Genomic DNA, 54,514 nt, shown 5'->3' on the forward strand with positions numbered 1-54,514 from the left:
TGAGCGCCTGGTTCGCCCCGTCGCGGGTGTAGTTATAATTGCCGCTAAAAAGCGCAATGCGAAGATCGGATATTTCCATTGCGCGCCGACATAGATTGTTGCGCGAGCATTTGCGAGAAAAGTTTATGTGGCAAGCGATGCATTGCGCACTCCACCGCAAATCGCACAATACAAATTGACTCCTTGCAGCTTATCTCTAGTGCCGCGCGTGGGCCACGCGGTCCCAACGCCGCGCGTGCTCTCTGTAAGGAGAGAATACATGACTAACGAACCAGCGCTCAAACCTGAGCGTCCCTTTTTCTCGTCCGGTCCCACGGCCAAATTCCCCGGCTGGTCGGCGAGCAATCTCAAAACCGAAGCTCTAGGACGGTCGCACCGTTCCGCCACGGGCAAAGCGCGTTTGAAATACGCGATTGACCTCTCAAAAGAAATGCTGGGCGTACCCGAGGATTACCTCGTCGGCATCATGCCTGCCTCTGACACAGGCGCTCTTGAATGCGCTATGTGGACCATGCTTGGCGCAGGTCCTGCGACGGTCGCGGCTTGGGAAAGCTTCGGCAATGTCTGGATTCAGGACGCAGTGAAGCAGCTGAAACTGCCAAACCTGCAAGTCCTTGATGCCGATTATGGTGAGATCCCCGATCTGCACTCGATCCCTCAGGAAAACGACGTTGTTTTCACCTGGAATGGGACGACCTCGGGTGCGAAGATTCCGAACACGGATTGGCTTGAGCCGGGCCGCAAGGGCGTGACGATCAACGATGCCACCAGCGCGATCTTTGCGCAGGAAATGGATTGGGCGAAGCTCGATGCAACGACCTATTCCTGGCAGAAAGTCATGGGCTCTGAAGCGCAGCACGGCATGCTGATTCTCTCACCCAAAGCGGTGGAACGGATTGAAAGCTATGATCCCGAATGGCCGCTACCCAAGCTTTTCCGCCTGAAGAAGGGCGATAAAATCAATCGCGGCATCTTTGAAGGTGCCACGATCAACACGCCGTCGCTCTTGGCGACCGAAGATTACATCGCGGCGCTCGAATGGGCACAGTCGCTTGGCGGGCGGAAAGCGATGTTTGAGCGGGCCGATGCGAACGCGAAGATCGTCACAGATTGGATCGAGGCGACCCCATGGCTCAAGAACATGGTGTCCGATCCATCCAAGCGCACCAATACCGGCGTGTGCATGAAGTTTACCGGCGACTGGTACGAAGGCCTTTCGGCTGAAGATCAGGCCGCTGTGCCCAAGAAAATCGTCAAACTGCTCGAAGAGCGCGACGTGGGCTATGACTTCAATGGCTATCGCGATGCACCGCCATCTTTGCGCATTTGGTGCGGCGGCACGGTCGAGCAGGAGGATTTGAAACGCCTCTTGCCATGGATCGAATGGGCCTACGAGACCGTGAAGAACGGCTGATTTCGGCTGGCGGCCTGAGATCTGCGGGCCGCCGCCTCACCTCCAAATTTGAAAGTGGACAAGCGCCTTAGGATTTGTGCGCGCCCTGACAGGAATTTATCATGACCAGACCAAAAGTACTCATCTCCGACAAGATGGACCCAAACGCTGCGCGCATTTTCGAAGAGCGCGGCTGCGATGTCGATGTGATCACCGGCGAGACGCCGGAAGAGCTGATTGCACGCATCGGCGAGTATGATGGCCTCGCCATCCGTAGCTCGACCACCGTCACCCCTGCCGTTCTGGACGCGGCGACAAATCTGAAAGTCATTGGCCGAGCCGGAATCGGCGTCGATAATGTCGATATCCCCTACGCTAGCGGCAAAGGCGTGGTGGTGATGAACACCCCGTTCGGCAACTCGATCACCACGGCAGAGCACGCGATTGCAATGATCATGGCGCTCGCACGGCAAATCCCGGCGGCGAACACCCGCACGCAGGCGGGCGAATGGCCGAAGAAGGATTTCATGGGCGTCGAAGTCACCGGCAAGACGCTCGGCCTGATCGGTGCGGGCAACATCGGCGCGATCGTCGCCAGCCGCGCGCTTGGTCTGAAAATGAAGGTGATCGCCTACGATCCATTCCTGACTGAAGACCGCGCGATTGAACTGGGCGTAGAGAAAGTCGATCTCGATACGCTGTTGAGCCGCGCAGACTTTGTCTCGCTGCACACCCCGCTGACCGACCAGACGCGCAATATCCTTAGCCGAGAGCGGCTGGAGAATGCCAAGCCCGGTATCCGCATTGTGAACTGCGCGCGCGGCGGGTTGATCGACGAAGCGGCATTGAAGGATTGCTTGGAGAGCGGTCAGGTGGCTGCAGCTGCGCTCGACGTGTTTGCGGAAGAGCCTGCGAAGGAGAATCCGCTATTCGGCGCGCCGAACTTTATCTGCACGCCGCACCTCGGCGCATCCACCACCGAAGCGCAGGTCAATGTCGCGCTTCAGGTGGCCGAACAAATGAGCGATTACCTCGTCAATGGCGGCGTCACCAACGCGCTCAATATGCCATCGCTTTCGGCAGAAGAAGCGCCAAAGCTCAAACCGTACATGGCGCTCGCTGAAAAGCTTGGGTCTCTCGTCGGTCAGCTTGCCCACGGCAATCTCACGAAGATCAGCATTGAGCGTGAAGGCGCGGCGGCTGAGCTCAATGGCAAGCCGATCACCGGCGCGGTGCTGGCGGGCTTCATGCGCCGGTATTCTGACACGGTGAACATGGTCAACGCACCCTACCTTGCCAAGGAACGCGGCCTAGATGTCAGCGAAGTGCGCCACGAACGCGAGGGCGCGTACAACACTCTGATCCGCGTCTCGGTTGAAACCGAGCAAGGCACACGCTCGGTCGCGGGCACATTGTTCGGCTCAGGCGCACCGCGCCTGGTCGAGATCTTCGGCATCGGTATCGAAGCCGATCTCGATGGTCACATGCTCTACATCGTCAACGACGACGCGCCGGGCTTCATTGGCCGGATCGGGACGCTGCTCGGCAGCCACGGCATCAATATTGGCACCTTTAACCTTGGCCGCCGCGAGGCCGGGGGCGAGGCAGTGCTGCTGCTGAGCCTCGACGATGCGATCTCCGGTGATGTGATCGCGGAGGCCGAAGAGGTCGAAGGTGTGAAGATGGTCAAAGCGCTTCAGTTTTGAGCGTCTTAGTCTCTCGCGCCAGTCGGCCCATCAAAGTATGGGCCGACGCCTCCGAGGGGCGGCCTTCCGGTACGACGGGCGCTTGCCCTTGCGGCTCGTGACCGAGCCGATAAATTTCCGTGCGCTCCGGGCTTGACCCGGAGCCGCTATCGCCGCAGGCGGCTCTCGCAATGACACAACCAAACGATCTCCTGACTGCCGATCTTCTACCAGAGGGTCTATCTGACCGTCTGCCGCAATCCGCCGCCCGGATCACCCGCGTTATGCGCGCGTGCCTCGATGCGGTGCAGTCGCATGGATACGACCGGGTGCGCCCGCCGCTGCTCGAATTTGAGCGTTCGCTGGCAAGCCGGATGGAAGGCGTGAAGACGCTCAATGCGTTCCGCTTTGTCGATCCCAACAGCCTGCGCACGCTGGCTTTGCGTAGCGATATCACCCCGCAGATCGAGCCGGATTGCCGCGACCAGCATGGCAGGCGCTCCGCGTCCGCTGCGCCTCGCCTATTGCGGCGACACCGCAATGATCCGCGCCAGCCAGCTCGATCCTGCGCGTGAACGCCTGCAATTGGGTGCCGAGCTGATCGGATCGGACAGCGCCGAGGCCGCCGGAGAATTGGTTGCGCTGGCGGTCGAGGCGCTCCAAGCCGCAGGGCTTAATGGCATTTCGGTCGATTTCACACTGCCCGACCTGGTCGACACTTTGGCAGTGAAGGCCATGCCTCTTTCTGAAGATCAGATCGACGCAGTGCGGCGCGAGCTCGACACCAAGGATGCGGGCGGGCTGAGGGAAGCGGGCGGCGAGGCCTATCTGCCGCTGCTCTATGCTACCGGAGACTTCGCTGCCGCGCGAGACAAGCTGTGCGCGATTGACGCTGGCGGAGCGCTCACCAGCCGGATCAGAGGGCTGGAAGCCATCGCTGCAAGGATAGGAGCAAAGGCGCGGATTACGCTCGATCCGACCGAGCGCCACGGCTTTGAATATCAAAGCTGGTTCGGCTTCACCATCTATGCTGACGGCGTACGCGGTGCTGCGGGCCGGGGCGGCACATACCGCATCGGCGGAACGGACGAAGCCGCGACCGGCTTCACGCTCTATGTCGATGCCATGGCTGAGGCCGCGCCCGAGCAACAAACGACAAATACACTTTACCTGCCCTTGGGGCACGACGAAGATGTGGCCGCACGCCTGCGCGCCATCGGCTGGCGCACTGTAGCGCAGCTAAGCGAGGGCGAGGATGCCAAAGCGCTCGGCTGCACGCACCGGCTGAGCGGCAAGGAAACCGTCGCGCTTTAGTTGAAGAGCTTGGCTAAGAACTGATCGACCTTAGCTGTGGCGTCATCTCCGCTCACACCGATATTCTGATTGAGTTGCCGGTGATCGGTATTCTCTATCGCTACGGCTTCCGCATCCGCGCCCGCGCTGGTCAACTTTCTTGCTAGCAACCGGGATTGGCTCTCTGAGCGTTCGCGTCCCGCAACGTGCAAAATCAGCCAATTGGGCGCGTCGGGTCCGCCAACGTGGGTCGCTGGTGACAATGCGGATTGCCGTGCCGGATCATCGCCAAATACCCGGCTGTACAGGATCGCGGCTTGACCGTTGGCGCTCGCCATATTCCGCGAGATATCATAGCCCGCCCCATCCAGCAGCACTGCTCCTTTGATCGCCCCGAACGCATCACCTGCATATTGCGGATCGGTGCTGACCAAGGCAGCGAGATGCGCGCCCGCGCTGTGCCCCATCAGCACGATGCGATCAGGATCAAAGCCTAGCGTGCCTGCCTCGCTGCGCAATTTGGCAATTGCGGTGCCGATGTCCAGCGCCTGCTGTTCTACGGGCGCATCGGGCATCAAACGGTATCCTGTGGCTGCGAAAGCATAGCCCTCGGACGTGAAGTGCGATGGCTTTTGCGCGACCGACACCTTGTGGTCGCCAAAGCTCCATCCGCCGCCGTGCACGAACAGGATCAGGGGTGGAGCGGTGTCTGTATTGCTGGGTGCGTAAAAATCGATGGTTTGGCGCTCGTGCGCTCCGTAACTGAGCGTGTTCGTTGGCGTGATTGCGCTGTTTGCCCGAGCGGCCCGCATGCTGCGATCTGCGCCGTTTCTCGAGCCTCGGCGGGCCTGCATGCGCTCGCGCAATTCGGATCGGCAGGCAGACGACAGCTCCGTGTAGCTTTCCTGCAAGCAGCTGCGCATCTTTGTTCGGTCCGTGCCGCACAGTTTCACAATCTGCTGACGGCATTCGCGCGGCAAACGATCTTGCGCGGTCGCAATATGGGTCAGACCAAGGGCGGCGAGCGTAGTTGCAGCTATGGCGATGGTGCGCATTTATGTTCTCCTTGCCAGGCATGATCCCCGTATCATCGGCGCAGGTCCAGTCGCGCTTTGTCGCAAAATGTCGCGTTTCTGTTTTGCGCACTCGCATCCGCGAGCGCGATGTCCTCGCTCCCTACGCTCGCTGCGGGCGGCCACAAGGGCCTTGCGGCGCTGCGCGCCGTGCTCCGCGACCAAGCCAATGGGCATTGCGCATGATCCCTCCTTGCCCTTGGCCTCGCGAAGCCCTACGCCCGCGCGGTTTGTCACTTCAACAGCGAAAGTAGAGCATGGCCAACGTCACCGTAATCGGCGCCCAGTGGGGCGATGAAGGCAAGGGCAAGATCGTCGATTGGCTCGCCAGCCGCGCCGACGCCGTCGTCCGCTTCCAGGGCGGCCACAATGCCGGTCACACGCTGGTGATCGACGGAGAGGTCTACAAGCTCTCGCTGCTGCCATCGGGCATCGTCAGCGGCACGATGAGCATGATCGGCAATGGTGTCGTGCTCGACCCGTGGGCGCTGCGCGATGAGGTCGAGAAGCTCGAAGGACAAGGCGTTGCGATCAACGATGACAACCTGGCAATTGCGGACAACTGCCCGTTGATCTTGCCGGTGCACCGCGACTTGGACGCTCTGCGGGAGACCGCGGCAGGGAAGGGCAAGATCGGGACGACCGGGCGCGGGATTGGCCCGGCCTACGAGGACAAGGTGGGGCGGCGTGCGATCCGCGTTTGTGATCTGGCGCATCTCGACGATCTGGAGCCCCAGCTGGACCGGCTATGCGCGCATCACGATGCGCTGCGGGCAGGCTTTGACCAGCCGCCTGTCGATCGCGAGGCGCTTCTCGCTGAACTGCGCGATGTCGCCGACTTCGTGCTGCGGTTTGCGCAGCCGGTGTGGAAGCGATTGAAGAAGGTGCGCAAGGCGGGGGCGAAGATCCTGTTTGAAGGCGCGCAGGGCGTGCTGCTCGATGTCGATCACGGCACCTACCCGTTCGTGACCAGCTCGAACACGGTGAGCGGCTCCGCGGCGAGTGGCTCCGGGCTAGGACCGAATGCGACCGGCTTCGTGCTGGGGATTGTGAAGGCCTATACGACGCGGGTGGGCTCTGGCCCGTTCCCGACCGAGCTCGACGATGAGGTAGGCCAAGGAATTGGCGAGCGCGGGCACGAGTTCGGCACAGTGACCGGGCGTCAGCGCCGCGTGGGCTGGTTTGACGCGGTGCTGGTGCGTCAGACCTGCGCGATCAGCGGCGTGACGGGGATTGCGCTTACCAAGATCGACGTGCTCGACGGGCTGGAAACGGTCAAGATATGCACCGGATACCGGCTGCGCGGCAATGTGCTCGACTACTTCCCCAGCCATGCTGGCGATCAGGCGGCGGTTGAGCCGATCTACGAAGAGATGGAAGGGTGGAGCGAGAGCACGGCTGGTGCGCGCTCCTATGCCGATCTGCCTGCCAATGCGATCAAGTACATCCAGCGCGTGCAGGAGCTGATCGAGACGCCGGTTTCGCTGGTGTCGACCAGCCCAGAGCGCGATGATACGATCCTGATGAAGGATCCGTTTGAGGACTAGACGCCGAAGGCTTCCCTGTTTGGGACATGAGGGGTGGTGCGCAATTGCGCGGCTCTCCACTGCGCGCTAGCTTGGCCTCCTATGGTCCGGTTCGTTACCCTCCTCATGGCAATGCTCGCTACAAGCTGCGTGGCACCTTCAGGCGAAACGGTAGATGGGGCGCGAACGGCGGAGGCACTGCCCTATCCGGCTGCGCAGAGCTATCAGAGGGTGGCTTCGCGCACGATTGAGCGTCGCGGTCCTCGATATGCGGACTATCTCATCGTCGACAAGTCGGAGCGGCTGCTGGTGGCCTACAATAATGGCGAGCCGATCCGCATCTATCGCGGGCTGCAATTTGGCGATGCGCCGCGCGGTCACAAACGCTTTGAAGGGGACGAGCGCACACCGGAAGGGCTCTACACGATCCACACGCGCAATCCGAACAGCTCGTTTCACCTTAGCCTGCGGATCGACTATCCCAACCGGCAGGATCGAGCCTTTGCCGCGCAATATGGCAGATCAGCCGGCGGGGACATCTTCATTCACGGCCAGCCCAATGGCGCGACCCGCCGGATGCGCGGTGACTGGACCGATGGTTGCATCGCGCTGACCAATGCTGAGATCGAGGAGCTGTGGACGCTCGTGCCCGACGGCACCCCGATCGAAATCCGACCCTGAGCCTAAGCTCCAAATTAGTCCTGTTTCTCGCTCAACATTGCGACCTGAACCTGCAGGCGCTTCACCTCGCGCAAGATCGTAAGCATGTTCATTCGATTGAACATCCATTCCTTCAAGAACCCCTGGATGATCAATAGAGCGAGCGCTGCAATCGCCCACAATGTGTGCTCAACCGGATCACGGGTGCTTGCGACCTGCCAGATGACGAGTAACAGAGCGATGCCGAAAACCACGGCCAGAAAGAAGGCGAATTTTGCCCATCCTCCAAGCGGCCCTTTCCAGCTGTCACCGATCTGCTGAAACAAGCCGCGGTCGCTGTCGAGACTAGCGAGAAACGCTTTGTCATCATCGTCCAGTGCCGCAGCAATGCGGTCGTCTTGTTCAGTCATAGTCTGTCTCCTCTTGGATTGGGGTAAGCGCTGCCTTTAACTGCCGGCGCGCATGGAAAAGTCGGCTTTTGGCGGTACCGATCGGTATGTCTGTGGCTTCGGCAATTTCGCGTAAGGTCAAGCCTTCACTGAAATGAAGATGCGCGGTTAGCCGGTGGTCAGGTGGCAGAAGGGCAAAGGCCTCGGAAATCGCAGCGGAGTCTTCCTGATTTGCCTCGACCGCGCGTTCCGGTGGCTCCGTATCGGAAAAAGCAGAGCGCTCGCGAACCACCGCCTTGATCCGGTCGGCACCACGCCTTCGCAAAATACCGAAAGCCCACGGGGCAAAGCGAGCCGGATCACGGACCTTGGCAATGCCGCGTATGATCGCCAGCCAGCATTCCTGCGCGAGGTTCTCTGCCTCAAAGGCATCACCGACATAGCGCCGGGCTGCGCGCAGCAGCCGGGGATGCCAGCGTTTGGCGAGGCGCTCTGCCGCTGCCCGGTCGCCTGACTGGACAAGTACGACCAGATATTGGTCGAACAATTGGCCCGCATCGGGAGCGAAAGTTTCGGCTTTTTCCCTCATTGCAGGAATAGTCTGCGCGGGCATGCAAATGGTTCAATGATCCGTGTGAAATAATTGGCGATTTTGCCGGATTTCTTGACTTGAACCTGTTTTGTTCTACGTATGTTTCCATATTCAGGAGGCGATTCGTATGGCCCATGCCAATTCCGCAGCAGATTTTTCGTATGACCTAGCGCGCGATCCTTCGGGGCTGCCCGCATCAATTGCTGTATTTGCTGACCGTCCCAATGTGCGCGGTCAGATTACCGAGGATTTGGTCGGCGCAGGGTTTCGCGCGGCGGATGGCGGTCCGATTGCGGCCTTGCTGGAAGGGCAAATCACGGTGCTGGGCGATGTAGTTCTGATTGATTGCCCAACTGTAGATGCGGAGACTCTGGCGGCCTTGACGCGGCTTGATATGCGGGTGGCAAGGGCAGGCTCAAACCTGATTGTTTCGACTTCGCTGGAGGCTCTGGACGATGTCTTTGCCGCACTCGACCAGTCCGATCCGCAATTGCTGGTCAATCCCACGCGGGCTGACCGGATCGTGGCGGTGGGCCGCGTCCTGGCACAGGTTTCGAATGCGCGCGTGCGCGAAATGACTGACGAAGACCGGCTGACCCTATTGCGACTGTCTGAGCAGGTCGATGCAATTGCACAGCGCCTCGAAGGGCTAGCCGATTCTCCGATCCGTCAAGCTGTCAATATTCCCGGTGCTGCTTTGATTGCTCAAGATGTCGAGATTGTGGAGGATGCGTCCAGCGCAACCCAGCTTTACTCAAGCGCCACTTGCGCGCGTGCACCATTGCCAGAGCCGCGACTGGTCCGGCAGATCATCGCCAACCGTCAGGCGCGGGCGCGATTTTTTGACGGAGAACTGTTTGCCGATCCGGCTTGGGATATGCTGCTCGACCTGACTGCGGCGCATGCCGAGCATCGCCGCGTATCTGTGACCAGCCTCTGCATTGCGGCGGGTGTTCCGGCGACCACTGCGCTCCGGTGGGTGCGGCAAATGGTCGATAGCGGGATCTTCGTGCGGATTGCAGATTCCACCGACAAGCGCCGCGCATTCATTACATTGAGTGAAACGACTGCTGCCGCAATGGCAAGCTACTTTGCAGCGATTGAGCCGCCGGTGAACTTGGCGGCTTGATCGCAGTGCTTATGCGTCAGGAGTGCGGCGCAGGATAACGGTAAGCCCGTTTTCGCCGATATGTTCGGCGGCTTTGGGGCAGGGCATATGCTCGCTGCCTGCCTTGGCAAGTGGGCATGTTGCCGCATCGCAGGTGATACGCACCGCGTCCGCTCGCGCGCGTGCTAGGATCGTGGGAGAGACCTTGCCGCGTGTACACACTGCATCGGCTTCACCCAGAGTGCGCGCTTGCTTGATGGTCAGGTCTTCCGGATCGTCGGAGGAGATTGTGAACTCGACTGTCTCATTGGCGACGGCGTTTGTTTTTCCACTCGCCCAAGCCTCAACCCGCTCATGCGAAGTCTCATTGAGCGGATCCAGCGACCCACCCTCACGCAAAGCTTCATCGATGGCTCGCCGACGGTCGCCGCCATCGGGAAAGCGCTCACGAAGGACATCGCGCGCACCAAACAGCTTCTCTGCCAGACGACCAAGGCTTTGCGGCAAAATCCGCTCAAGGCGAAGCCGCACATGCTTCGCCAGACCCGCCGAAGCACCTCCGGTTCCCACAGCGATCAGCACAGGGTTGCGATCAAGAATGCTGGGTGTGGTGAAATCGCACAGGTCGGGCCGGTCGACGACATTCACCAACATGCCTGCACAGCGCAGATTGATCGCCGCCGCCTCGCAAGCCTTGGCGTCTTCGTACGCGACAAAAGCGATGCGCACTCCCTCATCGACCGCCTGTTGGATGTCGTCGATAATGACGCCGCCAGCGCGTTCGACCAACCGCCGCTTGGGTTCGGCTGCCGCCCCTTCGCCCAGCACCAGCACTGTCTGACCCGCAATCTTGTGAAATAGCGGCAGGCTGCCTAGCTCAGGCGAAGAACCGCTCATGCGAGCCAGTCTGGAACGCGCTCGGCATCCATAATCGAGCCCGCATCGATCCGGTCGGCCACGACAGCGAACTTGTCGCCGTCGACCAGAACCTCGGCAACAAATCCGCGCGAATTGTAGCTTGAGGCCATGGTCGCGCCGTAAGCACCAGCCGTGCGGAAAACGGCAAGCTCGCCGCTAGCGAGCTCGTCGCAATCGCGGCCCATCGCAAAGGTGTCGCCCGTCTCGCAGATCGGACCGACGATATTGGCGGTCATCTCAGTGCCGCGCGGCTCGACTGCCTCAAAATGGTGATAGGCGCCGTAAAGGGCAGGGCGCGCAAGGTCATTCATCGCCGCATCGACTATCACGAAGGGATTGTTCAGTCCTCGCTTGACGCGGACCACACGGGTCAAAAGCACGCCTGCGTTGCCCGCGATCACGCGGCCCGGTTCAAAGATCAGGGTCACGCCCCAGTCTTTCGTGACGCGCGCGACCATCGCGCCATATTCGGACGGCGGAGGCAGCTCTTCGCCCTTGCGATAGGGTACACCCAGCCCGCCGCCCAAATCGACATGGGTAATTGTGTGACCCGCACCGCGCAGTGACTTCACCAGTTCGCCGAGCTTTTCGAATGCCCGTTCCAGCGGAGCGATATCGGCGAGTTGGCTGCCGATATGCACGGCGACGCCGCGTAGGTTCACGCTTGGCGAGTGTGCGAGCTTGCCAAAAATTTGCCCAGCCTGATCAATCGGAACGCCAAATTTGTTGTCCGCCTTGCCGGTCGAGATTTTGTCATGTGTTCCCGCGTCAACATCCGGGTTGATGCGCAGGGCGCATTGCGCAGTAACACCCATCTCGGCGGCGACTTCGGCAAGTTCCGCGCCCTCCTCTTCGCTTTCGATGTTGAACTGGCCGATCTCCAGTTCCAGCCCGGCGATCAGCTCCGCTCGAGTCTTGCCTACACCGGAAAACACGATCTTTTCTGGTGCGATCCCGACCGCGAGTGCGCGCCGTACTTCTCCAATCGAGACACAGTCCGCGCCATAGCCTTGGCGTTGCAGTACCTTCAGCACGGCAAGGTTTGGATTCGCCTTCACCGCAAAGGCGATCAGCTTGTCCGGCACACCGTCCAAGGCTTCGCGGAACACGCGCGCATGGCGCTCCAGCGTAGCGCGCGAATAGACGTATACCGGCGTGCCGACCTCTTCCGCAATCCGCACTAGTGCGACGTCCTCAGCATGCATCACGCCGTCTTTGACTGCAAAATGGTCCATCGGGTCTCGAGATTATTCAGGGGGAGGTCGAAAGGGTCGTCTTCGCGCTCTTCAGAGCGGCGGCGCAATTCCACGCTGCGTTCGGGCGCGGCGAGGGCATCGCGTTCAAGCAGTTCCTCAGCATTGGGCGGAGTTTCGGCGCCAAGCGGCGCTACCGGGAGGCTGGCACCTTCAGGTGGAGTGAGGTCGCCGCGCGCACCGCAAGCCGTCAAAGCGGCGCTCACAGCGATCATCACAATTAGACGCTTCATGTCTTATCCATTCCCAGAGCCGCGCGGGCGTTCGCAACTTGAGCCTTTACCTGGTCGGGAGCCGTCCCGCCATAGGAAGAGCGCGCGGCAACCGAGGCATCGACCGAAAGCGCCTCGAACACCCGTTCGTCAATACGCGCGTCGATCGCCTTGAGTTCCGCTAGCGGTAGTTCGTCAAGCGCGCACCCGCGCGTCTCGGCCAGTTTGACCGCCGCGCCGGTGATATGATGGGCCTCCCGAAACGGGATGTCCGCCTCGGTGACCAGCCAATCGGCAAGGTCGGTGGCGGTGGCGTAGCCCAGTTCGACCGCCTCGCGCATCCGTTCGGTCTTAAAGGTGCTGTCAGCCACCATCCCGGTCATCGCGGCAATGCTCAGCGCCATCAGGCCGGCGGCTTCGAAGACCGGCGGCTTATCGTCCTGCATGTCCTTGGAATAGGCGAGCGGCAGACCTTTCATCGTCACCATCAGAGCAGTCGCGCAGCCGATCACCCGCCCTGCATGGCCGCGTATCAGTTCAGCGGCATCGGGGTTCTTCTTTTGAGGCATGATCGAACTGCCGGTCGAAAGTGCATCGGCCATGGTCACAAAGCCGAAGGGCTGGCTTGCCCACAGGATGAATTCTTCGGCGAGGCGCGAAAGGTGCACCGCGCAGGTTGACGCTGCGAAGAGAAAATCCATCGCAAAATCGCGGTCGGACACTGCGTCGAGCGAATTCGCGGTTGGTCGGTCGAATTCGAGCGCTTCCGCAGTCATATCGCGGTCCAGAGGAAAGCCGGTACCGGCCAAAGCCGCACTGCCAAGCGGAGACTCATTCAAGCGCACACGAGCATCCGCAAGACGCGAGCGGTCGCGTCGCAGCATCTCGTAATAGGCCATCAGGTGGTGACCGAGCGTCACGGGTTGCGCGGTCTGCAAATGGGTGAAACCGGGCATCACGCTATCGGCGTGTTCGCCGGCGCGGGTTACGAGCGCGCGCTGTAATTCGGCAAGCCCTGCGTCCATCTCGTCAATCGCGCCGCGCACCCACAGCTTGAAGTCGGTCGCCACCTGATCATTGCGGCTGCGTGCGGTGTGGAGCCGCCCGGCAACCGGCCCGATCAATTCGGTCAGCCGCGCCTCGACCGTCATATGGATATCTTCGAGTTCCCAATCCTCGGGCACGCCATCACGCGCATATTCTTCCTCGATTTGTGCGAGCCCGCCATCAATCGCTTTGGCATCTTCGGCGCTCACAATCCCTTGCTTAGCCAGCATCGCGACATGCGCGCGGCTACCCGCGATATCTTGCTGCCAAAGCGCCTTGTCGAACGGGATAGAAGCATTGATTTCGCGCATGATCGCACTAGGTCCATCTGAGAACCTGCCGCCCCACATCGTGTTGGATTTGCTCATGTCGCTTCGTTTGCCGCTATCTGTCCTTGCGCTCACACTTGCGCTTGGCGCTTGCGATAGGGGCGCGGGCACGCACGCGCAACAACAGGGTGATTTGGGTGCGGGCAAGCCAGACTTGCCGCAGTCCGGGGTCGGTGAGGTTGACCGCGCGCAGGCTGGAACCGAATTGCCGCAGCTTGCCTTTGCCGATCCGAGCGGGAAGGTGCTCGAATTTTCATCACTTGAGGGAAAGCCTGTACTGCTCAATCTTTGGGCAACCTGGTGCGCGCCGTGCAAGGTTGAGATGCCCTCGCTCGACCGGCTTGCTCAGGAAATGGGCAGTGATTTGCGAGTGATTACAATAAGTCAGGACATGCGCGGCGCCGAAGTGGTTGAACCGTTTTATGCTGAGCAAGGCTTTGACGAGCTTGAGCCGTGGCTCGACCCCGACAACACGCTCGACCGCGCTTTGGACAATGGCGGAGTGTTGCCGCTGACGATCCTGTTCGGAGCCGATGGACGCGAAATCCTGCGCGTGAAGGGCGGGTATGAGTGGGATAGCGAACAAGCGATTGCGCTTGTCAGCGAAGCAATTGCCGAGCCTCAAAGCTCAGAATAATCAGGCGGGCTGAGGCCCAACGAGGCGAGCGGCCAGCCAAACATGCCGCTCATAAGCAGCGCTTGGATGCGCGAAATCGGCCAGATTTGGGAGAGCGGCGCGAGGATTCGATCGCGCAGCCACGGCTCTACACTGCCATCGGATTGGTAGAGCGGGGTAAAGAAGGCGGTCACCCACTGATAGATGTCGACATGATCGCGCCGCCAGCCGGAGGCAAGGCTAAGGCTCTCACGGAGAGTGCGTCCCGCATTAAGGCCGCGTTTGAGCGCCCAGGCATCGAGCAGGGCCATATTCGCGCCTTGCCCCAATTGCGGGCTGGCTGAATGCCACGAATCACCGATGGCAATGCGGCGGGTGCCGACCGGACGCTTGGCTGTGCGATGGGCGTAGCGGGCAAAGGTGAGCTGATCGCGCGACGTAATCCGGTCGAGCAGCGCCGCGGTTTCGGGCCACAGAGCACGGACCTCGTCTTTCCAGCTGTCGAGTGGTATTCTTTGCCATGCCTCATGATCGCGAACGCGCAGGGACCAGAAGAACGCCGCTTCAGGCGCGCATTCACCACCCCGCGAGCCAATCGGCAGCACGCCAACCATTTGCTCCGCGCGGCGATAGCGCTGTTCGAGCAGTCCGAGATCGTAGGGATCGCTTGGCTCCAACGGTAGGCTCGCCCATAACGCACCGAAGGGCAGGATGTTCTTGGGAGCCTCGTCAAAAACCGTCTGCCATCCGCTTGCATCGACGATCAGGTCAAAGTCGGCAGAGATGCTGCCATCGGCAAAGTCCAATCGCCGTCCGCTTGCGCTCGGCGTGCTTCCCGCAATCGTCCGACCCTTCTCGATCGCAATGCCCTCACGCTGAACCGCCTCATACAGCACAGAAAACAGGCTCGCGCGGTGAATGCCGATACCGAAAGCGTTCGGCACGCCCAGCTTATCATAATGCGCATCAAGCGCGGTGCGGCCGTGTTCTTCGAGGCCTTTCAATCCGCGAATGCGCGACCCGCGTTTGGCAATCTCGCTCGCCAAGCCAAGCTTGGATAAGACAGCCATGCCGGTCGGCTGGATCATCAGCCCGGATCCGACTGGGCCGGGCTCATCAAATTGATCGAACAAAGTGACCGCATGCCCGTCGCGGTGCAGCATCAATGCGGCAGCGAGTCCCGCCGGTCCGCATCCCGCAATGCCGATAGAAAGCCCCTTCATGGGGCGCAGCCTTGGCGCGAATCATCGCGCGCGTCGAGTGCTTTCAATGGATGCTGTGTTGTTTGGAATGCAGGCTTATCAGCCGCTTGGCCGAAATGCTGCGCTGCACGAAACTGGTGGGCGATGACAGGCTCGAACTGCCGACCCTCTCGGTGTAAACGAGATGCTCTACCAACTGAGCTAATCGCCCGTTCCGTTTCAGCGGAAGAGGCGCTTCTAGCGTGCAAATTTTGAAAATCAATTGCTGTGTGGCGTAAAAATGCACGCGCGGCTATCGGATCACCGCATGAGCACGCCCAATATCACTGTTTTGGCCACTGGCGGCACGATTGCGGGCGCGGCGGATACGGCGACTCGGCACGATTATCGTCCCGGCCAGATCGGTATTGAGGACTTTCTAGCCCGAGTCGCTGAGCTTAATCTCGATACGAAACTTACTGGACGGCAGATCGCCAATATTGGTTCAGAGGATATGAGCCCAGCGATCTGGACGCAGCTGCATTCGGCGACGAGCGCGGCGATTGCCGATCCCGATTGCACTGGTGTGATCATTACTCACGGCACCGACACGGTTGAGGAAAGCGCTTTCCTGCTCGACTTGACCTTGCCGACCACAAAGCCGGTCGTGCTGGTCGGAGCGATGCGCCCCGCAACGGCGGTCGGCTATGATGGCTTGCGCAATTTCGCCAACGCGATGCGGGTGGCGATGGATGGCGAAGCCGCCGGGCGCGGCGTGCTGGTGGTGATGGGTGACCGGGTGTTTGCTGCGCGCGATATCCGCAAGGTCCGCACGCGTGGGACTGAGGCGTTTCAGGGCTTCCCGCGTGGATCGGTGGGCCTGGTGACTCCAAGTTCGCTCGAATGGTTCGGTGCGCCTTGGCGGCTCGACGAAAACGCGCGCTTCGACTTCCGAGCTGACTTGCCCGACGTGCCGATCCTGTTCGTGCATGCTGGTATGACGCCTGACTACGTCGCGCGGCTCGTCACCACGGACACGCGCGGTGTTGTTGTCGCCGGACTGGGCGAAGGCAATATGCCCGATGCGGTACGCACTGCGCTCGTTGAGCTAACAGCGAAAGGCTTGCTCGTCGTCCGAGCCAGCCGTCTCGATGAGGGGTTGGTCGACCGCGAGCCGGAGGATGACGCAAACCGATTCGTGGCTGCACGCGCGCTCAATCCGCAGAAGGCGCGGATTTTGCTGCAGATGCTGATAGCGAGCGGGATCTGTGATCCCGCCCACATCCAATCAGCGTTTGATAATCGTTGATCTGAGCTGGTGGGAAGGCCCGCAAGGCCGACCGGTACGCCCGCAGCGACGCGATCTTCAGATCGCGGGAGCGAGGATGTCACACGCCGGATGGCGTGCGTGAACCCAAACAGTCACCCCCAAGGCGTAACCAGATACTTCTCGCCGGTCTTCATCTGGCGATAGTCGAGAATCGCATCCTTGGTCAGCATGCCATGGAGATCGACCTTCGACTTGTAGCTGCTGGCGAATGTGGTGGTGAGGTTTTCGAGCACGCGAGTGCGCATCCGCATCACCGTGTCCATCCCGGCATTCTGAAGAAACGGCGTCAGCAACCAACCCGACAAAGTCCATCCAAAGCCATAGCTTGGCGTTAGAATGGTCGGGCCAAAGTCGAGCCGGCCATAGATAAACATCCGTTTGTTCTGGTCTGAACCATAGCGGCTGTATTCGCTCATCTTGCTTACGGCGACTTGCTCCATCGCCTTGAACACATGGTCGACCGCTTGGCCGCCGCCAATCGGATCAAAACCGTAGAACGCGTCGGTTTCGTCAATCGCGCTGCGCAATTGCGCCATGAAATCATCGTCGGATGAGTTGACGATGTGCTTCGCGCCGATGCCCTTGAGCATTTCGACGTTCTCGGCCTTGCGCACGATGTTGACCAGCTCGATGCCATCTTCCTGGCAAATCTTCACCAGCATCTGGCCGAGGTTTGATGCAGCCGCCGTGTGCACAATCGCCTTCTGCCCATCCATCTTGGCGTTCTCGACAAAACCGAGCGATGTCATCGGGTTGACGAAGCTGGATGCGCCAGCTTCTGAACTGTGGTCACCCAGCGGCAGACACATGGCCGCATCAGCAATCGCATATTGTGAGAAAGCATTGCCGGGAACGCACGCGACGCGCTGACCCATCAGGCCTTTCGCCATGTCGCTATCGCCCGTTGCGACGACTGTGCCGGCACCTTCGTTGCCCGCGGGAAGCCGCTGCCCGTGCCGCGCTTTCTGTCCCGACAGGAACGGTTCGGGCATCTGCGCGACGACTTTCCCGTCGGAATATTCCGCATTCTCGAAATCAGCTGCGCTCGTCAGGATCGCAAGGTCTGACGGGTTGATCGGAGCAGCCTCCATCTTGACCAAGACCTGATTGCCGGTTGGCTCTGGGAAGGTCTCGTCGGTGACTTCCAGCGTGAGCGTGCCGCCCGCATCGAGGGTGGTGAAAAGCTGTTTGCCGGTCTTGGTCATGGGGGTCTCTCCTAAGTTGCTTTGAAAACGGGCTAGGCCAGCCATGCGCGCTTGGCTAGGGTGACGTTGCGTCAGGCTTGCGCGTGATAGAGCGCTTCCATGAAATAGAGTCCGTGCGGCGGTGCGTTGAGACCCAACGCTTGTCTGTCTTTGGCTGCGAGCGCCTTGGCAAGCTGATCCTTGTCCCATGTGCCGACGCCGACCAATTTGAGCGAGCCGACCATGCTGCGCACTTGATGATGCAGGAAACTGCGCGCGGCGGCATGCACATGAATTTCTGGGCCCAACGGTGTGGCCACCTGCTCAACCTCGAACCGGTCGAGCGTTTTGACAGGGTCCTTTGCCTGACACTTCACAGAGCGAAACGTCGTGAAATCGTGCCGCCCGACCAGCACCTCCGCCGCATCCGCCATAGCCTCGAAATCGAGCTGCGGGCCAACCTGCCAGGCGCGTTTGAGCCCAAAGGTCAAAGGCGCGCGGCGATTAACGATCCGATAGAGATAACGCCGTCCAGTGCAGGAAAAGCGCGCGTGCCAATCATCATCGACGATCTCGCAGGCCTTTACCGCAATTGGGTTGGGACGCAATTGCGCGTTCAGGGCTTCCATCAAACGGAATGGGGTGAGGTCTTTCTCGATGTCAATGTGACTGCGCATCGCGAGCGCATGGACCCCGGTGTCGGTCCGCCCGGCGCTGAGCAATTGCGGGTTTTCGCCGGTGATTGCGTGCGCGGCCTCTTCAACCGCCTGCTGAACGCTCGGCCCGTGCTTTTGCCGCTGAAGACCTTGGAACGGAGTTCCGTCAAATTCTATCGTCAGCGCAAAGCGGGTCATGCAAGGACAGTGCCTGCATCCACTGGCCGCCCGCGCAGGAAGGCGTCGCGGTCCATTGCCGGCTTGCCCGCGCGCTGGAGGCGGGTGGGGCGCAGCGCACCCTCTCCGCAAGCAATGGTCAGATCGCTGCCGATCACTGAGCCGGGTTCGCCAGTGCCTTCGACATTTTCGGCGCCGAGCAGCTTCACCCGCTCGCCTTCAAGCTCAAACCAGGCACCGGGGAAAGGGGCTAGGCCACGCACATGGCGGACTAGCTCGCTCGCGGGCCGCGTCCAGTCGATTTGTGCTTCTGCTTTGTCGATCTTGGGCGCGTAAGTCGCTTCGGCGTCGTCCTGCGGCTGGGCTGCGTAGCTTGGCAAATCACTCAGCACCTGAACCATCGCGCCCGCGCCCAGCTCGGCAAGTTCGGCAGTCAGTTCGCCGGTAGTCTTGTCCGCAATCGGCGTTTTAACGATGTGTAGCATCGGTCCGGTATCGAGGCCCGCCTCCATCTGCATAATCGTCACGCCGGTTTCCGCGTCGCCTTCCATGATCGCGCGGTGGATCGGCGCGGCTCCGCGCCAGCGTGGCAGGATCGAGGCGTGAATGTTGAGGCAGCCATGCGCTGGCGCATCTAGCACCGCCTGTGGCAGGATCAGGCCATAGGCTGCCACCACCGCGACATCGGCACCGAGCGCGGCGAATTCCTCCTGCGCCTCGGCTTTCTTCAGAGATTTGGGTGAGCGTACCGGCAAGCCAAACTCCTCCGCCTTGGCTTGAACAGGCGAGGCGCGCAGTTTCTTGCCGCGACCAGCAGGGCGGGGCGGCTGGGTGTAGACGCAGGCGATTTCGTGCTCCGCCTCATGCAAAGCGACTAAAGCAGGCACCGCAAAATCGGGCGTTCCCATAAAAATGATGCGCATGACTGTGCCGTGCCGCCCTTTCTCGTTTCTGCCGCAGCCCCTATCTCTACCCCCATGGCATCGCAAGAGATCGAAGCATTATCGAGCACATTGGCGCGGCTCCCCGGGCTTGGTCCGCGCAGCGCGCGGCGTGCGGTGCTGTGGCTGGTAAAGAACCGTGAACGCGCTCTGCCGAGCCTGCTTGAGGCTCTTGAAGCGGTGAACGAGACGCTGGTTGAATGCGACACTTGCGGCAATGTCGACACCTCCAACCCCTGCGGTATCTGTGCCGATCCACGCCGCGATGCGAAATCTTTGTGCGTGGTCGAGGATGTCGCCGATGTCTGGGCGCTGGACCGCGCGCGGCTGTTTTCAGGGCGCTATCATGTCTTGGGCGGCAAGCTGTCTGCGCTCGACGGGATTGGCCCAGAGGACCTCAACATCACCGCCTTGCTCTCGCGCGTCGAGGGCGGCGAGATTGACGAGGTGGTGCTGGCGATGAACGCAACGCTCGAGGGACAGACAACCGCGCATTACCTCGCTGAGCGCCTGGAGCCGCATGGGCTGAGGATTACTCAGCTCGCGCACGGGCTGCCGGTCGGCGGAGAGCTCGACTATCTCGACGAAGGCACGCTCGCGCAGGCGCTTAGGGCGAGAAGGCCGGTTGGATGAAGCGCTGGCTGGGATGCCTTGCCTTGGCGATTGCGATTGGCTTCACAGTGGCACTCTTCATGTCCTCCGCAGCGATTGATCACAATCCTCAGTACGAATTTGTCTCCGAGAACGGCGAATACACTGCTGCACTCTACAGCCTCTTCACGATCTGGTTTTCCGTTGCCGCATTGCCAAGTCTGCTGGTTTGCCTCCTAGTAAGCAAATCGAAGAGCGATTGAGCGGCGAACTATCAATCACTCTGATCGAAGCATCACGCTTGCGGGCCTCGCCGACACGCACTAAATTAGTGCCATGGCTATTCGTGAAATCCTTGAAGTGCCGGATCCCCGGCTAAAAGTTGTGTCTGAACCGGTAAAGCCGGAAGAGTTCAATGATGAACTCAAGACGCTCGTCGAAGATATGTTTGAAACCATGTATGACGCGCCGGGCATTGGCCTTGCCGCAATCCAAGTCGGCGTGCCCAAGCGCGTGCTGGTGATTGATCTTCAGCCGGAAGACCCCGATGCCGAACCAGTCGAGTGCGAGCATGACGGGCACAAGCACACGCATCCTGCGACCAAGAAAGAGCCGCGCACCTTCATCAACCCAGAAATACTCGATCCTGCGAAGGAGCTTGCGACCTATCAGGAAGGCTGCTTGTCAGTCCCAGAGATCTATGCCGATGTTGATCGTCCGGCGACCTGCCGCGTTAGGTATCAGGACCTTGATGGCAACACGCATGAAGAGAATATGGAAGGCCTGATGGCGACCTGTATCCAGCACGAAATGGACCACCTTGAGGGGATCTTGTTTATCGACCACCTCAGCCGTTTGAAACGCGGCATGGCTCTGAAGAAGCTAAAGAAACTGCGTCAGGCTGCTTGATAGCCCGTAGCTGAATCGGGCTGTTTCCGATCAATCGTGCCGCAGCGTGTGAAGCGCCTTTTTCACGTCCTCAATCACTTCCTGGCACATCCGCGCGCAGCGTTTGCAATGCGCATCGTCATGCTTTGCGCAATGTTCTAGGCATTGTTCGCACGCGATCACGCAGGCGGCCCCCACAGCTTTGACGGTCGGAATGTTTTCGCCTGTGCGGCGCGAGCCGACGCGATAAAACGCCGTGCACGCGTCTGATGCATCGAGACACCGCCGGATACATTCTGCCCTCTCTTTGGCGTCAGCTTCCGCCAGACAAGCATCGGCACACGAATTGATGATGGCGGCGCCATACATCGCGTGCTTCACCGCTTCGCCTAGCTCCGCGTGGTAATCGTCACCCACTGTAGGGTGTTCCTGAATCATCTCTTTGATCGACATTGAAACTCTCCTCTCTGTTGAGAAAGCGCACGGCATTGGGGATTGGTTCCGTTTTGGCCGGTTTAGTCGCTTGGCTCGCTGCTCTGTTCCAGCTATGTTCCCATCATGGACGCAAATGTAATTATCGCGATCGTTGCAATCGCTGCCTTGCTGATCGGCGGGACGTTGGGCTGGTTTTTCGGCTCGCGTCCGGTCGCAGACCTCAAAACCCGGCTGAGCGAGAAGGAAGGCGAATTCAAACAAGCCATCGCTGAATTGGGCGAAGCGCGGATCGAAGTCTCCGCTTTGGGTGAGCGCGCCGCGCGCGCGGATGCGCTGGCAGGCGATCTCGACAAAGCGCGGGCGGAAAACGCACAGTTTCAGGCTGAGCGAGCAGGGTTTGCGGAGCAGAAACGCCTGCTGGAAGAGAGCCGTGATAAGCTGCTCAAGGAATTTGAGAACACCGGCGCGGCAGTGCTGGGCAAGGCGCAAGAAGCGTTCCTCAAACGCGCCGAAGAGCGCTTCAAGCAATCTGAAGAAACGGGTGAGGCCAAGATCAAGGCGCTGCTCAATCCGGTCGGAGAGCGGCTCGAAAAGTACGAAAAACAGGTCGAGACGCTAGAGAGCCAGCGCAAGGATGCGTTCGGGCAGCTACACGGCCTAATCCAGTCCATGCGCGACGGTCAGGAGCAGGTGCGCCGCGAGGCTCAGCGGCTCGGCAATTCGCTTACCAACGCACCCAAAGCTCGCGGGCGTTGGGGCGAGCGGGCGCTGCAGAACCTGCTCGAACAATGCGGACTGGCGCAGCACACCGATTTCATCATGGAGCACTCGGTCGAGACGGATGAAGGCCGTTTACGCCCCGATGCGATCATCAACGTGCCCGGACAGAAGAAGTTGGTAATCGATTCAAAGGTTTCGCTGAACGCATATCAGGCCGCGTTCGAAGCCGATGAAGACGCCGAACGCGACCAGCACTTGGCTATGCATGCAAAATCGATGCGAAACCATGTCCAAACGCTTGGCGCGAAAAGCTACCAGTCGCAATTCGAGGAAGCACCCGATTATGTGATCATGTTCGTGCCGGGCGAACATTTTGTGACTGCCGCGCTGGAGGCTGATCCTCAACTGTGGGATTTCGCTTTTGAACGCCGAGTGCTTCTGGCTACTCCGACCAATCTGGTCGCTATCGCGCGCACGGTAGCGCAAGTCTGGCGGCAGGATGGGCTTGCCAAAGACGCGCAGGAAATTGGGCGGATGGGTGCCGAACTGTACGAGCGCCTTAGCGTTGCGGCTGGCCACCTCAAGCGCGTTGGCGGCGGGCTCGAAAGCGCGGTCAACAATTACAACAAGTTCGTCGGAAGCTTTGAGCGCAACGTCCTCTCCTCTGGCAAACGCCTTGCAGATAAGGGCATCGAGATCGGCAAGCGCGAGATCGAGGATGTGCCGCTCGTAGAAAGCGCACCGCGCTACAATGCGGACGATGCGGTCGAAGCCGATGCGCTGGAGGGCGTTGAGAAGCTTGGGCGCGACGCGGCAGAATAGCTACCTCTCCAACCCCGCCAGCACTTCATACGCCAGTACCGCGCCAGCTACCGCCGCGTTCAGGCTATCCGCGCGGCCCTTCATCGGCATTGTCACGCGCAGGTCGCATTCCGCCTCATAGGCTTCGGGCAAGCCCTGGCTCTCATTGCCGACCATTACGAAGCACGGCGCCCGATAGGCGGCTTCGCGATAGGGTTCGGCATCCCGCAGGCTCGCTGCGACCAATTGCCCCGCGCCGCCGCGCAGCCACGGGACAAACTCTTCCCAGCTCGCCTGCGCGATTCTCTGCGTGAACACCGCTCCCATGCTCGCGCGCACAGCTTCGGCGCTGAATGGATCGGCGCAGTCGTCTATCAGGATCAGCCCGCCTGCGCCCACGGCGTCGCCGGTACGCAGCATCGTGCCAAGATTGCCAGGATCGCGCAGGTCCTGAGCGACCAGCCAGATCTTCGCAGCATCGCGGTCGATCGCATCAAGCGATGTATCGAACTCATCGAATAGGCCGACAACGCTTTGTGCGTTCGATTTTCCAGTGATCTTGGTGAGGATGTCAGGTGTGGTGGTGATGACTTCGCCACCAGCTTCGCGAACGTCGCGTTCCAAAGCGTCGAGCAAAGGGTGCGGGTCGCGCACTTCAGCCATGACTAGCGACTGTGGAACATGCCGACATTCGCGCGCATCCGTCAGCAGTCGCAAGCCTTCGGCCAAGAATTGACCTGCCCGCTTGCGATGCTTTTTATCGCGCAGAGAGCGTAGATATTTGACGGTCGGATTGGAAAAGCCGGTGATGTACTTGCGCGCTTCACCCATGCGGTCGGTGCTCATTCCTCACCGAAGCCATTGCCGACGAGTGCACAAAGGTCTGCTAGCACCTCGTCTGCACCATCACCTTCCACAATAAGCTCGACAATGTCGCCTTTGGCTGCGCCCAGCATCATCAGGCCCAGGATCGACCCACCGGCAGCTTCGTTGCCGTCCTTTGCTACGCGGACCTTTACGGTTTCGGGCAGCGCGCTGACTGCGCCGACAAACTTGGCGCTGGCGCGTGCGTGCAGGCCGCGTTGGTTGACGATTTCCATGGTCCGACGCTTCTCGCCCATCGCAGTCTACGCCTTGGCCTCGGCAGGCTTTGCATCATCGCCCAGCAATTCGCTCGCGACTGTGATATAATTGCGTCCTGCCTCCTGCGCGGCCTGGACAGCTTCGTTGACGTTCATGCTTTTGCGAGCACCGGCGAGCCGGATCAGCATTGGCAGATTAATCCCGGCGATCACTTCCACCTTGCCCGCATCAAGCAGCGAAATTGCGAGATTAGAGGGCGTGCCCCCGAACAAATCGGTGAGGACGATCACGCCGTCACCGCCGTCCACCTGAGTTATCGCATCGGCAATATCGGTGCGGCGCTGCTCGACGTCATCGTCTGGCCCAATGCACACAGTCGCCAGATTGTCTTGCGGACCAACAACGTGCTCCATCGCTTCCACGAATTGTTCAGCCAAACGGTACCGTGCGTGACCAAAATCAAACCGATCATGTGTGAAACTCGGGTCCGTTATCTCGTTCTGTTACCAGCTCGCATCGCATCGCAAAGCAGCTGGAGGCCGAAGCCAAATCATGACGGTCCAGGCTCATACGTGTCACCGACGCTCGATTTCGTCGGCGGCGCGCGAGCCAAGATTGCGGTGCCGGACAGTGGGCGAAAATCCGGCATCACGCAAGTCTTGCGCCATCCGTTCAGCGGTAAAGACAGAGCGGTGTCTCCCGCCGGTACAACCGAATGCGACGTGGACGTATGACTTCCCCTGCGCTTCATAGCGCGGGAGGAGGGTTAGCAATAGTTCGCGAATTTGGGCATAGGCCGGGGCGAAACCAGGGTCTTGCCCAATATGAGCGCCGACCGGCTCATCCTGGCCTGTGAGTTCGCGCAAGCCCTCGACCCAGTGTGGATTGTCGAGGAAGCGCATATCGAAAACCAGATCGGCGAGCGGCGGCATGCCGCGGGCAAATCCGAAGCTTGAGATTGTGAGCGTCGTCGGTTGTCCGGTCGCATCGCTGAACAGATCGCGCACATGGTTTTGCAACTGGTTGGTTTTAAGTTCGGTCGTATCGACGACGATGTCAGCCCAGCGGCGCAATGGATCGAGCAGTTCGCGCTCCGCCTTGATCCCTTCCTGCAACGGCCGTCCTTGTGCCATTGGATGGCGGCGGCGTGTCTCGTTGAAGCGCCGCTCAATCTCTCCGCTGGCGCAGTCGATATACATAAAGGTGATCGATAGATCGCTGCGCGTCGAGAGGTCTTTGACCAGCTTGATTATGTTGGCGGGCACAAAGCCGCGTGTGCGCGAATCAAAGCCGATTGCGAGCGGTGCTGTCTGATTGTTCGGGCTGGAGATCAGGCCGCGCAACAACCGCACTGGAAAGTTATCGATAGTCTCCCAACCCATGTCTTCGAGCACGTCGAGAGTGGTCGACTTGCCGGCACCCGATAATCCGGTGACAAGCAAGATGCGTTGGCGATCATCTGACACCGGTGATGGGGCCACGTCGCTTGAGGGAGAATCGGTCTCTGGCATAGTCAGAGCACGGTAATCCGCGTCCGGTTAAATGAATGCAACACCATGTTTTGAGGTTATTGGCTGAGACCATGAAATTTAAGCGCCCAAAGCGCGCGTTCGGCGGGGGCGATATCACCCGGTGTAAAGGGCAGGCGGGGGATAGACACGCCTGATACTTCGCGCATTTCCGCCGTTTCTCGATATCTTGGCGCATCGCCCGTCAATGTCAGAATGAGCGAGAGCGGCGCGCTGACCGGTGTTAGCTCGACAATTCCAACCCCGCGAATTTCGAGCTTGCCTGCAATATTGGGGGGAGGATGAGCGAAGACCCGCCCCCCATCTTTGACCAATTCGACACCATCGTCCCCGATCAATTTGGCACCGCGCTCAATCAAGGCCAAAGCGAGCGAACTTTTACCGCTTCCCGGCTCGCCTTCCAGCATCAGCGCGCGGCCATCAATCGCAACGGCGCTGGCTTGAACCAACGTCACGGTGCGGCGGGCAATTCGAGCCGCAGGCAAGCCCCGGATTTCCCGTCGGGCCGAGGCTCCGCGATCAGTGAGCCGTCATGCGCCTCTGCGATGGCGCGTGCGATTGCAAGGCCAAGCCCTGAGTGATTTCCGAAGTCTTCGCTATCGGGTCGGACCGAATGGAAGCGATGGAATACCTTCTCGCGCGAGTCCTCGGGGATACCTGGTCCATCATCGCACACCGTCAAGACGATGCGATCTCCGTCATTGTCGATGTCGACCCGAATGGGCGCATCGGGCGGTGAGAATGAGACGGCGTTGTCGAGCAGATTTTCAACGACACGCTCAAGCCGCGCGCCAACGCCGACAACAGTGGCGGCATAGCCGCGCGCAGTCAGTACAATCTCGCGGTCGCGGTTTTCTGCTCGGTCCTCGCGGCTGCCGATAATCGCCCGCACCAGATCGGACAGATCGAGCCGTTCCAGCGTGGCGCGCGACATTTCCGCGTCGATCCGGCTGGCATCGGAGATTTCGCTGACCAGACGGTCAATTCGCCGCACGTCGTGCGTCGCAATATCCGTCAGCTTTTCGCGGGTTTCAGCGTCTTTGACACGCGGCAGGGACTCGATGGCGCTGCGCAAAGAGGCGAGCGGGTTCTTGATCTCATGCGCGACATCGGCAGCGAAGCTGTCGACCGCATCAATCCGGTGCCGGAGCGCGCCCGTCATATCCGACACCGCGCGCGCAAGCAGGCCGATTTCGTCGCCACGCTCGGGCAAGCGGGGCACTTCGACCTCGCGCTCGCGGCCTTGGCGCACGCGCACAGCCGCTTTCGCAAGCAGCCGCAACGGCGTGACAATGGTACGTGCAAGAAACAGAGAGAGCAGGATCGACGCAAATAGCACCACCAGAACGGCGATCACCAATGTCGAACGCGCTGCTCGCACCGCCTCGGTAATGTCGACTGCATTGCGGGTGGTCAGCAAAGTCGCGCCGTTCAGCCCAACCGGGGCGGCAGCGGTGATCACCGGTGTTCCGTCGCGCCAGTCATATAGGGTGATCTGGCTTACACCTTCTTCGCGGGCGGCCACCAGTTCGGGCCAGGCATCGGCAGTTTCGGAATCGGGCTCGACATAGTCGGTCACCGCTTCAGCGCTGACGATGGTATCGACGGTCCGGTCCATCCAGCGTGCGAATTGCTGGTTCCAATCGTCGTCCGAAATGTCGTCGAATTCGAATGCCGGACCATCTTCATCGAGCGCGAAACTGTCTGCCCATAGGAGCCCTTCGGAATCGAACATGCGCAGCCGCATCCGCTGTTCCTTGCCGATCTGGACGAGCAAAGCTTCTTGCCGTTCACGGGTTGCGCCGGCCAATGCCTCAGCGGTAATCTGCGCCTCGATCCGTGCGAGTTTGAAGCGTTCACCGATCAATTGCGTACGATAGCTGTCGATGTAAAAGAGACCGCCGCCCAGTACCATCAATGGCAGCAGGTTCACAGCGAGAATGCGCGCCGTAAGGGAGAAGCGCCCCATGAAACTGAGCCGCTCCACCTTCTGGCCTAACGTAGGTGCGTTGGATTCATCCATCGGTGAAGCTGTAACCGGCTCCGTAAAGCGTATCGATGGCTGCGAAGTCCGGATCGACATTGCGGAATTTGCGCCGCATCCGTTTGATATGGCTATCGACTGTCCGGTCATCGACGAAGATGTCGTCGGGATAGGCCGCGTCCATCAATTGATTGCGGCTTTTGATGACGCCCGGGCGCGCCGCGAGAGCCTCCAGGATGAGAAATTCCGTTACCGTAAGGCTAACCGGACGATCATCCCAGGTCACGTGATGCCTAGCCGGATCCATAAACAGTCGAGCGGTTGAAATGCTCGGATTGGCCGGCGCGATCTCCTGCGGCTCGATGCCAAGCGGTTTGTGCGGATCAGCGCGACGCAAAATGGCGCGTATGCGTGCAATCAAAAGCCGCTGACTGAATGGCTTGGCGATGTAGTCATCGGCGCCCAGTTGAAGGCCCAGTTCCTCGTCAATCTCGTCGTCTTTCGAAGTGAGGAATATGACCGGCAGATCAGTCCGTTCGCGCACACGGCGAAGCAATTCGAGTCCGTCCATTTTCGGCATTTTGATATCGAAGACGGCGAGGTCAGGCGGGTTTTCGACCAACGCTTTGAGCGCGGTTTCACCGTCCGAATAAAGACGCGTTTTAAACCCTTCGGCTTGCAATGCGATCGATACCGTCGTCAGGATGTTGCGATCATCGTCGACCAGAGCAATGGTCACTTCGTCACCATGATCCGAACTCTCGCCGTTAGTCTCGCTCATTCATCACCTTTTCTGGGCGGGTAGGCAGCTGAAAACCAATCCGCTTGCGACTATGATTAGCCGGTAAATCGCGCACAAACAACGCAGCAATATAGGCCGCCTCAGACTTGCGATTTGAGCAGGTGATATTGCGCTTCGTGCGTTTGACGCAATCTCCCACCTCCTTTATGCACACGTATGCATAAGGGGTCTGTGCAGGCGCCGGGCTAACCGATTCTCTGATGGGAACGCAGCCTGGTTTTGACGATCCTGCTCTGCCTCTTCCGGCGAAATTTGGTTCAGGAGACTATCGTTGACCCCGCTTGCCCAATCCCTTTCAGATCAGGGAATTTCCGTTTCGGCCAATGTTCACGCCAATTTCGGCACTCCTGAACTGGTTGAGGCTTCGATCGCTGCTGGCGAGGGTTCGCTGTCAAAGCATGGCGCCTTGGTCGTGAAGACCGGCGCGAAAACCGGACGCAGCGCGAATGACAAGTTCATCGTTCGCGATGAAACCACCGAAGAGACCGTTTGGTGGGGCAAGGTCAATAAGGGCATGACGCCCGAACATTTCGCCAATCTGAAGGCTGACTTCATGGCGGCTCTGGGCGAGAAAGACACGCTCTACGTGGCTGACCTGTTCGGCGGGTCTCAGCCGGAGCACCGCGTCAATGTGCGCGTGATCAACGAGCTGGCGTGGCACAATCTGTTCATCCGCACTCTGCTGGTGCGCCCGACCGTGGACGAGCTGGCGGATTTCGCACCCGAATATACAATCATCGATCTGCCGTCGTTCAAGGCTGATCCAGCGCGTCACGGGACCAACAGCGAAACCGTGATCGCGGTGAACCTGACCGAAAAACTGATCCTGATTGGCGGCACGCGTTACGCGGGCGAGATGAAGAAGAGCGTCTTCGGTATTCTCAACTACCTGCTGCCAACCAAAGGCGTTATGCCGATGCATTGCTCTGCCAATATCAGCGCCGAAGGTGAGACAGCGGTCTTCTTTGGCCTGTCGGGCACTGGCAAGACGACGCTCTCCGCTGACGCCTCGCGCACGTTGATTGGCGATGACGAACATGGCTGGTCAGACACCGCTGTCTTCAATTTCGAAGGCGGTTGCTATGCGAAAATGATCCGCCTTTCCGAAGAGGCAGAGCCCGAGATTTATGCCACAACCAAAATGTTCGGCACGGTGCTCGAGAACGTAGTGATGGACGAGCAGACCCGCGAGCTCGACTTTGACGATAACGCGCTCGCCGAAAATACCCGCGGCGCTTACCCGATCCATTACATCCCGAACACGAGCGAGAAGAACCTCGGCCCGGTGCCGAAGAATGTCGTGATGCTCACCGCCGATGCGTTTGGCGTGTTGCCTCCGATTGCGCGTTTGACGCCGGAGCAGGCGATGTACCACTTCCTGTCGGGCTACACCGCGAAAGTGGCGGGCACGGAAATCGGTGTGACCGAGCCGGAAGCAACCTTTTCGACCTGCTTTGGCGCGCCCTTCATGCCGCGCCACCCGAGCGTTTACGGCAACCTCTTGAAAGAGCGGATCGCCAAAGGCGGGGTGCAGTGCTGGCTCCTCAACACCGGCTGGACCGGCGGCAAATATGGCGTCGGCAACCGTATGCCGATTAAGGCGACCCGCGCGCTCCTCAACGCTGCCCTTGATGGCGACCTCGATAATGTCGAATATCGCCGCGATGACAATTTCGGCTTTGACGTACCGGTGCATGTGCCGGTTCTCGCCGAGCAGGGTATCGATCAGACGATCCTCAATCCGCGCGATACATGGGCCGACAAAGACGAATACGACGCGACAGCGATGAAGCTGGTGCAGCTGTTCATCGAAAACTTTGCCGAGTTTGAAAGCCACGTTGACGAAGGCGTCCGTCAGGCCGCACCGGCAAAGCCGGTGGCCGCCTGACTCGATTCAAAGTTGGAGAGGAAAGCCCCGCCCGGCAGAAAGACCGGTGCGGGGCTTTTTAAATCCGGCCCTCGATATTGATCGGTCGCGGCAGGCAAAACCGCGCTAAGACTGCCCGGTGATCTGACCCGTTCGATTCCAGCACTTCGAATTCGGCAATCTCCACCTCGCCTTTGACCATAATCTGATCAAGCGGCCATCCAAACGGCAGCGAAAATGCCGGGAAGGTTGGATAGGTGCCGCGTCCTATGCGGGGATCTCGCCAGTCGCCTTCGACACGAAAAGCAGTCGTCGTGGAGGACCACGGCACATCGTTGAAATCGCCCATCGCGATGGCCCCTGCAATTTCGCCATCGGCACGCTCCGCGGCGCGTAGAATGCTGCGGTCGCGTTCGTCGGTATTCTGTCCGGGCAGCGGCGCTTTTGGATGCAACCCTGTAAAACGGATCAGATCCACGTCGCTTGCCCGCAGCAACGCATAAAGCGTGGGCGTATCCTCACCCGGTTTCTCGCTGATATCGGTGTCGACTGTCGCAACGCGGCTAGCGAATACCTTGCCGAAAGTGTCGTTCTGCGGATGTGTGCGCACATTGGGATAGCGCGCGAGGAGCGGCTGCAACGCTTCGACCCATTGGCTATCCGTTTCTGTGAGGAACAGAAGGTCAGGATCATACTTTTCGACCTGCGCGATCAGACGTGCGAAGTCGCGGTTGGTCATTTTCACATTGCCGGAATAGGCGGTGAAGCACTGATCGGCAGGCGCGTCTTGCGCAAACTCCAGATCGTTCGGCGCAAATTCCGCATAGGGCCAGATCCGCCAGAGATTGATCAGGATTGCCACTCCGAAAAGCGCAGCGAGCACGCCCCTGCGATTGGTAGGGAGCAGGATGGCAATCACGAATACCACGACCAGGAAATAGGTCAGGATTTCGCGCACAAGATCGATCTGCCTCACTAGCCAAAAGTTGGTCGGCAGAAGCGATGATATCGTTGCAATGACCGCGATCACGCCGAGCGTAATTAATAACCAACTGGCGAATTTCATATTTTGTCCCTTCGCCTATCCAATTCGACAGAAGACGACGGGTTCCGAAGCAAAGAGACTAGTTTCAGGTTTGCCCTTTCAATTCCTCTCGGGACGGTGCATCTTCCTCGTCCAACAAAAGGAGCGGGATCATGAGTATACTCGATGGCATACTGAAAAATATCGGCGGCGCACCGGACGATGTGGCGAACCTCGCAGAGAAGGTCGGCATCGATCCATCTATGGCGGAACAAGCCATCGCAGCTCTGGGTCAGACCCATCAGCTTGACGGAGATACCGTCGAACTGGCGGCGGAGAAAACCGGTCTCGATACAGGCGTACTCAGCCAGATTGTTGACCAGATTGGCGGCGAAGGCTCGCTTTCCAGCTTTGCCTCGATGATCGACAAGGATGGCGATGGCAATCCTATCAACGATGTGATGGATATGGCCAAAGGCTTCTTCGGCAAGAAATAAGCGCGAGCGCGCTCAAATGGGAGAGCAGACATGAGCCTAGCGCAAATGTTGCAGCAGACTGGCGCTATCAGTGCGATGGCGAACGAACTGGGAATTGATGAGGGAATGGCCAAGACCGCTGCCGGCGCTTTGCTGCCAGCTATTGTCGCCGGCATGGGACGCAGCGCCACCGGCGGAACCGCGACGCCTGATCCGATGGGCGGATTGGGCGGCCTTGCAGGAGCGATTCTTGGAGGCGGGTCTGGCAGTGGTCTGGGAGGAGGGCTGCTCGATGCAGTGCTTGGCTCAAGGCCGACCCCGGTCAATCAAGGCAATGACATCCTCGGCAATATCTTCGGCAGTAAGGATGTGAGCCGCTCGGTCGCAGGCGAAGTGTCATCCATGACCGGGATTGACGAAGGCATCCTCAAGAAAATGCTGCCTATCCTTGCCATGGCGGTTGCGGGTTATATGGCCAAGCAGGCGACCGGCGGCGGTGCAAACGCGCCAGCGAGTGGCGGCGGCAGCAATCCGCTCGGCGGAATACTGGGTTCAATCGTCAGCGGGATGATGCGCCGATAGACTCCCAGCATTGCGAGGCCTGCTCAAGCTCCGCTCGCGATCTTCAGTCTTGGGCTTGCTTTAATCCGTCGAGATAGCTCCAGACCTGGCTGACTACGACTGAGCCTTCTCCTACGGCACTGGCGACGCGTTTGACCGAACCGGCGCGCACATCGCCGACCGCGAAGATACCGTCGGTGCCAGTTTCGTAGGGTGAGGGGCGTTCGACCGCGTCGCCGGTCAAGACAAATCCCTTTTTGTCTGTTTCGACCAAACCGGACAGCCACTCGGTATTGGGAGCGGCGCCAATCATGATGAAGAGTGCGCGCGTCTCTTGATGCTCTTCGCCGTCGGGCGTCGTGAATGTGACGCCGTCCAAGTGATCGTCACCGTGGAGCTTGGTCACGGTCGTGTTGTAGTGAATGGTGATGCGCTTGTCGGCCTCTAGCCTGCTGGTGAGATAGCTCGACATCGAGGCCGCCAGACTGTCGGAGCGGACGACCAGATGCACATGCGAGGCTGCGCGTGAAAGGTACATCGCGGCTTGGCCCGCTGAGTTGCCGCCACCGATTACTACAACTTCGGTGTTGCGGCAGAAGCGCGCTTCCATTTCGGTCGCAGCGTAGAAGACGCCTGCGCCCTCGAACTCTTCGAGCCGTTCCAGTGGCAGGCGATTATACTGCACCCCGGTGCTGACCAGGATCGCCCGCGCGCAGACCTCATCGCCATCGTTCAGCGTCGCGCAGAACGTGCCGTCGTCGCGCTTTGCAAGGCCTTCGACCCGGCGCGGCATCGCAAACCGCGTGCCGAACTTGAGCGCTTGAATCTGCCCGCGATAGGTTAGATCCGTGCCGCTGATGCCGGTGGGGAAACCCATGTAGTTTTCGATCCGGCTAGACGTACCCGCCTGGCCGCCGATCGCCATATCTTCGACCACCAGTGCCTCAAGCCCTTCCGAGCCTGCATAGACCGCAGCTGCGACACCAGCGGGTCCGCCGCCCACGATCAGCAGATCAACGACGCGCTCTGAGCAGATATCGAGATCGAGATTGAGGTACTGCGCCACTTTGCGCGGAGTTGGGTCGTCGAGCGTCTCTGACTGGCCGAGAATAACCGACGGCTGATGCCCGGTCAGGTCGCACACCTGAGCGGTCTCATCATCGGTCGCGTCCATATCAAAGCTCTCGAAGGGAATGCGGTTGCGCGCGAGGAACCGCTCGACCGCCTGGACTTTGCCATCGCGATCAGCGCCAATCACTTTGACGGCGCCGTTGCTTTCTTCGAATTGCTTGCGCCGCCGCGCGGAATAGACCGTGATGATATGGTCGGACAGCTCGGGGATGCGACTCATCAACTCCAGCATCGCCTCGCGCGGTGCTTCGATCACCCGGGTCGGTTCAGCCGCCCGCATGCCGAGATAGTTGGTCGCGCCGGATAGGAATCCGATCTCCCCCATGAACTGCGTTGGGCCGAGCCCATGCTCAAATTTGCGTTCGCCCGTGTACGGATCGACGACCTCAAGCTCGCCTTCGAGCACATAGACAAACTTGTCCATCGGATCGCCGACTTCGGCAACGAAGTCGCCGGCTTCATAGGTTCGCTCCTCACCGATCTCGGCGATTGCATCGACATGGTCCTGCGCCAGCGGGACGCGCGGCATCGTCTCAAGATCAAGGCCAAGGCGTTCCATATGTTTCTCCTGAAATGGGGCAGGACAGATGTGGGGTCAGGTGCGGGCACCTGCAATATAGCGGTCTACATTCTTGGCGACGACATCGAGCGGAGAGTTGCCGCCGAGAATGACAGCCGTGTTGAACGCCTTGAAATCGTAAGCGCCGCCCAGTTCGGCCTCGGCGCGGGCCCGCTGGCGAACTATCTCGCTGTGCCCGATCTTGTACGAACATGCTTGGCCGGGCCAGCTGCAATATCGATCGACTTCGCTCGCGACTTCCTCATATTTCGAGCCATTGCGCTCGACGAAGAACTGGCGCGCTTGCTCTCGGCTCCAACGCTTGTGGTGGAGGCCCGTGTCGACCACCAGGCGGCAGGCGCGGAATGCGAGGCTTTGCAGGTAACCCAACCGTCCGACTTTGAAGTCGTCATAGGCTCCAAGCTCATCGGCGAGTTGTTCGCCATAGAGTGCCCAGCCTTCGCTGAATGCACCAAAAGCGAGGATAGAGCGGATCAGTGGCAACCTGTTCGAGTATTCACCCTCCCACACATGGCCGGGGATCGCCTCGTGATAGGTGAGGTCGGCGAGATCGTATTTGCGGTGCAGATCGGTCGTGCGCAGATTGATCCAGAACCGACCCGGAATGCTGCCATCCTTGCTGCCTGCACCGCCATAGGCGCCGGGCGCGCCGGGTTCTTCATTGGGCGGGATGCGGCGCACTTCCATATTGGGATCGACCAGTTCGTTGAAGGCGCGCGGCATTTGCGCTTTGATCCATTCAATGCGCTCGTCAATGAAAGCGAAGATCTCTTCCCGCCCTGGATCGCCCTCGGCAAATTTGTAGCGCGGGTCCCGGCTCAAAGCCTGCATCCGCTCGCCAACGCTGCCGGTGGAATAGCCGATTTCCTTGAGTATCGGGTCCATTCGGCCATGCAGCTCGGCAAGCTCATCGAGCCCCTGTTGGTGGATCTCATCCGGCGTCATATCGGTCGTGGTCGAAGCGCTGGTGGCCCAGGCGTAATACTCTTCGCCTTGCGGCTGGCTCCACATGCCCGGATCGCTGTCCGCTTCTGCGCGCTGGGTTTTCAATTCTTCCAACTGACGTTCAAGCGCTTCGGCAATCGGCCCGCTCACCAAGGCCTTCACGGCTCCAGAGGAGAGCGTTGGCAATTCGGCCTTTTCAAGATTGGCGATCAGATCATTGACGTAAAGCTCGCCCGATTTCGCGCTTGCAATCGTGCTCTCCATCTGGCCGATCGCCTTGTCGAGCAGGAAGTCTGGCGGGACGAGGCCGATCCCGCGCGCCTCTTGCATACGCTGATTCTCGCCATCGAGGACGGCGGGAATCTCGTTCATGCGGCTCAGATAATAGTCGATGTCTTCTGGGTTCGCGAGCGGCTGGCTCGATCCCAGAAAACGCGGCAGATCGATGTATGCACCGGCATTCTGGATGACGACGTAAGGCGCGTTGCGCCAGCTGCCGACAGCGACGTCGCCATAGGGCAGAGCGAAGCCTTCGAGCGCCTTTGAAAACGCGCTTTCGACCACTTCGAAGCTAGTCTGTTGATCCGGGGTCAGATCATCTTTGGGATAGGCAGCTGCGGCGGTGCGCAGCCGTTCCAAAGTGGCGGCGTATTGAGCGCGGCCCTCTGGTCCCGGCGTTCCAAACGTGCCGCGCCAATCCGCATATTGGCCGGTATCGACACCCAGCCCGGTCGCACGTGCAGGCTCATGCGCGAGCATTTCATAGCTGATCCGCTCTAGCGCAGCGTCTGGCTCGACTGCGCCGAACTCGCCGCGATCGCTGCTGAATGCCATTTCCTTACAGCCAGGAAGCAGCGCCAATGTAGAAACGCCGCCAAGCCCAGCGAGGGCCTGACGGCGTGTGAAGTTTAGATTTGTCTCGGTCATGGTCGCTCGTGTTACCGAGCGACCTTGCCAAGTCAATCAGTCACGAAATTCCGCGGGAACCTTGCCACCATTTTTGGCGATTTCCTGCATCGTCTTCTTGTGCAGCCAGATGTTCTCTTCGGCTGTGCCGGAATAATCCGTATCACCCAGTTCGGCTGCCAATTCCTTACGGTTGGCAAAGCTTGGGTCGAGGCCGAGTAGTTTCATCAAGTCGACGATGGAGGTGCGCCAATTGAGCTTGTCCGCGCCGGGCCTTGCATCAAGATTGGCTGCGACATCGACTTCGCTTATCGCTGCTGGCTTTGACGTAGCAGCGGCAGCAGCAGCGCCGATTGCAGCTCCAGCAGACGAGCCTGCATCTTTGCTTTTCGCCTCTTCTTCATCCCCGCCGAAGATTGCATTCTTGATTGAACTGAAAATTCCCATTCCGTCCTCCTTATTTGTCATTATCTTGGGCCACGTGCAGATTGGTTTCCTAGCATGCACGCATGGACAGATAGGTAACAGATAGAGAATGATACGGCCATGAATATCGTCTTGGGAATAGTGATGCTGGCCGCTTTTGCGTTGATTGCGGGTGCGTTTGTGCTGTGGCGGCGGACGGGTGCGCTCAAACAGCCTGCGCTCATGGTGCTGCTCGCCGTAATTGCGATCGCCAATGTGATGATCTGGACCTTGCCAGATGCAAGTGGGACATCGCCGGTCGAACAAATCGAAGCGGCGGAGTAAGACCGGGGACAAGGAGGCTGCCCCCGGCCAATAATTCAATCAATCAGGCAATTGCCAGTTGATCGAGCTTGAGAACGTGCCGGTTGTCGGCGCGCCGTTGCTATCGAGCGCGGGATTGAAACGCGCGCGATCTGTGATCAGTCGGCACGTGGCGGTATCCAACGCGGTGTGGCCGGTCGAGCTGGTGATGGTGCAATTGGACACACGCCCGCTGGCACTGACATCGAGTTTGAAGCGCGCTGTGCCGGTGTATTCGCGCCGCACCCAGATGCTGCGATAATCGCTGTCGGTTACCCAACGCGCCGGGTTGTTTGACGGTTTGGCTCCAACAGGATCAAGCGTGGCTTTTGGAGCGATATCGCCGCCAATGTCACCGCCGAGACCAAGACCCCCTACGTCTACGCCGCCGACGTCTATGTCCCCTCCGAGCGGGGTGAGTTCGCCGGTTGTATCCAGGTCAACGTCGGGCCTGGGCAGGTCGAACGGTGACTCGGGCGCATAAGGATTGGTTAGGGGCGGTTTGATTTCGGGCTGATCGGTTGTTTGCTCAACCGGGTCAGGCGGAGGTGGTGGCTCCGGGGTAAAGACCACTCCTCCGAAAGGCCCGTCTTCTTTTTCCTCGACGACCGCTTTCACCGCGAGACCCACCACCAACAGGCCTGCGAATGCCGCCGGGATTCCGATCGCGCCCATAATGGCGACCGGATCATAGGATTGTTTCTGTGTGACATAGCTCATGGCATTCAAGCTCCTCTCTTCTGGGGAGCGGGCCCTGAACTCTTGCGGCCCAATGGGTTCCGCTCTCTTGCTATGTTACAACATTACATGTCTATGGCAAGAACTTTCGCGTTGTTAATAAGGACGTTTTGTTGTCCGCACGTCATCCGACGTGCGAAATCCTCGGTCCTCGCGCCGCTGCGGGCGGGATTTCTTGTCCTACCGGTTGGCTCGAAGAGCCGTCTTCGACTCCGCTGTTTGAGGCCGATACGGCCTTGCTACGCCAATGGCCTAGGCCCTGACCATTCGGATTAGCTTGGTCGCGGAGCACGGCTGCGCAGCAGCCGCAAGGCCAAGCGTACTGCCCGGACCGGCCCCGGCGCGGAGCGGCGGGAATAGCCGGGAGGACGCTCGCACGGATGGGCGAGCGTAACCTCAAAAACTCACTTGATTGGACAATCCGGCGACAGGCGGAAATCGAGGTAGTTGTCGACTGACGCCATCAGATCCTCGGTCTCATTCTCGAAGAAGTGGTTTGCGCGCGGGATCTCTTCATGATGGATCGTAATGTGCTTTTGCGTGCGCAGCTTGTCGACCAGCTTCTGCACTGCGCTGGGCTGAACCACCGTGTCGTACCGCGCCTTGCACAAAGATGCCGCTTGCCGGACACGGCGCGAGGAAGCTGAAATCGTACATATTCGCAGGCGGCGCAATTGAGATGAATCCGCGCACTTCGGGACGGCGCATCAGCAATTGCATGCCGATCAGCGCGCCAAACGAATAGCCAGCCACCCAGGTCGTCTGCGCCTCAGGATGGATCGACTGGATCCAGTCAAGTGCGCTCGCCGCGTCGGACAATTCGCCAATCCCATTGTCGAAACTGCCCTGGCTGCGGCCTACGCCGCGAAAGTTGAAGCGCAAGGTGGCAAATCCGCGATCGGTAAAGGTCTTGTAGAGCCGCTGAACGATCCGGTCGTTCATCGTGCCGCCGCCTTCCGGGTGCGGGTGCAGGATCATCGCGACGGGTGCGCGCGGGCGAGGTGGAGGAGAAAAACGACCCTCAAGACGGCCTTCTGGGCCGGGAAAGATGACGGATGGCATCGAATAACCTTTATGAAATGGTTGCGCGAAGTGTCGGCTGACACCAGCGATCAAGCGCCCTATAGACGGGGCACAATCCATTATGCAAATTGTTAAGAATCGTTCTCATTAAGCGCTGCAAATGACATCTCGGATTTATCTCGATCACGCCGCGGCATCGCCGCTGTGCCCAGAGGCGAAGGCGGCGATGGAAGAAGGCTTTGCCATTTGGGCGAACCCGTCTTCTCCGCATGGCGAAGGGCGCAAGGCCAAGGCCGCGCTGGAGGATGCGCGCGAGCGGATCAAGCGGGCGCTGGGGTGGAGTCGCGAGCTGATCTTTACGAGCGGAGCAAGCGAAGCGCTTTGGATCGCGCTCAACCGCGCGAAGGCGACACGCCGGATCGTCAGTGCCGTCGAGCACGACGCGGTGTTTCGCGCGGCGCCGGATGCAGGAATTGTCGCAGATGACACAGTTTTTGACGCCGATACTTTGGTCGCGATCCAGCATGTGAACTCGGAAACCGGCACGATCAATCCGGTGTCGCAAATGGTCGAAACTGTTCGTCCGACCGGAGCGCTGGTGCTGTCGGATTGCTCGCAAAGCGCTGGCAAACTAGACCTGCCCGACGCCGATATGCTGGTGATCTCGGCGCATAAGTTTGGCGGGCCTATTGGAATTGGGGCGTTGCTCGTCCGCGACTTCAACCTGCTTGAGCCGGTGGGCGGGCATGAGCGCGGCTATCGACAGGGGACGGAGAATTTGCCGGGTGCGCTGGGCATGGCGTCAGCGCTTGAGGCGGGTGATTGGGCAACCACCACCTCGCAGCGATCGGGTTTTGCGGCCAAGATGGGCGATGCGTTGATGCAGTTCGGACAGCAGGCGGACTACATTTTTGCGCTGACGCACCCGACCATGTCCGCGCAGGCTTTGCTCATTCGCCTCGACGCAATGGGCTTCGCGGTGTCGGCAGGCAGCGCGTGCTCATCCGGCACGCTCAAGAAAAGCCGCGTGCTCGATGCATTCGGCGTCTCGGATGAAGTCGCCGCGCGGACCATCCGCGTCAGCATTGGATGGTCGACCACTCGGCAAGAATTGGAACAATTTGCCGAGGCGTGGCGTAGTTTAGCGTGACATTCTGCCGCGCCACCCGCTCCCTCCACCCTTCCACCCGGATCGTACCCGGCGTGAAAATCCGGGTGGAAGGGTGGAGGGAGCGGGTGGTTCCGGCCCAAGGATTAGGACGGCATGATCTATCTCGATTACCAAGCCACAACCCCGCTTGCGCCCGAATCGCGCGACGCCATGCTGCGCTGGCTCGACGGGCCGGACGGCACCGGCTTTGGCAATCCACATTCCCCGCACCGCATGGGCCGTCAGGCCAAAGCTGCCATAGAACTTGCGCGCGATCGCGTTGCGGCGCTCTTCCCGGCGGGCGGCAAGGTGATCTTCACCAGCGGCGCGACCGAGGCGTTGAATCTGGCGATCCGCGGTTCGGGGACCGGCGGCAGCGTATCCTACTCCGCCATTGAACATTCGGCGGTCGGCGATACCGCGCAGGCGGCGGCCAAGCCGCATGTGCTCAATGTCTCGAGCGAAGGGCAATGCAACACCAAACAGGATGTGCCCGATGATTGCCGGTTGGTCGCGGTAATGCAGGTCAACAATGAGATCGGCACGGTGCAACCGACAGTCGATTGGCACCGCAAGGCGAAAGAGAACAATGCGCTGTTTCTCGTCGACGCCGTGCAGGCCTATGGCAAGATGGAGGTCACGCAGGCCGACATGATTGCGATAAGCGCGCACAAATTCCACGGGCCCAAGGGCGTTGGCGCGCTATGGGTGCGCGACGGGGTTGAGCTGACCGAGCAGCAGACGGGCGGCTCGCAAGAAGGCCTCCGCTCCGGTACGCTCTCGCCAGCCCTTATCGCGGGAATGGGCGCAGCGGCGCAACTGGCGAGCGAACTTCGCGCGCACGACGCTGAGCATGTCGAGCAGCTTTGGAGCCGCGCCCGCGAACTCTTCGCCGATTGGACGCTCAATGGCAGCGAGGATGCGCGCTATCATGGTAATCTCAACATCCGCCGAGAGGGTCTGGACGTCGCGAGGCTGATGTCGGACTGTCGCGACATCATGTTCAGCGCGGGATCTGCCTGTGCGAGCGGATCGGGGCGGCCTAGCCATGTGCTTAAGGCTATCGGTTTGAGTGACAAGCAAGCCAAATCGTCGATCCGTCTGGGCTTTGGTCGATACACAACGCTCGAACAGATCGAAGAAGCTGCGCAGTCGATCAACACGGCTGCCAAAGAGCAAGGCCTGTGAGCGTCACCGTCCACTTCACCGATTCGAAGGGCGCGCTCGTCACCGCGAAAGGCGAGGCGGGCGAAAGCCTGCTCAAAGTCGGTCAAGCGGCGGGCCTGCCGCTCGAAGGAACTTGCGAAGGGCAGATGGCGTGCTCGACCTGCCATGTGATTGTCGCGGCGGAATGGTTCGACAAGCTCGCAGCCGCCAGCGAGGAAGAGGAAGACATGCTCGACTTCGCCGCCGGGGTGCGCCGCACGAGCCGCCTTTCCTGCCAGATCGAGCTCACCGAAGCGCTGGACGGGCTGGCCGTAACCGTCCCGCCCGAAGCGCACGATATGTCGGCTTAGCCTTCGCTTGTGGCTGGCTCTGCGGCTCGCGTACCATTTTTCCAGAAGCGCAGACGGTAACCGAAGCGATGCAAAATCCATCGCAATGCTAACAGCAAGGCCAAGATCGGGAATAGCACTGTGCTCGCCATCATGATGAACGCAATTGTGCTGCCCAAGATCGTCCCGAGAGAATTCCACGCGGCCTCGATTGGTTCGCCAAAGCTGCCCGACACTGCGCTCACTTCGCCCGCCTCGTAGTGGATTGTCATCTCGCTGTAGGTGACGCGGTTGCGCATGGTTTCCAGCCAGCTGCGCGCTTGATCGATTTCCTGATTGACCTGAGCAACCGCGCGTTCGGCTTCGACCAGCTCACCGACAGTCCCGTTCCGCGAGGCGAGAATTTGAGTCAACCGATCGCGCAGCAACTCGCGCGATTTCAGCCGCGCTTCGGTGTCGACAAGTTGCTTCGAGAGATCTTCACCGGTCAGCGAAGAAGAGACCAACTCACCCTCAGCCTCTCCTGTGGTGTTTTCAAGCTGCCGAGCGAAATCGCGGGCTTTGTCTGCGGCGACGGCGATGTGCAAACTGCCGCTTGAATATTCGGCGCTATCGCGGGCCTGATCCATCGAGATGACACGGCATCCCTTGCTACCCAGCTTTTCGCACATGGAGACATGAGTTTGTTGAACCTGTCTGATGCTGTCGAGCGGAAGGTCGAAGCCAAGGCGATAGGTGTAGGCGATTTGCGGCTCGCTGGCGGGGATTTCGCTGCTCTCTGAGGCTGGCTCGGCCAGTGCTTCATCAGCGGCAATATCTGCATCTGCGACAGCATATTCAGCGCTGTCGACCATTTCATGGGATGCTTCGCTGCACGCCGACAGCGCCAAGACTGCGGTGCTGGCGGCTAATGCCACACCCAGTTTTCGAGAAATTCGCATCATCACTCTCCTTGTTAAATCGTCACGCCCGACTCGAATTGGGCCGGTGCCTCAATCACGCCTTATTATTGCCGTATTTGTGACACATTTGAGAAAGGATGCAAGTGCCTTGTTGATTTCCCGGATTGAACAAGACCGATTACACACGAAAAACCCCGCCTCGCGCAGTGCGCGGGCGGGGCCATTCTTGATTAGGTTCTAGGGTGTTACGCGGCTTCGAGCTCTTGCTCCATCTCTAGCGCCATCATCAAAGCCGACGTAAATGCGGCGATGTCGCCAGGGTTACGGCTTGTGATCAGATTGCGCGAGATTGCGACCGGTTTGTCGACCACTTCGCCACCTGCATTTTTCAGGTCGGTGCGGATCGATGGCCATGCTGTTACAGTTTGACCTTCAATAACGTCGGCCTCTGCGAGCAACCATGGTGCGTGACAGATTGCCGCAATCGGCTTGCCCGCCTCATTGAACTCACCGATCAGACTGATAACCGTTTCGTTCATGCGCAGAACATCGGGGTTGATCTGGCCGCCAGGCAGCAGCAGCGCGTCATAATCGCCCGTGCCCACTTCATCGACGGTGATGTCGACCGAGACTGTATCGCCCCAATTGCCGTCCTTCCATGCGCGAATATCGCCATTCTCCAGGCTCGCCACCGTCACGTCCGCTCCGGCTTTCTCGAGCAGTGATTTCGGCTCCATCAATTCCGATTGTTCAAAGCCATCAGTTGCGATAATAAGAACGCGTTTCATATTTAACTCCTTGATTTGCATATGCTAAAACAATGCTTGGGCATGGCCTCTCGTTCCAGGATGGCCGATGAGGCGTGGCAATGATAAGGCAGGCCGTGGATCGCTCGGGGAAGGGCGATTTTTTTTCAGGAGTTGCAGTCGATGACCCTGCGCGATCGCGCCATCCGTCTGGTTGAATCAAAGCCGTTCGAGCGCTTCATCATCACCGTAATCGTGATCAATGCGATCGGGCTGGGCATGGAAACATCGCCCTGGCTGATGTCGCGGGTAGGGAGCATCGTGAACTGGCTCGACACGGTTGCGCTGTCGATCTTCGTGGTCGAATTGCTGATCAAGTTTTTTGCCTACCGGCTAAGCTTCTTCAAAAATGGCTGGAACATCTTTGACCTTGTGATCGTCAGCGTCGCTCTGGTCCCGGCAAGCCAGCAGTTCTCCGTCTTGCGTGCGCTACGTATCCTGCGTGCCCTGCGGCTAATCTCGGTCGTGCCGAGTATGCGCCGCGTGATTGTCGGCTTGTTCCGCGCGATCCCCAGCATCGGAACTGTGATCGTCATGCTACTGCTGTTATTTTACATCAGCGCGGTGATGGCGACGAAGCTGTTTGGCGAGGCCTTCCCGCAATGGTTCGGGCACCTTGGCGCGTCACTTTATTCGCTGTTCCAGATCATGACGCTGGAAAGCTGGAGCATGGGCATCGTGCGTCCGGTGATGGAGGTTTACCCCTACGCTTGGGCATTCTTCGTGCCGTTCATCCTGATGACAAGCTTCATCGTACTCAACCTGTTCATCGGTGTGATCGTCAACGCCATGTCCGAAGCCACCGATGAAGAAGCACACGGAGAGCGCGAGGAGATCTTGGAGCAGCTAAAGGCACTGCGCGAGGAGGTCGGGGCGCTGCGGCGAGGGCACACAAAGTAGCGGATAAGCTGCAAGGTCGAGCCACTTCCTGTGGAAACGCCTCTCCCTTGTCAAGCATACGCTTGCTAAGCGGATAGCATGTCCGAAACGATTGATACCGACGAATCCGATCCATTCGATGCCATTGTAGACGCGCCGTTCGATAGCGCGCTCGAAGAACGCTATCTCGTCTATGCGCTCTCGACCATCACCGCGCGCTCGCTACCTGATCTGCGCGATGGCCTAAAGCCGGTTCACCGCCGCCTTCTATGGACCATGCGACAGTTGAAGCTTTCGCCCGACAGCACCTTCAAGAAATCGGCCCGTGTCGTGGGTGAGGTCATCGGTAAATACCACCCGCATGGCGACACCGCCGCTTACGATGCGATGGTGCGGCTCGCGCAGGATTTCTCGCTGCGTTATCCATTGGTCGAAGGGCAGGGCAATTTCGGCAATATCGACGGCGATAACGCCGCTGCCTATCGCTACACCGAAGCGCGCCTGACCAAGACCGCGATCCAGCTGATGGATGGCTTGGACGAGGGCACGGTCGACTTCATCCCGACTTATAATGGTGAGGAAGAAGAGCCGGAGCTGATGCCCGGCCTGTTCCCCAATCTGCTCGCCAATGGCGCGAGCGGGATTGCGGTCGGCATGGCGACCAACATCCCCAGCCACAATGTCGCCGAGGTGATCGACGCGACGCTGGAGCTGATCGACAATCCGCATGTCGAGCACGAGCGGCTGATGGAGCTGTTCCAGGGGCCGGACTTTGCGACCGGCGGACAAGTGGTCGACAGCAAAGAGGTCATCAGCGAAGCCTATGCTACCGGACGTGGGTCATTCCGCGTGCGCGGCGTGTTCCACGCGGCCGAGGCGGACAAAGCCGAAGATCGCGATGCCGGGATCGAGCGGCTGGGTGGCGGGCAATGGCAGCTCGTTATATCGGAAATCCCCTATCAGGTCGCCAAGGGCAAGCTGATCGAGCAGATCGCGCAGGCGATTGCCGACAAGAAACTGCCGATCCTCGAAGACGTGCGCGATGAAAGCGATGAGCAAATCCGCATCGTCCTGATCCCGCGCAGCCGCAATGTCGACCCGGAACTGCTCAAGGAAAGCATCTTCAAGCTGACCGATATGGAGACGCGCTTCGGGCTGAACCTCAACGTGCTCGATGCGAGTCGCACGCCGATGGTGATGGGGCTGAAAGAGCTGCTGCAAAACTGGACCGCGGCGCAGATCGAAATCCTGCAGCGCCGCACGCAGCACCGGCTCGACAAGATTGCGGCACGGCTGGAGCTGGTCGAAGGTTTCATCATCGCCTTCCTCAACCTCGACCGGGTGATCGAGATCATCCGCACCGAGGATGAGCCCAAGGCCGTGATGATGGCCGAGTTCAAGCTCACCGACCGGCAGGCCGAGGCGATCCTCAACATGCGGCTGCGCTCTTTGCGCAAGCTCGAAGAAATGCAGCTGCGCGATGAGAAAACGTCGCTTTTAGAAGAACAGGATGAGTTGGAAAAGCTGCTCGGCTCGCCCGCGCGCCAACGCACGCGATTGAAAAAGACCTGCGCGCTTTGCGCAAGGAATATGGCGAGGACACCGCTCTGGGTGCGCGCCGCACACGGATCGAGGAAGCCGCGCCGACGGTCGAATTCTCGATGGATGCGATGATCGAGAAGGAGCCGGTGACGATCATCCTCTCGCAAAAGGGATGGATCCGCGCGGCGAAGGGTCATGTCGATCTGGCGCAGGAGTTTAAGTATAAGGAGGGCGATGCGCTTTCCTTTATCCTACACGCGCAGACCACGGACAAATTGCTGATCGCGGCGGAAAATGGGCGGTTCTACACGCTCGGCTGCGATAAATTGCCGGGCGCGCGCGGCTTTGGCGAGCCGGTGCGCACGATGATTGACCTGGAGGCCGACACCTCGATCGCGCGCATGATGGTCCACAAGGAGGGCGGGCGCTTGCTGCTCGCCTCCAGCATCGGCAAAGGCTTTGTCGCCGAGACTGCCGAGCTGCTGGCCGAGACCAAGAAGGGCAAGCAGGTGGTGAACCTCAAAGGCGATGCGCAATTGCGGGTGATCCGCGAAATTGCTCCCGAGCATGACCATGTCGCCAGTGTCGGCGACAATCGCAAGCTGGTCGTCTTCAACCTTGAAGAAGTGCCGGTCATGGCGCGCGGGCAGGGCGTGATGCTGCAACGCTATCGCGATGGCGGGCTGGCCGATGCGACGACCTTTGTGCTGGCCGAGGGGCTGAGCTGGCAGATGGGCGGTTCAGGTGAGCGCACGCGAACCGAGACGGAGATACATCTCTGGAAGGTCGCTCGTGGTGGGGCTGGACGTTTGCCGCCGCAAGGCTTCCCCAAGAATAACAGTTTTGGAGGTTAGGAGGCGGGAGGAAGCGCCGCTTCGAGGATTTCCTGAACGCGCGCCTCGTCTGGGAAACCTTCGTCGATCCACTGTTTCTCGACGCTGCGCAGGATGCGAGCGACCTCTGGGCCTGCTGCCACGCCGCGCGCGACAATTGCGCCGCCTTTGAGCGGGAAGCTCGGCACGGTCCATTGACGGACCGCGCTGGTGTCTTCTCCGGCAAGGAGTAAGCGATCAACCGCCACTTCGGTCCCGACATCATAGGCTAGCCGCAAGGGCTGTTCGCGGTCTGCACTGGTGCGTTCGGCAATTGCGATCAGCCGCGCGCGTTGGGCCTTCGACAATCGCAGACGTGCCGAAACAATCTCGGCGATTTCGGGCATGGGCGGAAGCAATGCAGCGAGCCTTCGCAATCCATCCGCATCATAGCCTTGCGCCTGTTCGCGCTCGATCAGGTCGCGCATTTGCTCGACGTGGATCAACTGCGCTTCAGGCAGGATCACCCGGAGCACCGCGCGGTTGAACATGCGCTCGACCGTCTCGCCCGGATCAGGCAGGCCAAGCAGATTGAGCAGCTCCGCCGCAATCCGCTCCCGGCTCAGACCTTTGAGCGTGTCGGACAGCTCTTCGCAGGCCTGCTCCGCCTCAACATCCAATTCCGAACCGAAGCGCGCTTGGAACCGGTAATAGCGCAGGATACGCAAATGGTCTTCGCGAATGCGGGCGCGGGCATCGCCGATAAAGCGCACACGGCGCGCGGCCAGGTCATCAAGCCCGCCGAAATAGTCTGAGATTTCGAGCGTTTCTGGATGCGCGAAAAGCGCGTTGATGGTGAAGTCGCGGCGGGCCGCATCCTCTTTCCAGTCCTGCGCAAATGCAATTGTCGCGCGCCGGCCATCGGTCGACACATCATGCCGCAAGGTCGTCACTTCGACCGGACCGTCGTCGAGGATCGCCGTGATCGTGCCGTGGTCAATGCCGGTCGGGACAGTGCGAATGCCCGCCTCGCGGCAGCGGTCGATCACCACATCGGGCGTCAACTTGGTCGCACAATCGACGTCGTGCACGGGCATGCCAAGCAGAGTGTCGCGCACCGCTCCGCCGACCCAGCGAATGTTTTCCGCGCCCAAGGCTGCGGTGAGAGCGCGCAAGCCCTCGCGCTGCGGCCAGTCGGCGTTCGAAAGATCAGGCGACATTGCGCAGCCCCTCCGGTGCAATCCGCCGCGCAAGATTGGCAATAATTGCCGCGGTCACGCCCCAAATGCGAAAGCCCTCATAATGCATCTCAAGATAGCGGCGGTTTTGTCCGCGCCAGAACACTTCTTGGCTGTCCCAATTGCTTGGTTCCAGCAGCATCGCGAGCGGCGCTTCGAACCAATCCTCCACCTCGCCGGGGCTGGGCGTGAAGGACAAGTCGGGCGGGATCACAGCTAAAACCGGGGTTACATTGAAGCCTGTTCCCGTCTGATAACAATCGGTGGTGCCGATGACCCGCACATCATCGGGGTTCATCGCGAGTTCTTCCTGCGCCTCTCGCAAGGCAGCAGTAACGGCGTCTTCTCCCGCGTCGATCTTCCCGCCGGGAAAGGCAACTTGTCCGGGATGGTCGCGCATATCCTGCGGGCGCTGGGTCAGGATCACGCCTGGGCCTTGTTGGTCTGTCCTATCGCTTCGCTGCTTGAGGACGGGCCGATCCGTCACGGCGATCAGAACCGCCGCTTCGGTCTGACGAGAGCTTTGCGCAAAGCGTTCATCGCTGAGCAGATCAGGTATGCCGCGCTTATGACCCTCGACATAGAGGTGAGAAAGATGATCGAACAGGGCGCTCATCGCAGGGTCCGCCTCAGGGCAAGAGCGAGAATGTCTCGCCCCCACTCGTCACGGTCCAGTCATCGCCATGTGCCAGCGCGATCTCGGCCAGCTGCGCATAGGTCGAGCGGTTGAGCCGTGCTTCGCAGCCGCGCCGCACATGCAGGTAAATCGCGGGCGTTTCGGTATTGCCCGTGGCGCGAAGGCGGTGCTCTGGACCGGCGATAACAAGTTCATCGGTGTTGAGCCGGAAAGCGAGGCCGCCATCGCGCGTCGCACAATCGGTCGCGATGAAAGCTGCGTCCTCGACGTCTATCGAGAGCTTTTCAAACGGGCTGACGAGAAAGTGCTCGCCGCCGTCCTCGCGGATCAAAAGGCCGGAGAAGGCGCGTACCATCGCCTCGCGCCGGATCGGATCGCCATCGTGATACCACATGCCATCGACCGCGATGCGCATGCGGCTGTCGCCGTGCTTCTCCGGTGCCCAGCCTTCAACTGGCGGCAATTTGCGCGCGGCAACCTGTTCAGCGATTTGCGCGAGCGTGAGGTCAGCGAGGTAGGGTGGTGGGTCGTACGGCATTGGTTCTTAAGCGAATGCCAGATGCGGCTCACTTCGCCAAGTCCGCACTCTCCCGCGATCCCCAAGGCCCAAGATTGCCCTTCGCCGGTAGAATCGCGGGATTGTCGCAGCGGACCAGCAGGCGGGCCGGATCATTGGGGCCAGGTGTGAGCCAGCCGTCTGTGTGCGCGGCAGTGAAGCCCCATCTGCCGTAATAGTCTTCGTCGCCGATCAAGAGCTGTGGCAGAGGAGGGGCATCGCCGCTGGTCTCGGCCACTGCGCCGAGGCTCGCTGCCATCATCGCCTTGCCATATCCTTGCCCTTGATGCTCCGGCAGGACAGCGACCGGGCCGACCATCAGCAGCGGAAAATCGCGTCCATCAGGGTCGGTCAACGCCAACGGCCAAAGCTGGATCGTACCAACCAGCATTTCAGCATCATCGAGCGCGGCGAAGCTGAGCGCTTCCAGCCAATCCGTGCCCGCGCGCATGCGATAGGCAGTGCGCGCATGGCGGTCCTCGCCAAAGGTGCGGTCAAGCAATTGCTCGATCATCGCCGGTTCTACGGCGCTGAGAGGAATGAGTGTGGCCATAGCCCGCCCGTTAGAGTGAGCCTTGCTCTCTGTCGAGAAGCGGAGCGTTTGCGCCGCTCAAGATTTCCTATTGCGGGGAAACCTTCAGCAGTTTCCCGCCTTCGCCATCTTCGATCAGCCAGATCGCGCCGTCCGGGCCCTGCTCGATCCCGCGAATGCGATTGCCAAAATCATGGCGGGCAATCTCGGTTGCCGTCTCACCGTCGATCTCGACATGGACGATGCCTTGCGAGGCCAGACCAACCATGAGCGGATCGCCTTTCCAAGCCGGAAAAGCATCTCCGGTGTAGAACAGCATGTCGCCCGGTGCGATCACTGGAGTCCAACCAATCGCAGCGGTCTTGAATTCGGGCCGGGTCGAGTGGTCTGGAATTGGATCGCCATTGTAATGCTCACCGTCAGACACGGTCGGCCAGCCATAATTCTCGCCGCGTACGACTTTGTTCAATTCGTCCCCGCCAGCCGGACCGTGCTCCAGATCCCAGAGTTGACCGTCGGGATCAAATGCGAGGCCGAGAGGGTTGCGGTGGCCGTAGGACCAGATCTGCGACTGTACTTCGCCTTCATCGGCGAATGGATTGCCCTCCGCGGGCGTGCCATCAAGGTTCAGCCGGACGATCGAACCAAGATTGTTGGTTTTGTCCTGCGCCGGCTCCAGCTCCTGCCGGTCACCGCTGGCGATGAAGAGATATTGTTCATCTGGAGATATCGCAATCCGGTGCGAGTAATGGCCGCGCTTGCCGGTCTTTTCAGACTGGCGCCAGATGACATTGAGGTCGGACACTGCGCAGCTGCTTGTCCCGCAAGACAAAGTGCCTTTGCCGACCGCAGCGCCATATGTGCTGCCGTCACCTGCTTCGGCCCAGCTCAGATAGATCGTGCGATTGTCGAGCCCTGTCTCGGACGCAAGAAACGCGACATCACCGAGACCGCCCTGGCCGCCATAGGCAACCTCTGGCATGCCGGTGACTTCCATCGCATTGCCGCTGGCCGTGTCGACTGAGCGCATCGTGCCCGATTTCTCGGTAAGGAAGATGGTCTCGGTCCCCGGCGCGAAGGCAATCGCCCAAGGCTCGTTGAATTCGCCCATCTCGCTAACGGTGTAGGCGACGTTTGCCGCCTCGGCTCCATCGACCGGCTGAGTGGTGCTTTCCCCAGAAGTTGCGTTGCCGCAGCTTGCTAGGGCGAAGGCGGGGAGGAATAGGGTGGGGGCGAGCTTGGAAACTGTCATCATGTTGTGTGGAACTCCCAAAAACGGAAATTGTGCCCTCGAAGTTTCGCATGAGGGCGCAGTGATTGGTGTCGATGAAGCGGGTAGAGGCCCGCTGGCTGGACCGGTAGTGGCGGCAGCGGTGGTGCTTGGCAAGTCTGCGCCTGATGGTCTGGCGGATTCCAAAGTGCTTTCATCGAAAAGGCGCGCGGTTCTGGACGAGCAAATTCGCGCCACTTGCGCCTGGGCGGTGGGGGTGATCGAACCACCGCAAATCGACGATCTCAACATCCTGCAAGCGACGCTTCAGGCGATGACAGATGCGACCGCGCGGCTTACGCAAGTGCTTGATTGCGGCGTGAACGAGGTGATCATCGACGGCAATCTGACCCCTGCAGGTCGCCGCGAAGGCTGGCACTGGCCGGCGCGTGCGATTGTGGGAGGGGATGGCAGCGAGCCTGCGATTTCCGCTGCGTCGATCATCGCCAAAGAATGGCGCGACCGGATCATGATCGCGGCGGCTCGAGCAACACCCCGAATACGGCTGGGATAGCAATAAGGGATATGGCTCCAAGCATCACATGGAAGCGCTGCGCGCGCACGGGCCGACACCGCTCCATCGCTTCAGTTTTGCACCGGTTGCGCAAGCAACCCTTTTGTGAGGAACCGTTGCCTGCCCTAAGCGCTTGTCCGCTATGTTGAACGCGATTCTTTTGAGCCTGGGCGGCCTGATCGGCCTTGCGATAGGCGGCGAGCTGTTGGTGCGCGGGGCTGTAGGTATCGCGCAGAAGCTCGGCGTATCCACCCTCTTTACGGGCCTGGTAATTGTCGGCTTCGCGACCAGCATGCCGGAAATGGTCGCCAGCGTTCAGGCTGCGCTTGAGGGGTCGCCTGGCATCGCCTGGGGCAATATCGTCGGGTCCAACCTGGCCAACACCTTGCTGATCCTGGGGGCGACCGCGGTGATCGCGCCAATTGCGCTTTCAGGAGCCGGTCGCCGCGACGCGGTCGTCGCGCTCGTTGCAACGCTCGCGCTGGCGGGTCTTGCCTACGCGCAAGTGGGCGCGCGCTGGATTGGCGCTGCACTGCTTGTTGCGATCGTTACATATATCATTTGGCGTTATCGCCATCCCGGCGCTGCGCAGGAAGAAGATGGCGAGGACGGACCGCAAAACGGATGGCTTGCAACGGCGCTTTTCATCGGCGGGCTTGTCGTGCTGGTCTTCAGTGGCCAGATTTTGGTCACAGGCGCAATCGATCTCGCGACAATATTCGGTGTCAGCGAGACAGCCATCGGCCTGACCGTGGTCGCTTTCGGAACCTCGCTACCCGAACTGGCGGCGTCCGCAGCGGCTGCGCTGCGTGGCAAGCCGGGCCTTGCAATCGGCAATGTCGTCGGCTCGAACATCTACAACATTCTGCTGATTGGCGGGGTCACGATGGGAATTGCACCATTTGCGCTCCCTGAGAACCTGCTGGGCCTCCAAATGGCGCTCCTAGTGGGTAGCGCGGTCATCCTGCTGCTGCTCCTCTGGTTCGCCAAGAAGATTGGCCGCCTGATCGGTACCGTCCTGCTGCTCGCCTTCCTCGGCAATGTCGGTTTTGTTCTGGCAGCGTAGAGCCGGCCGTTAGCTTTCTACCTTAGGCTCCGAACGAGTCTTTTACGCCACACCCCTCCATATCGAGTCTCGGGAATCCGAGCAGACTCAACATGTTGTGGGGTCTTGTTTCGTTCCGCTCTCAAGGAAAGGGTGCTAACTATTCATTAACCATATTCTCCGATCACATTTGCCTTGACGCTGGGTCCACTTGGACTCACCCTGTGGATAACTATGCGCGTGAAGCGTGCTGAGACAGCAAGGTCGGGGATTTGAGATGGGTGTGATGGAAACCGCAAAGCTGCGGGCGGCGACGAAAACTGCGAAACCTGCCAAGCAGGTAGCGCCAGCCAGTGCGCCGCATCCAGAGCTACCGCTCGGTCAAATTCTCGACGGGGATTGCATTGAAGCGATGCGCTCGTTGCCCGACAATTCGGTCGACTGTGTGTTCGCCGATCCGCCGTATAATTTGCAGCTGGGCGGCGATCTTAACCGTCCCGACGGCAGCCAGGTCGATGCAGTCACCGACCATTGGGACCAGTTCGACAGCTTCCAGCTCTATGACAAGTTCACCCGTGAATGGCTTTCCGAAGCGCGCCGCGTGCTCAAGCCCGATGGCGCTCTGTGGGTCATCGGCAGCTATCACAACATCTTCCGCGTTGGATCGATCTTGCAGGATCTCGGCTTTTGGATCCTCAATGATATCGTCTGGCGCAAGACCAATCCGATGCCGAACTTCAAAGGCACGCGTTTCACCAACGCACATGAAACGCTGATCTGGGCGAGCATGGGCGAGAAGTCGCGTTACCAATTCAACTATCGCGCAATGAAGACGTTGAACGACGAACTTCAGATGCGCTCTGATTGGGTCATGCCGATTTGCGCGGGCGCTGAACGGCTCAAGGAAGACGGCAAGAAAGCGCATCCCACGCAAAAGCCGGAAGCTTTGCTCTATCGCGTGCTGCTCGCCACGACGGAAAAAGGCGACGTGGTGCTCGACCCGTTCTTTGGCACCGGCACGACCGGCGCCGTGGCCAAGCGTCTGGGCCGCGAGTGGATCGGCTGCGAACGTGAGGATTTTTACCGCAAAGTTGCGACCAAGCGGATTGCGAAAGAACTGCCGCTCGACGAAAGCGCGCTGGAGACCATGCAGTCGAAAAAGGCTGCGCCGCGCGTTGCCTTTGGCACTCTGGTCGAGAACGGCCTGATCCCGCCGGGCACAAAAGTGTTCGACAAGAAACGCCGCTGGATCGCAACCGTGCGAGCCGATGGTTCGCTGGAATTGGACGGCAAAACCGGCTCGATCCACGGGCTCGGCAAAGACCTGCAAGAGGCCCCCAGCTGCAACGGCTGGACCTTCTGGTACTTCGAAGATGGCGATCAAGTGAATCCAGTCGACGCAGCCAGACAACGCTTCCTGCTGGCGAACGAAGACTAGAAACGGCCTGCCGCAAGGCATCAGATTTCTGCAGCCTAGGTTCAGGTGACCCTCGCGATTTGCGTCGCACTGGGGGCGCAAACCTACGTGAGGAAATCATGTCAAAATATATAAAATCATTTGGCTTTTCAGGAGCTGCTTTGGCGCTGCTCGCAATTCCTACAATGGCCCAGGCCGAAGGCCCCTATGTGGGCGTCAGCGGCGGTATAAGCCTGCCCAATGACAGCCAGAATTCAGGCGAGTTCGAAGCAGACGTCGCTGCGACAGCAGACTTTGATGCGATTCCCGCCGGAACGCCGCTCGAATGGAACAGCGATTTCGACACTGGCTTCGCCATCAATGGGCAAGTCGGCTACGCTTTTGAAAACGGCTTCCGCGCCGAGCTCGAAGCCGCCTATTCGGAATATGACGTGAATACCCATACCGGCCTGACGGTCGGCGGAACCGATATTGATGCAGTGGATGTCGCCGTGCTGACTCGCGGCGCGGCTGATCCGGCCAACCCGACCGTGGGCGCAGTGATTGCCGACGGCCAAGGCAAGGTCTCGAATTTCGGCCTGTTCGGCAATGTCTATTACGACATCAACACGGGCGGCGCTTTTAAGCCCTATCTGGGCGCGGGTGTTGGCTACAACTGGGTCGATGTCGAATACTCGCCATCGGGCGTCGATGTTGCCAATGATGACGATGGCGGTCTTGCTTATCAGCTGATGGCGGGTGCGGCGTTCCAGCTGTCCGACCAGACCGAGCTGTTCGGCCAGTACACCTACCGGTCGAACTTTGACGAGGCAGATGTCGACTTGAACCTTGTTCCCGCAACGCTTGGCATTGAGAATGGACAGTCGATCGTCTCCGCTGGCGTCCGCTTTAAATTCGGCGGCTAAGGCTGGCGTGAATTGACCACATGGAAGGGTCGCACCGTATTGGTGCGGCCCTTTTTTGTGCGAGTTTCGCAAGTGAGCACTTCCCGCGGCTCTTTTTGCGGATTAGTCGTCTGAACTATGACTGCTTCGCTCTGCCTTCACCCGATCGCCCTCGCTGCCAGCCCGCAGGCCGAAGACGGCGCTGCCATCCGCCTCGGAGGGAGCATGGCCTATGCAAGCCGCTTTGCCGCTGTCGTGCGGGAAGAAGGCGAAGTGACGGCGCGGCATCTGTTCGGCGTGCGCGAGGCCGACGCGGTCTTCGCCCAGTTGGGTGGCGAGCTGGAGACAGAGGCGCAGCAGCAATGGGCGAACCTGCAGAAGGTTCATGCTCCGCTTACATTGGGGGAGCGGACCATCCG

53 protein-coding genes, 1 tRNA gene and 6 pseudogenes (2 of these 60 running past the window's edge) are annotated in these 54,514 nt (G+C 59.9%); 26 read left to right on the forward strand and 34 right to left on the reverse strand.

Translation table 11 applies throughout. The features are described 5' to 3' along the window. Positions 1 to 79, reverse strand: a pseudogene (locus tag ACZ1GU_RS04380) (glycosyltransferase family 4 protein); it reaches 1,116 nt to the left of the window's first position. Between the two features lie 180 nt (positions 80 to 259). On the opposite strand from ACZ1GU_RS04380, the gene ACZ1GU_RS04385 reads away from it, so the two are divergent. From ACZ1GU_RS04385 to ACZ1GU_RS04395, 3 genes and pseudogenes are all read left to right on the forward strand, one after another. Then, the gene (locus ACZ1GU_RS04385) at positions 260 to 1,414 is read left to right on the forward strand and encodes a phosphoserine transaminase (protein WP_472646865.1); all 1,155 of its coding nucleotides are present in this window, start codon (positions 260 to 262) and stop codon (positions 1,412 to 1,414) included. Positions 1,415 to 1,515: 101 nt separating this feature from the next. Then, a complete protein-coding gene (gene serA, locus ACZ1GU_RS04390) occupies positions 1,516 to 3,099 on the forward strand; it encodes a phosphoglycerate dehydrogenase (RefSeq protein WP_472646866.1) in 1,584 nt (527 codons plus the stop codon). A 170-nt stretch (positions 3,100 to 3,269) separates the two neighbouring features. Then, positions 3,270 to 4,392 (forward strand): annotated as a pseudogene (locus ACZ1GU_RS04395) (ATP phosphoribosyltransferase regulatory subunit). Here ACZ1GU_RS04395 and ACZ1GU_RS04400 read toward each other — a convergent pair. Beyond that, positions 4,389 to 5,426 (reverse strand): alpha/beta hydrolase, encoded by a 1,038-nt coding sequence (locus tag ACZ1GU_RS04400; RefSeq protein WP_472646867.1) that lies wholly within the window; start codon positions 5,424 to 5,426, stop codon positions 4,389 to 4,391. The pseudogene ACZ1GU_RS04395 and the gene ACZ1GU_RS04400 sit on opposite strands and share 4 nt — an antisense overlap. A 275-nt stretch (positions 5,427 to 5,701) precedes the next feature. On the opposite strand from ACZ1GU_RS04400, the gene ACZ1GU_RS04405 reads away from it, so the two are divergent. Together ACZ1GU_RS04405 and ACZ1GU_RS04410 are read left to right on the forward strand one after the other, a co-directional pair. Further along, positions 5,702 to 6,991, forward strand: coding sequence for an adenylosuccinate synthase (locus tag ACZ1GU_RS04405; RefSeq protein WP_472646868.1), 1,290 nt, complete (start codon positions 5,702 to 5,704; stop codon positions 6,989 to 6,991). A gap of 129 nt (positions 6,992 to 7,120) precedes the next feature. After that, complete coding sequence (locus tag ACZ1GU_RS04410; protein WP_472646869.1) at positions 7,121 to 7,651, forward strand: L,D-transpeptidase family protein; 531 nt, start codon at positions 7,121 to 7,123, stop codon at positions 7,649 to 7,651. Positions 7,652 to 7,665: 14 nt separating this feature from the next. On the opposite strand, the gene ACZ1GU_RS04415 is transcribed toward ACZ1GU_RS04410, so the two are convergent. Continuing rightward, positions 7,666 to 8,040 carry a DUF6768 family protein gene (locus ACZ1GU_RS04415; protein ID WP_472646870.1) on the reverse strand — a complete coding sequence of 125 codons (375 nt, stop codon included), beginning with the start codon at positions 8,038 to 8,040 and terminating at the stop codon, positions 7,666 to 7,668. Next, positions 8,033 to 8,632: an RNA polymerase sigma factor gene (locus tag ACZ1GU_RS04420; protein ID WP_472646871.1), complete on the reverse strand. Its 600-nt coding sequence runs from the start codon at positions 8,630 to 8,632 to the stop codon at positions 8,033 to 8,035. The genes ACZ1GU_RS04415 and ACZ1GU_RS04420 overlap by 8 nt, the downstream gene beginning before the upstream one ends. 106 nt (positions 8,633 to 8,738) lie before the next feature. Here ACZ1GU_RS04420 and ACZ1GU_RS04425 point away from each other — a divergent pair, with 106 nt between their 5' ends. After that, complete coding sequence (locus ACZ1GU_RS04425) at positions 8,739 to 9,740, forward strand: MarR family transcriptional regulator (protein WP_472646872.1); 1,002 nt, start codon at positions 8,739 to 8,741, stop codon at positions 9,738 to 9,740. A gap of 9 nt (positions 9,741 to 9,749) precedes the next feature. On the opposite strand, the gene ACZ1GU_RS04430 is transcribed toward ACZ1GU_RS04425, so the two are convergent. From ACZ1GU_RS04430 to argH, 4 genes are read right to left on the reverse strand one after another with little or no spacing between them, the layout of a single operon-like run. Beyond that, on the reverse strand, positions 9,750 to 10,616 hold the full coding sequence (locus tag ACZ1GU_RS04430) for a precorrin-2 dehydrogenase/sirohydrochlorin ferrochelatase family protein (protein WP_472646873.1): 867 nt from the start codon (positions 10,614 to 10,616) through the stop codon (positions 9,750 to 9,752). Next, entirely contained in the window at positions 10,613 to 11,872 is a 1,260-nt protein-coding gene (gene lysA, locus ACZ1GU_RS04435) for a diaminopimelate decarboxylase (protein ID WP_472646874.1), read from the reverse strand. The genes ACZ1GU_RS04430 and lysA overlap by 4 nt, the downstream gene beginning before the upstream one ends. Further along, entirely contained in the window at positions 11,842 to 12,123 is a 282-nt protein-coding gene (gene lptM / locus ACZ1GU_RS04440) for an LPS translocon maturation chaperone LptM (protein ID WP_472646875.1), read from the reverse strand. Before lptM ends, lysA begins: the two co-directional genes overlap by 31 nt. Further along, a complete protein-coding gene (gene argH, locus ACZ1GU_RS04445) occupies positions 12,120 to 13,499 on the reverse strand; it encodes an argininosuccinate lyase (RefSeq protein WP_472648712.1) in 1,380 nt (459 codons plus the stop codon). Before argH ends, lptM begins: the two co-directional genes overlap by 4 nt. Positions 13,500 to 13,515: 16 nt before the next feature. Between argH and ACZ1GU_RS04450 the strand changes: the two genes are divergently transcribed. After that, complete coding sequence (locus ACZ1GU_RS04450; protein ID WP_472646876.1) at positions 13,516 to 14,115, forward strand: TlpA family protein disulfide reductase; 600 nt, start codon at positions 13,516 to 13,518, stop codon at positions 14,113 to 14,115. Here the strand turns inward: ACZ1GU_RS04450 and ACZ1GU_RS04455 are convergent. Both ACZ1GU_RS04455 and ACZ1GU_RS04460 read right to left on the reverse strand, forming a co-directional pair. Further along, positions 14,100 to 15,317 carry an FAD-dependent oxidoreductase gene (locus ACZ1GU_RS04455; RefSeq protein ID WP_472646877.1) on the reverse strand — a complete coding sequence of 406 codons (1,218 nt, stop codon included), beginning with the start codon at positions 15,315 to 15,317 and terminating at the stop codon, positions 14,100 to 14,102. The genes ACZ1GU_RS04450 and ACZ1GU_RS04455 overlap by 16 nt on opposite strands. 114 nt (positions 15,318 to 15,431) lie before the next feature. Beyond that, a tRNA-Val gene (locus ACZ1GU_RS04460) sits at positions 15,432 to 15,507 on the reverse strand. 96 nt (positions 15,508 to 15,603) lie between these two features. On the opposite strand from ACZ1GU_RS04460, the gene ACZ1GU_RS04465 reads away from it, so the two are divergent. Then, positions 15,604 to 16,584, forward strand: a complete 981-nt coding sequence (locus ACZ1GU_RS04465; protein ID WP_472646878.1) for an asparaginase — start codon at positions 15,604 to 15,606, stop codon at positions 16,582 to 16,584. Between the two features lie 113 nt (positions 16,585 to 16,697). Here ACZ1GU_RS04465 and ACZ1GU_RS04470 read toward each other — a convergent pair whose 3' ends face one another. From ACZ1GU_RS04470 to fmt, 3 genes are all read right to left on the reverse strand, one after another. Next, entirely contained in the window at positions 16,698 to 17,810 is a 1,113-nt protein-coding gene (locus ACZ1GU_RS04470) for a zinc-binding dehydrogenase (protein WP_472646879.1), read from the reverse strand. 71 nt (positions 17,811 to 17,881) lie between these two features. After that, a complete protein-coding gene (gene truA / locus ACZ1GU_RS04475) occupies positions 17,882 to 18,643 on the reverse strand; it encodes a tRNA pseudouridine(38-40) synthase TruA (protein ID WP_472646880.1) in 762 nt (253 codons plus the stop codon). Further along, positions 18,640 to 19,545, reverse strand: a complete 906-nt coding sequence (fmt, locus tag ACZ1GU_RS04480) for a methionyl-tRNA formyltransferase (protein WP_472646881.1) — start codon at positions 19,543 to 19,545, stop codon at positions 18,640 to 18,642. The genes truA and fmt overlap by 4 nt, the downstream gene beginning before the upstream one ends. Positions 19,546 to 19,599: 54 nt before the next feature. Between fmt and recR the strand changes: the two genes are divergently transcribed. From recR to def, 3 genes are all read left to right on the forward strand, one after another. Next, a complete protein-coding gene (gene recR / locus ACZ1GU_RS04485) occupies positions 19,600 to 20,196 on the forward strand; it encodes a recombination mediator RecR (RefSeq protein ID WP_472646882.1) in 597 nt (198 codons plus the stop codon). Beyond that, a complete protein-coding gene (locus ACZ1GU_RS04490; RefSeq protein WP_472646883.1) occupies positions 20,193 to 20,417 on the forward strand; it encodes a hypothetical protein in 225 nt (74 codons plus the stop codon). The genes recR and ACZ1GU_RS04490 overlap by 4 nt, the downstream gene beginning before the upstream one ends. A gap of 73 nt (positions 20,418 to 20,490) precedes the next feature. Next, on the forward strand, positions 20,491 to 21,063 hold the full coding sequence (gene def / locus ACZ1GU_RS04495; protein ID WP_472646884.1) for a peptide deformylase: 573 nt from the start codon (positions 20,491 to 20,493) through the stop codon (positions 21,061 to 21,063). Between the two features lie 30 nt (positions 21,064 to 21,093). On the opposite strand, the gene ACZ1GU_RS04500 is transcribed toward def, so the two are convergent. Further along, positions 21,094 to 21,495, reverse strand: coding sequence for a four-helix bundle copper-binding protein (locus tag ACZ1GU_RS04500; RefSeq protein WP_472646885.1), 402 nt, complete (start codon positions 21,493 to 21,495; stop codon positions 21,094 to 21,096). Between the two features lie 105 nt (positions 21,496 to 21,600). Between ACZ1GU_RS04500 and ACZ1GU_RS04505 the strand changes: the two genes are divergently transcribed. Beyond that, the gene (locus tag ACZ1GU_RS04505) at positions 21,601 to 23,019 is read left to right on the forward strand and encodes a DNA recombination protein RmuC (RefSeq protein ID WP_472646886.1); all 1,419 of its coding nucleotides are present in this window, start codon (positions 21,601 to 21,603) and stop codon (positions 23,017 to 23,019) included. Here ACZ1GU_RS04505 and ACZ1GU_RS04510 read toward each other — a convergent pair whose 3' ends face one another. The 7 genes and pseudogenes from ACZ1GU_RS04510 to ACZ1GU_RS04540 form a co-directional block, all read right to left on the reverse strand. Further along, on the reverse strand, positions 23,020 to 23,844 hold the full coding sequence (locus ACZ1GU_RS04510; protein WP_472646887.1) for a TrmH family RNA methyltransferase: 825 nt from the start codon (positions 23,842 to 23,844) through the stop codon (positions 23,020 to 23,022). Continuing rightward, complete coding sequence (locus ACZ1GU_RS04515) at positions 23,841 to 24,119, reverse strand: HPr family phosphocarrier protein (RefSeq protein WP_472646888.1); 279 nt, start codon at positions 24,117 to 24,119, stop codon at positions 23,841 to 23,843. The genes ACZ1GU_RS04510 and ACZ1GU_RS04515 overlap by 4 nt, the downstream gene beginning before the upstream one ends. Before the next feature lie 6 nt (positions 24,120 to 24,125). Further along, positions 24,126 to 24,553 (reverse strand): annotated as a pseudogene (locus ACZ1GU_RS04520) (PTS sugar transporter subunit IIA). 103 nt (positions 24,554 to 24,656) lie between these two features. Next, the gene (rapZ, locus tag ACZ1GU_RS04525) at positions 24,657 to 25,592 is read right to left on the reverse strand and encodes an RNase adapter RapZ (RefSeq protein WP_472646889.1); all 936 of its coding nucleotides are present in this window, start codon (positions 25,590 to 25,592) and stop codon (positions 24,657 to 24,659) included. Positions 25,593 to 25,648: 56 nt separating this feature from the next. After that, positions 25,649 to 26,095 carry an HPr kinase/phosphorylase gene (locus tag ACZ1GU_RS04530; protein WP_472646890.1) on the reverse strand — a complete coding sequence of 149 codons (447 nt, stop codon included), beginning with the start codon at positions 26,093 to 26,095 and terminating at the stop codon, positions 25,649 to 25,651. After that, positions 26,062 to 27,633, reverse strand: coding sequence for a sensor histidine kinase (locus tag ACZ1GU_RS04535; RefSeq protein ID WP_472646891.1), 1,572 nt, complete (start codon positions 27,631 to 27,633; stop codon positions 26,062 to 26,064). Before ACZ1GU_RS04535 ends, ACZ1GU_RS04530 begins: the two co-directional genes overlap by 34 nt. Then, complete coding sequence (locus ACZ1GU_RS04540) at positions 27,626 to 28,375, reverse strand: response regulator (protein ID WP_472646892.1); 750 nt, start codon at positions 28,373 to 28,375, stop codon at positions 27,626 to 27,628. The genes ACZ1GU_RS04535 and ACZ1GU_RS04540 overlap by 8 nt, the downstream gene beginning before the upstream one ends. A gap of 292 nt (positions 28,376 to 28,667) precedes the next feature. On the opposite strand from ACZ1GU_RS04540, the gene ACZ1GU_RS04545 reads away from it, so the two are divergent. Further along, complete coding sequence (locus ACZ1GU_RS04545) at positions 28,668 to 30,284, forward strand: phosphoenolpyruvate carboxykinase (protein WP_472646893.1); 1,617 nt, start codon at positions 28,668 to 28,670, stop codon at positions 30,282 to 30,284. 58 nt (positions 30,285 to 30,342) lie between these two features. On the opposite strand, the gene ACZ1GU_RS04550 is transcribed toward ACZ1GU_RS04545, so the two are convergent. After that, positions 30,343 to 31,329, reverse strand: coding sequence for an endonuclease/exonuclease/phosphatase family protein (locus tag ACZ1GU_RS04550; RefSeq protein WP_472646894.1), 987 nt, complete (start codon positions 31,327 to 31,329; stop codon positions 30,343 to 30,345). A gap of 131 nt (positions 31,330 to 31,460) precedes the next feature. On the opposite strand from ACZ1GU_RS04550, the gene ACZ1GU_RS04555 reads away from it, so the two are divergent. Together ACZ1GU_RS04555 and ACZ1GU_RS04560 are read left to right on the forward strand one after the other, a co-directional pair. Next, complete coding sequence (locus ACZ1GU_RS04555; protein WP_472646895.1) at positions 31,461 to 31,784, forward strand: hypothetical protein; 324 nt, start codon at positions 31,461 to 31,463, stop codon at positions 31,782 to 31,784. Between the two features lie 30 nt (positions 31,785 to 31,814). Next, entirely contained in the window at positions 31,815 to 32,345 is a 531-nt protein-coding gene (locus ACZ1GU_RS04560) for a DUF937 domain-containing protein (protein ID WP_472646896.1), read from the forward strand. Between the two features lie 43 nt (positions 32,346 to 32,388). Here the strand turns inward: ACZ1GU_RS04560 and ACZ1GU_RS04565 are convergent, their stop codons facing one another. From ACZ1GU_RS04565 to ACZ1GU_RS04575, 3 genes are read right to left on the reverse strand one after another with little or no spacing between them, the layout of a single operon-like run. Beyond that, on the reverse strand, positions 32,389 to 34,014 hold the full coding sequence (locus ACZ1GU_RS04565) for an FAD-dependent oxidoreductase (protein ID WP_472646897.1): 1,626 nt from the start codon (positions 34,012 to 34,014) through the stop codon (positions 32,389 to 32,391). 36 nt (positions 34,015 to 34,050) lie between these two features. After that, on the reverse strand, positions 34,051 to 35,907 hold the full coding sequence (locus ACZ1GU_RS04570; RefSeq protein ID WP_472646899.1) for a DUF885 domain-containing protein: 1,857 nt from the start codon (positions 35,905 to 35,907) through the stop codon (positions 34,051 to 34,053). A gap of 36 nt (positions 35,908 to 35,943) precedes the next feature. Beyond that, a complete protein-coding gene (locus ACZ1GU_RS04575; protein WP_472646901.1) occupies positions 35,944 to 36,333 on the reverse strand; it encodes a DUF3597 domain-containing protein in 390 nt (129 codons plus the stop codon). A gap of 99 nt (positions 36,334 to 36,432) precedes the next feature. Here ACZ1GU_RS04575 and ACZ1GU_RS04580 point away from each other — a divergent pair, with 99 nt between their 5' ends. After that, the gene (locus ACZ1GU_RS04580; protein ID WP_472646902.1) at positions 36,433 to 36,636 is read left to right on the forward strand and encodes a hypothetical protein; all 204 of its coding nucleotides are present in this window, start codon (positions 36,433 to 36,435) and stop codon (positions 36,634 to 36,636) included. Positions 36,637 to 36,675: 39 nt separating this feature from the next. On the opposite strand, the gene ACZ1GU_RS04585 is transcribed toward ACZ1GU_RS04580, so the two are convergent. Continuing rightward, positions 36,676 to 37,374: an energy transducer TonB gene (locus ACZ1GU_RS04585; RefSeq protein WP_472646904.1), complete on the reverse strand. Its 699-nt coding sequence runs from the start codon at positions 37,372 to 37,374 to the stop codon at positions 36,676 to 36,678. A gap of 422 nt (positions 37,375 to 37,796) precedes the next feature. After that, positions 37,797 to 38,454: pseudogene (locus ACZ1GU_RS04590) on the reverse strand (alpha/beta hydrolase). A gap of 121 nt (positions 38,455 to 38,575) precedes the next feature. Between ACZ1GU_RS04590 and ACZ1GU_RS04595 the strand changes: the two are divergent. The 3 genes from ACZ1GU_RS04595 to ACZ1GU_RS04605 all read left to right on the forward strand — a co-directional run bounded on the left by ACZ1GU_RS04595 (position 38,576) and on the right by ACZ1GU_RS04605 (position 41,082). Next, positions 38,576 to 39,565, forward strand: coding sequence for a cysteine desulfurase family protein (locus ACZ1GU_RS04595; RefSeq protein ID WP_472646906.1), 990 nt, complete (start codon positions 38,576 to 38,578; stop codon positions 39,563 to 39,565). A gap of 114 nt (positions 39,566 to 39,679) precedes the next feature. After that, on the forward strand, positions 39,680 to 40,753 hold the full coding sequence (locus ACZ1GU_RS04600; protein WP_472646907.1) for a cysteine desulfurase family protein: 1,074 nt from the start codon (positions 39,680 to 39,682) through the stop codon (positions 40,751 to 40,753). Then, a complete protein-coding gene (locus ACZ1GU_RS04605) occupies positions 40,750 to 41,082 on the forward strand; it encodes a 2Fe-2S iron-sulfur cluster-binding protein (RefSeq protein ID WP_472646908.1) in 333 nt (110 codons plus the stop codon). The genes ACZ1GU_RS04600 and ACZ1GU_RS04605 overlap by 4 nt, the downstream gene beginning before the upstream one ends. On the opposite strand, the gene ACZ1GU_RS04610 is transcribed toward ACZ1GU_RS04605, so the two are convergent. Continuing rightward, entirely contained in the window at positions 41,079 to 42,005 is a 927-nt protein-coding gene (locus ACZ1GU_RS04610) for a DUF4349 domain-containing protein (protein ID WP_472646910.1), read from the reverse strand. The genes ACZ1GU_RS04605 and ACZ1GU_RS04610 overlap by 4 nt on opposite strands. A 203-nt stretch (positions 42,006 to 42,208) precedes the next feature. Continuing rightward, a complete protein-coding gene (locus ACZ1GU_RS04615) occupies positions 42,209 to 42,751 on the reverse strand; it encodes a type 1 glutamine amidotransferase domain-containing protein (protein WP_472646912.1) in 543 nt (180 codons plus the stop codon). 141 nt (positions 42,752 to 42,892) lie between these two features. Between ACZ1GU_RS04615 and ACZ1GU_RS04620 the strand changes: the two genes are divergently transcribed. Next, a complete protein-coding gene (locus ACZ1GU_RS04620) occupies positions 42,893 to 43,669 on the forward strand; it encodes an ion transporter (protein ID WP_472646914.1) in 777 nt (258 codons plus the stop codon). Positions 43,670 to 43,747: 78 nt separating this feature from the next. Continuing rightward, positions 43,748 to 46,044 (forward strand): annotated as a pseudogene (gene parC / locus ACZ1GU_RS04625) (DNA topoisomerase IV subunit A). Here the strand turns inward: parC and ACZ1GU_RS04630 are convergent. The 5 genes from ACZ1GU_RS04630 to ACZ1GU_RS04650 form a co-directional block, all read right to left on the reverse strand. Beyond that, a complete protein-coding gene (locus ACZ1GU_RS04630) occupies positions 46,041 to 47,222 on the reverse strand; it encodes a CCA tRNA nucleotidyltransferase (protein WP_472646916.1) in 1,182 nt (393 codons plus the stop codon). The pseudogene parC and the gene ACZ1GU_RS04630 sit on opposite strands and share 4 nt — an antisense overlap. Then, the gene (locus ACZ1GU_RS04635; RefSeq protein WP_472646918.1) at positions 47,212 to 47,856 is read right to left on the reverse strand and encodes a CoA pyrophosphatase; all 645 of its coding nucleotides are present in this window, start codon (positions 47,854 to 47,856) and stop codon (positions 47,212 to 47,214) included. Before ACZ1GU_RS04635 ends, ACZ1GU_RS04630 begins: the two co-directional genes overlap by 11 nt. Positions 47,857 to 47,869: 13 nt before the next feature. Continuing rightward, a complete protein-coding gene (locus ACZ1GU_RS04640) occupies positions 47,870 to 48,415 on the reverse strand; it encodes a DUF1285 domain-containing protein (protein ID WP_472646919.1) in 546 nt (181 codons plus the stop codon). Between the two features lie 28 nt (positions 48,416 to 48,443). Beyond that, a complete protein-coding gene (locus ACZ1GU_RS04645) occupies positions 48,444 to 48,986 on the reverse strand; it encodes a GNAT family N-acetyltransferase (protein ID WP_472646920.1) in 543 nt (180 codons plus the stop codon). A gap of 67 nt (positions 48,987 to 49,053) precedes the next feature. Beyond that, the gene (locus tag ACZ1GU_RS04650) at positions 49,054 to 50,220 is read right to left on the reverse strand and encodes a PQQ-dependent sugar dehydrogenase (protein ID WP_472646921.1); all 1,167 of its coding nucleotides are present in this window, start codon (positions 50,218 to 50,220) and stop codon (positions 49,054 to 49,056) included. Between ACZ1GU_RS04650 and ACZ1GU_RS04655 the strand changes: the two are divergent. The 5 genes and pseudogenes from ACZ1GU_RS04655 to folP all read left to right on the forward strand — a co-directional run. Next, positions 50,219 to 50,858, forward strand: a pseudogene (locus ACZ1GU_RS04655) (ribonuclease HII). The gene ACZ1GU_RS04650 and the pseudogene ACZ1GU_RS04655 sit on opposite strands and share 2 nt — an antisense overlap. Before the next feature lie 33 nt (positions 50,859 to 50,891). Continuing rightward, entirely contained in the window at positions 50,892 to 51,815 is a 924-nt protein-coding gene (locus ACZ1GU_RS04660) for a calcium/sodium antiporter (protein ID WP_472646922.1), read from the forward strand. Between the two features lie 265 nt (positions 51,816 to 52,080). Further along, the gene (locus tag ACZ1GU_RS04665; protein ID WP_472648713.1) at positions 52,081 to 53,232 is read left to right on the forward strand and encodes a DNA methyltransferase; all 1,152 of its coding nucleotides are present in this window, start codon (positions 52,081 to 52,083) and stop codon (positions 53,230 to 53,232) included. Between the two features lie 98 nt (positions 53,233 to 53,330). Then, on the forward strand, positions 53,331 to 54,116 hold the full coding sequence (locus tag ACZ1GU_RS04670; protein ID WP_472646923.1) for an outer membrane protein: 786 nt from the start codon (positions 53,331 to 53,333) through the stop codon (positions 54,114 to 54,116). A gap of 117 nt (positions 54,117 to 54,233) precedes the next feature. Continuing rightward, positions 54,234 to 54,514, forward strand: partial view of a dihydropteroate synthase gene (gene folP / locus ACZ1GU_RS04675; protein ID WP_472646925.1) — the 5' end (the start) only. It continues 835 nt past the right edge of the window; 281 of the gene's 1,116 nt are visible here — the first part of the coding sequence; the start codon lies at positions 54,234 to 54,236; its stop codon lies off the right edge, out of view.

It is taken from the genome of Erythrobacter sp. HA7-11, assembly GCF_055693605.1.

What these genes read in the sequence shown, in the direction of transcription:
- ACZ1GU_RS04385 (WP_472646865.1), top strand. Translation starts at nt 260, where the DNA reads ATGACTAACGAACCAGCGCTCAAACCTGAGCGTCCCTTTTTCTCGTCC.
- serA (WP_472646866.1), top strand. Translation starts at nt 1,516, where the DNA reads ATGACCAGACCAAAAGTACTCATCTCCGACAAGATGGACCCAAACGCT.
- ACZ1GU_RS04400 (WP_472646867.1), bottom strand. Translation starts at nt 5,426, where the DNA reads ATGCGCACCATCGCCATAGCTGCAACTACGCTCGCCGCCCTTGGTCTG.
- ACZ1GU_RS04405 (WP_472646868.1), top strand. Translation starts at nt 5,702, where the DNA reads ATGGCCAACGTCACCGTAATCGGCGCCCAGTGGGGCGATGAAGGCAAG.
- ACZ1GU_RS04415 (WP_472646870.1), bottom strand. Translation starts at nt 8,040, where the DNA reads ATGACTGAACAAGACGACCGCATTGCTGCGGCACTGGACGATGATGAC.
- ACZ1GU_RS04420 (WP_472646871.1), bottom strand. Translation starts at nt 8,632, where the DNA reads ATGCCCGCGCAGACTATTCCTGCAATGAGGGAAAAAGCCGAAACTTTC.
- ACZ1GU_RS04425 (WP_472646872.1), top strand. Translation starts at nt 8,739, where the DNA reads ATGGCCCATGCCAATTCCGCAGCAGATTTTTCGTATGACCTAGCGCGC.
- ACZ1GU_RS04430 (WP_472646873.1), bottom strand. Translation starts at nt 10,616, where the DNA reads ATGAGCGGTTCTTCGCCTGAGCTAGGCAGCCTGCCGCTATTTCACAAG.
- lysA (WP_472646874.1), bottom strand. Translation starts at nt 11,872, where the DNA reads ATGGACCATTTTGCAGTCAAAGACGGCGTGATGCATGCTGAGGACGTC.
- lptM (WP_472646875.1), bottom strand. Translation starts at nt 12,123, where the DNA reads ATGAAGCGTCTAATTGTGATGATCGCTGTGAGCGCCGCTTTGACGGCT.
- argH (WP_472648712.1), bottom strand. Translation starts at nt 13,499, where the DNA reads ATGTGGGGCGGCAGGTTCTCAGATGGACCTAGTGCGATCATGCGCGAA.
- ACZ1GU_RS04450 (WP_472646876.1), top strand. Translation starts at nt 13,516, where the DNA reads ATGTCGCTTCGTTTGCCGCTATCTGTCCTTGCGCTCACACTTGCGCTT.
- ACZ1GU_RS04455 (WP_472646877.1), bottom strand. Translation starts at nt 15,317, where the DNA reads ATGAAGGGGCTTTCTATCGGCATTGCGGGATGCGGACCGGCGGGACTC.
- ACZ1GU_RS04465 (WP_472646878.1), top strand. Translation starts at nt 15,604, where the DNA reads ATGAGCACGCCCAATATCACTGTTTTGGCCACTGGCGGCACGATTGCG.
- ACZ1GU_RS04470 (WP_472646879.1), bottom strand. Translation starts at nt 17,810, where the DNA reads ATGACCAAGACCGGCAAACAGCTTTTCACCACCCTCGATGCGGGCGGC.
- truA (WP_472646880.1), bottom strand. Translation starts at nt 18,643, where the DNA reads ATGACCCGCTTTGCGCTGACGATAGAATTTGACGGAACTCCGTTCCAA.
- fmt (WP_472646881.1), bottom strand. Translation starts at nt 19,545, where the DNA reads ATGCGCATCATTTTTATGGGAACGCCCGATTTTGCGGTGCCTGCTTTA.
- recR (WP_472646882.1), top strand. Translation starts at nt 19,600, where the DNA reads ATGGCATCGCAAGAGATCGAAGCATTATCGAGCACATTGGCGCGGCTC.
- ACZ1GU_RS04490 (WP_472646883.1), top strand. Translation starts at nt 20,193, where the DNA reads ATGAAGCGCTGGCTGGGATGCCTTGCCTTGGCGATTGCGATTGGCTTC.
- def (WP_472646884.1), top strand. Translation starts at nt 20,491, where the DNA reads ATGGCTATTCGTGAAATCCTTGAAGTGCCGGATCCCCGGCTAAAAGTT.
- ACZ1GU_RS04500 (WP_472646885.1), bottom strand. Translation starts at nt 21,495, where the DNA reads ATGTCGATCAAAGAGATGATTCAGGAACACCCTACAGTGGGTGACGAT.
- ACZ1GU_RS04505 (WP_472646886.1), top strand. Translation starts at nt 21,601, where the DNA reads ATGGACGCAAATGTAATTATCGCGATCGTTGCAATCGCTGCCTTGCTG.
- ACZ1GU_RS04510 (WP_472646887.1), bottom strand. Translation starts at nt 23,844, where the DNA reads ATGAGCACCGACCGCATGGGTGAAGCGCGCAAGTACATCACCGGCTTT.
- ACZ1GU_RS04515 (WP_472646888.1), bottom strand. Translation starts at nt 24,119, where the DNA reads ATGGGCGAGAAGCGTCGGACCATGGAAATCGTCAACCAACGCGGCCTG.
- rapZ (WP_472646889.1), bottom strand. Translation starts at nt 25,592, where the DNA reads ATGCCAGAGACCGATTCTCCCTCAAGCGACGTGGCCCCATCACCGGTG.
- ACZ1GU_RS04535 (WP_472646891.1), bottom strand. Translation starts at nt 27,633, where the DNA reads ATGGATGAATCCAACGCACCTACGTTAGGCCAGAAGGTGGAGCGGCTC.
- ACZ1GU_RS04540 (WP_472646892.1), bottom strand. Translation starts at nt 28,375, where the DNA reads ATGAGCGAGACTAACGGCGAGAGTTCGGATCATGGTGACGAAGTGACC.
- ACZ1GU_RS04550 (WP_472646894.1), bottom strand. Translation starts at nt 31,329, where the DNA reads ATGAAATTCGCCAGTTGGTTATTAATTACGCTCGGCGTGATCGCGGTC.
- ACZ1GU_RS04555 (WP_472646895.1), top strand. Translation starts at nt 31,461, where the DNA reads ATGAGTATACTCGATGGCATACTGAAAAATATCGGCGGCGCACCGGAC.
- ACZ1GU_RS04560 (WP_472646896.1), top strand. Translation starts at nt 31,815, where the DNA reads ATGAGCCTAGCGCAAATGTTGCAGCAGACTGGCGCTATCAGTGCGATG.
- ACZ1GU_RS04565 (WP_472646897.1), bottom strand. Translation starts at nt 34,014, where the DNA reads ATGGAACGCCTTGGCCTTGATCTTGAGACGATGCCGCGCGTCCCGCTG.
- ACZ1GU_RS04570 (WP_472646899.1), bottom strand. Translation starts at nt 35,907, where the DNA reads ATGACCGAGACAAATCTAAACTTCACACGCCGTCAGGCCCTCGCTGGG.
- ACZ1GU_RS04575 (WP_472646901.1), bottom strand. Translation starts at nt 36,333, where the DNA reads ATGGGAATTTTCAGTTCAATCAAGAATGCAATCTTCGGCGGGGATGAA.
- ACZ1GU_RS04580 (WP_472646902.1), top strand. Translation starts at nt 36,433, where the DNA reads ATGAATATCGTCTTGGGAATAGTGATGCTGGCCGCTTTTGCGTTGATT.
- ACZ1GU_RS04585 (WP_472646904.1), bottom strand. Translation starts at nt 37,374, where the DNA reads ATGAGCTATGTCACACAGAAACAATCCTATGATCCGGTCGCCATTATG.
- ACZ1GU_RS04595 (WP_472646906.1), top strand. Translation starts at nt 38,576, where the DNA reads ATGACATCTCGGATTTATCTCGATCACGCCGCGGCATCGCCGCTGTGC.
- ACZ1GU_RS04600 (WP_472646907.1), top strand. Translation starts at nt 39,680, where the DNA reads ATGATCTATCTCGATTACCAAGCCACAACCCCGCTTGCGCCCGAATCG.
- ACZ1GU_RS04610 (WP_472646910.1), bottom strand. Translation starts at nt 42,005, where the DNA reads ATGATGCGAATTTCTCGAAAACTGGGTGTGGCATTAGCCGCCAGCACC.
- ACZ1GU_RS04615 (WP_472646912.1), bottom strand. Translation starts at nt 42,751, where the DNA reads ATGAAACGCGTTCTTATTATCGCAACTGATGGCTTTGAACAATCGGAA.
- ACZ1GU_RS04620 (WP_472646914.1), top strand. Translation starts at nt 42,893, where the DNA reads ATGACCCTGCGCGATCGCGCCATCCGTCTGGTTGAATCAAAGCCGTTC.
- ACZ1GU_RS04630 (WP_472646916.1), bottom strand. Translation starts at nt 47,222, where the DNA reads ATGTCGCCTGATCTTTCGAACGCCGACTGGCCGCAGCGCGAGGGCTTG.
- ACZ1GU_RS04635 (WP_472646918.1), bottom strand. Translation starts at nt 47,856, where the DNA reads ATGAGCGCCCTGTTCGATCATCTTTCTCACCTCTATGTCGAGGGTCAT.
- ACZ1GU_RS04640 (WP_472646919.1), bottom strand. Translation starts at nt 48,415, where the DNA reads ATGCCGTACGACCCACCACCCTACCTCGCTGACCTCACGCTCGCGCAA.
- ACZ1GU_RS04645 (WP_472646920.1), bottom strand. Translation starts at nt 48,986, where the DNA reads ATGGCCACACTCATTCCTCTCAGCGCCGTAGAACCGGCGATGATCGAG.
- ACZ1GU_RS04650 (WP_472646921.1), bottom strand. Translation starts at nt 50,220, where the DNA reads ATGATGACAGTTTCCAAGCTCGCCCCCACCCTATTCCTCCCCGCCTTC.
- ACZ1GU_RS04660 (WP_472646922.1), top strand. Translation starts at nt 50,892, where the DNA reads ATGTTGAACGCGATTCTTTTGAGCCTGGGCGGCCTGATCGGCCTTGCG.
- ACZ1GU_RS04665 (WP_472648713.1), top strand. Translation starts at nt 52,081, where the DNA reads ATGGAAACCGCAAAGCTGCGGGCGGCGACGAAAACTGCGAAACCTGCC.
- ACZ1GU_RS04670 (WP_472646923.1), top strand. Translation starts at nt 53,331, where the DNA reads ATGTCAAAATATATAAAATCATTTGGCTTTTCAGGAGCTGCTTTGGCG.